Below are 48862 nucleotides of genomic sequence, written 5' to 3'. Positions count from 1 at the left end.
AGCTTCAGGAAGCTTTTTCCCTGTAGGAACCACTACTGTAACATGTAGAGCAACGGATGCTGCGGACAATACAGCAGAATGTACCTTTAACGTTACAGTAAGAGAAACTGAAGGAAATGTAGTGCTAGGAAATATTCAGATTCAAACCCTTATAGAAAGTGAATTTAAACTGCCTTCTTATGCAGCGGATATAAAGCAAATTCGTAAGAACGTACATCTAACTCAGTGTAAAGTTCTTCCGATTACTAACGTTAATAATATGGCAAGTTTGTTTGTTGAAGGGTATATTCATAAAAATATTCAATACGTCGAGGGATGCGAGGGTTATGTGAGAGATTACAGTGTGAATGTTCCTTTTAATTGTTATAACAGAGTACAGCTTGCAAGACCAATTCTATTTCCATTCGGCCAATATAGTATGAAGAATAATGATCTTGAAACGAGAGGGCTTGCTGAGGATGGACAAGGTGCAGATCGGTGTACATTCGGTTCTTCAACTTTTGAGATTAAAAATGAGCCAATTCATTGCAAGTTGGTGGCTTCTTCGGTAAATCAATGGGATATTATTCGAAACTTTGACAGTTGTGGCCGCTTTGACACTGTGAGTGAGAAAGAGGACATCTCATTGACTGTTAGACTCACTCAAACGGGAAGCGGTTGTGAACCAAGTTAATTAACAAAATTTTTTTCTTCAGTGACCTTAAATTGGCCAAGGGTTTAATAGAGGTTTATAGAAAAAAGGGAAGCCTCTTATCAAGGCTTCCCTTTTTTCTATTGGTATGGAGAATAGGGGGCTCGAACCCCTGACCTCAACGCTGCCAGCGTTGCGCTCTCCCAGCTGAGCTAATCCCCCGGGTGGTGGTACAAGAAAAATTATAACCACATCGGGGCTATCTTGCAAGAGGAATTATTAAAAAAATTTACTGCATACTATCGATTTCCATGCACTGTACTCCAGGAATACTTGAAACACTGTAATAAACATCCGTAGTTCTTCTTTTGTAATCGACGGCAACGATCAGCTGTACAAGATGCAGATTTTCATCCTCTAAATCTTTAATGCGAATATGTTTTATAGATATATCAAGGTCTTTGACAGCTGGGATGATGTCAGCAATATTTTTTTTATCCCTTACTTTCAGCTGCAGGTTGATTTCTTTTTCTCTTAAGCGTTTGGGACCAATTAACCCCATAATAAAAGGAATTACCTCAACTGATATAATCAGCAGCGCTACTCCGGCCATTGCTTCAATATAAAAGCCTGCTCCTACAGCAATTCCGATTCCTGCTGCCCCCCAAATTAATGCGGCTGTTGTTAGACCTGAAATGCTGTCATTTCCCCGCCTCAATATAACGCCTGCACCCAAGAAGCCGATTCCGGAAACAATTTGGGCGGCTAAACGCAGTGGATCCATCGTTATGTTGATGTTATCATTTCCGGGAAACATATATGCCGATTCAATAGACACAATGGTCAGCAGGCAGCTTACTATGGAAATTACTAAACTGGTCTTTAGGCCGACGGGCTTTCGTTTTAATTCTCTCTCCAGGCCGATAACAAGACCCAGGACTGCTGAAATCCCCAGCTTCATTAATATTTCTATCTCTAAACTGCTCATAATATCTCCCGCTTTTTTAAGTATTATATATCGAAATACGATCTTTAAAATCCTGCTATTATAAAACCGTAGTAAAAGATTGACTATACATTATAAAATGAAATATACCCTAATTATTAGGAAACAGAAACAAGGAGTATTAAAAATGTCAGATAAAAAAATAAATCCCTATGTTGTCCTGGCAATTGGAGTCATTTCTGTCTCAACCTCAGCCATATTGGTGAAGGTATCCAGCGCTCCATCGGGAGTCATTGCGTTTTACCGGTTATTATTTTCTGTCCTATTCATGTTGCCTGTATTTCTTATAAAGTATGTTCCTGAACTTCGTCTTATTACAAGGCGGGATTGGATCTATTCCATCATTGCCGGTGTGTTTCTTGCCTTCCATTTTATTCTGTGGTTTGAGTCACTGAACTACACTTCTGTAGCCAGTTCTACAGTCCTTGTGACTCTACAGCCCCTTTTTGCGTTTGCAGGTACATATTTCTTCTTTAAAGAAAAGTTTACCTGGAAAGCAATATTAAGCGGGCTTCTCGCAATTTTAGGCAGTGTTATTATCAGCTGGGGAGATTTTCAGATCAGCGGGTCTGCTTTGTTTGGGGATATGCTTGCAATCATTGCATGTGCCCTGGTAACGGCTTACTTAATGTTTGGCCAGACAGTCAGAAAAAGACTTTCGCTCATTACCTACACTTTTGTTGTGTACAGTATTAGCGCTATTACATTATTCTTTTATGTGTTAATCGCCGAAGAACCTTTACTCCCCTATGGAACCAGTGATTGGGTATATTTTATCCTGCTCGCTCTTGTTCCCACACTGCTCGGACATACCTTATTCAATTGGTCAGTAAAGTGGCTAAGCACTTCAACCATTTCGATGGCAATTTTATTCGAGCCGGTTGGTGCTGCTGTTTTAGCTTATTATTTGCTTCATGAGTCTATTATATGGACACAAGTTCTTGGGGGAGCAATTGTAATTGGAGGAATAACTCTCTTTTTATTAGATGAGAGAAAGATTCGAATGAAAGAATTGAAGAAAAAAACAACGGTTTCCTGATAAATGGGAGCTTGTCTATAGGTATATTAGTGAAAAAATCTCCCTGAAACGGGGAGATTTTTTTATCTGAATACATAGGTCAGAGCTGAAAAAATAAAAGCAGCTGTAACTGAAAAGATGAAGGTGCCTCCATAGACCTCTTCATCTGAGTTTGCAATTTTAATTCCTTCTGCATAAGCATAAGCAAACAAAAATACGGCCATGATTACTGATAGGTACAGAGCTGCGGTTTCCAGTATGATTCACACCTTCCGTTAAAAGTAGAGTTAATAGATATTATGAAAATTAACTCAAACTATTACTATTTCTTCTTTATACTGGCTATATTTAATTTTGAGTTTGTACTTCAATAAGCAGGTATTAAAATTTCTTATAGATTTATTATTCTGTATGGTTGCTTTTAAAACTGTGGAAAAGTGAACAAAGTTATCAACAGGCTGTGCGTAACTCTGTTGACAACTGAAATAATAAGTGTTTTACAGTGGATAAGTATGTGGGCATGTATGATAAAGTTTTCGAATAATATTCTATTGATATAACTTATTCTTGAAAGTTCAAGTTAAATACGCATTAATTTGATTTGTAGAACATGCACCCATTATGAGATCTGGGTGCAGATTATTTAGATTTTCTGCCGCTTTATTAAAGGTACTCTCTAATAGATTGGTTTCAAATAATCATCTAATAGAAAAGAGATTAATAACAAAATGCATCGAAATATAAAGATAAACATTTTTGAAAAATTATATTGCAAACATTTAATGAGTCATGGTATATTAATTCTTGTCCTCAACAAGGCAATTTAAACAGAGAAAAATCATTTTTAAAAAGTTGTTGACTTGTTTATGGGTAACATGTTATATTGATAAAGTCGCTTCTGGGCGGCAAGGAAAAATATAACAAGAAAAATTGATCTTTGAAAACTGAACGAACAAAACGTCAACGTTTAATCATTAGTCTTTTTTGAAAAGACAAAACGAGCTTAATCAACTCTTATATGGAGAGTTTGATCCTGGCTCAGGACGAACGCTGGCGGCGTGCCTAATACATGCAAGTCGAGCGGACAGATGGGAGCTTGCTCCCTGAAGTCAGCGGCGGACGGGTGAGTAACACGTGGGCAACCTGCCTGTAAGACTGGGATAACTCCGGGAAACCGGGGCTAATACCGGATAACTCTTTTCCTCACATGAGGAAAAGCTGAAAGATGGCATCTCGCTATCACTTACAGATGGGCCCGCGGCGCATTAGCTAGTTGGTGAGGTAACGGCTCACCAAGGCCACGATGCGTAGCCGACCTGAGAGGGTGATCGGCCACACTGGGACTGAGACACGGCCCAGACTCCTACGGGAGGCAGCAGTAGGGAATCTTCCGCAATGGACGAAAGTCTGACGGAGCAACGCCGCGTGAGTGATGAAGGTTTTCGGATCGTAAAACTCTGTTGTCAGGGAAGAACAAGTACCGGAGTAACTGCCGGTACCTTGACGGTACCTGACCAGAAAGCCACGGCTAACTACGTGCCAGCAGCCGCGGTAATACGTAGGTGGCAAGCGTTGTCCGGAATTATTGGGCGTAAAGCGCGCGCAGGCGGTTCCTTAAGTCTGATGTGAAAGCCCCCGGCTCAACCGGGGAGGGTCATTGGAAACTGGGGAACTTGAGTGCAGAAGAGAAGAGTGGAATTCCACGTGTAGCGGTGAAATGCGTAGAGATGTGGAGGAACACCAGTGGCGAAGGCGACTCTTTGGTCTGTAACTGACGCTGAGGCGCGAAAGCGTGGGGAGCAAACAGGATTAGATACCCTGGTAGTCCACGCCGTAAACGATGAGTGCTAAGTGTTAGAGGGTTTCCGCCCTTTAGTGCTGCAGCAAACGCATTAAGCACTCCGCCTGGGGAGTACGGCCGCAAGGCTGAAACTCAAAGGAATTGACGGGGGCCCGCACAAGCGGTGGAGCATGTGGTTTAATTCGAAGCAACGCGAAGAACCTTACCAGGTCTTGACATCTCCTGACAACCCTAGAGATAGGGCGTTCCCCTTCGGGGGACAGGATGACAGGTGGTGCATGGTTGTCGTCAGCTCGTGTCGTGAGATGTTGGGTTAAGTCCCGCAACGAGCGCAACCCTTGATCTTAGTTGCCAGCATTCAGTTGGGCACTCTAAGGTGACTGCCGGTGACAAACCGGAGGAAGGTGGGGATGACGTCAAATCATCATGCCCCTTATGACCTGGGCTACACACGTGCTACAATGGATGGTACAAAGGGCTGCGAAACCGCGAGGTTAAGCGAATCCCATAAAACCATTCTCAGTTCGGATTGCAGGCTGCAACTCGCCTGCATGAAGCCGGAATCGCTAGTAATCGCGGATCAGCATGCCGCGGTGAATACGTTCCCGGGCCTTGTACACACCGCCCGTCACACCACGAGAGTTTGTAACACCCGAAGTCGGTGGGGTAACCTTTTGGAGCCAGCCGCCTAAGGTGGGACAGATGATTGGGGTGAAGTCGTAACAAGGTAGCCGTATCGGAAGGTGCGGCTGGATCACCTCCTTTCTAAGGAATATTTACAAGAAACGTGACGTTCTTTGTTCGTTCAGTTTTGAGAGTTCAATCTCTCAATGAAAGATTCGTTCTTTGAAAACTAGATAATGATTATGAAGAAGCAATAACCGAGTAATCGCCATTTTAGTGAATTCTCTCTATGTTAAATAGAGTTAAAAACCTTTGATCTTGTTCATCTTCGATGAACCTGTCAAATACGGTTAAGTTAGAAAGGGCGCACGGTGAATGCCTTGGCACTAGGAGCCGATGAAGGACGGTACTAACACCGATATGCTTCGGGGAGCTGTAAGTAAGCTTTGATCCGGAGATTTCCGAATGGGGAAACCCCCTATCCGTAATGGGATGGGATCCTTATCTGAATACATAGGATATGGAAGGCAGACCCGGGGAACTGAAACATCTAAGTACCCGGAGGAAGAGAAAGCAAACGCGATTCCCTGAGTAGCGGCGAGCGAAACGGGATTAGCCCAAACCAGGAGGCTTGCCTCCTGGGGTTGTAGGACACTCTACACGGAGTTACAAAGGAACGAGGTAAATGAACAGGTCTGGAAAGGCCGGCCAGAGAAGGTAAAAGCCCTGTAGTTGAAACTTCGTTCCCTCCAGAGTGGATCCTGAGTACGGCGGGACACGAGAAATCCCGTCGGAAGCAGGGAGGACCATCTCCCAAGGCTAAATACTCCCTAGTGACCGATAGTGAACCAGTACCGTGAGGGAAAGGTGAAAAGCACCCCGGAAGGGGAGTGAAAGAGATCCTGAAACCGTGTGCCTACAAGTAGTTAGAGCCCGTTAATGGGTGATAGCGTGCCTTTTGTAGAATGAACCGGCGAGTTACGATTACATGCGAGGTTAAGTTGATAAGACGGAGCCGCAGCGAAAGCGAGTCTGAATAGGGCGAATGAGTATGTGGTCGTAGACCCGAAACCAGGTGATCTACCCATGTCCAGGGTGAAGTCCAGGTAACACTGGATGGAGGCCCGAACCCACGCACGTTGAAAAGTGCGGGGATGAGGTGTGGGTAGCGGAGAAATTCCAATCGAACCTGGAGATAGCTGGTTCTCTCCGAAATAGCTTTAGGGCTAGCCTCATGTAGTAAGAGTCTTGGAGGTAGAGCACTGTTTGGACTAGGGGCCCCCATCGGGTTACCGAATTCAGACAAACTCCGAATGCCAAAGACTTATCCATGGGAGTCAGACTGCGAGTGATAAGATCCGTAGTCAAGAGGGAAACAGCCCAGACCACCAGCTAAGGTCCCAAAGTATACGTTAAGTGGAAAAGGATGTGGAGTTGCTTAGACAACCAGGATGTTGGCTTAGAAGCAGCCACCATTTAAAGAGTGCGTAATAGCTCACTGGTCGAGTGACTCCGCGCCGAAAATGTACCGGGGCTAAACGTATCACCGAAGCTGTGGATTGACATCTTTCGATGTCAGTGGTAGGAGAGCGTTCTAAGGGCGTTGAAGCCAGACCGCAAGGACTGGTGGAGCGCTTAGAAGTGAGAATGCCGGTATGAGTAGCGAAAGATGGGTGAGAATCCCATCCACCGAATGCCTAAGGTTTCCTGAGGAAGGCTCGTCCGCTCAGGGTTAGTCGGGACCTAAGCCGAGGCTGAAAAGCGTAGGCGATGGACAACAGGTTGATATTCCTGTACCACCTCTTTACCGTTTGAGCAATGGGGGGACGCAGGAGGATAGGGTAAGCGCGCTGCTGGATTAGCGCGTCCAAGCAGTTAGGCCGGTAACGAGGCAAATCCCGTTACCACACAGGCTGAGCTGTGACGGCGAGGGAAATTTAGTACCGAAGTTCCTGATTCCACACTGCCAAGAAAAGCCTCTAGCGAGGGAAAAGGTGCCCGTACCGCAAACCGACACAGGTAGGCGAGGAGAGAATCCTAAGGTGAGCGAGAGAACTCTCGTTAAGGAACTCGGCAAAATGACCCCGTAACTTCGGGAGAAGGGGTGCTCATTAGGGTGAATAGCCCTGATGAGCCGCAGTGAATAGGCCCAGGCGACTGTTTAGCAAAAACACAGGTCTCTGCGAAGCCGCAAGGCGAAGTATAGGGGCTGACGCCTGCCCGGTGCTGGAAGGTTAAGAGGAGAGGTTAGCGCAAGCGAAGCTTTGAATCGAAGCCCCAGTAAACGGCGGCCGTAACTATAACGGTCCTAAGGTAGCGAAATTCCTTGTCGGGTAAGTTCCGACCCGCACGAAAGGCGTAACGATCTGGGCACTGTCTCAACGAGAGACTCGGTGAAATTATAGTACCTGTGAAGATGCAGGTTACCCGCGACAGGACGGAAAGACCCCGTGGAGCTTTACTGTAGCCTGATATTGAATTTTGGTACAGCTTGTACAGGATAGGTAGGAGCCTGAGAAGCCGGAGCGCCAGCTTCGGTGGAGGCGTCGGTGGGATACTACCCTGGCTGTATTGAAATTCTAACCCGCGCCCCTGATCGGGGCGGGAGACAGTGTCAGGTGGGCAGTTTGACTGGGGCGGTCGCCTCCTAAAAAGTAACGGAGGCGCCCAAAGGTTCCCTCAGAATGGTTGGAAATCATTCGCAGAGTGTAAAGGCACAAGGGAGCTTGACTGCGAGACCTACAAGTCGAGCAGGGACGAAAGTCGGGCTTAGTGATCCGGTGGTTCCGCATGGAAGGGCCATCGCTCAACGGATAAAAGCTACCCCGGGGATAACAGGCTTATCTCCCCCAAGAGTCCACATCGACGGGGAGGTTTGGCACCTCGATGTCGGCTCATCGCATCCTGGGGCTGTAGTCGGTCCCAAGGGTTGGGCTGTTCGCCCATTAAAGCGGTACGCGAGCTGGGTTCAGAACGTCGTGAGACAGTTCGGTCCCTATCCGTCGTGGGCGCAGGAAATTTGAGAGGAGCTGTCCTTAGTACGAGAGGACCGGGATGGACGCACCGCTGGTGTACCAGTTGTCTTGCCAAAGGCATCGCTGGGTAGCTATGTGCGGAAGGGATAAGTGCTGAAAGCATCTAAGCATGAAGCCCCCCTCGAGATGAGATTTCCCATAGCGTCAAGCTAGTAAGATCCCTGAAAGATGATCAGGTTGATAGGTCAGAGGTGGAAGCGTGGCGACATGTGGAGCTGACTGATACTAATCGATCGAGGACTTAACCAAAACGAAAAGCGGAGGCGACTGTTCAACTTCGAGAGACGTTGGAGAGCCGGCCATTCAAATCCTGGTTTTGGGATTTGGAGGGACGGATCGAAACAGCCGAGAAGTTAGGAGCCGAAGCTAGACAAGTCATTGGTGAATACTCGGCAAATGCTTCTTCATACATTATCTAGTTTTGAGGGAATGAAAAAATGAAATTTCCTCTTGAAAAATCCTGAAAAGACGGTATAATAAAACTTGTCTTTGAAAAATAGTCTGGTGGCGATAGCGAGAAGGTCACACCCGTTCCCATACCGAACACGGAAGTTAAGCTTCTCAGCGCCGATGGTAGTTAGGGGCTGTCCCCTTGTGAGAGTAGGACGCTGCCGGGCAATTAATAATGGAGGATTAGCTCAGCTGGGAGAGCATCTGCCTTACAAGCAGAGGGTCGGCGGTTCGATCCCGTCATCCTCCACCATTAATTTAAATGTACAAGCTGCCGGTGTAGCTCAATTGGTAGAGCAACTGACTTGTAATCAGTAGGTTGGGGGTTCAAGTCCTCTCGCCGGCACCACTTCAGTTCTTTTTATAGAATATGAGCCATTAGCTCAGTCGGTAGAGCATCTGACTTTTAATCAGAGGGTCGAAGGTTCGAGTCCTTCATGGCTCACCATTTTTAATTTCATATTGCGGGTGTGGCGGAATTGGCAGACGCACCAGACTTAGGATCTGGCGCCGCAAGGCGTGGGGGTTCGACTCCCTTCACCCGCACCATTATTTATGCGGAAGTAGTTCAGTGGTAGAACATCACCTTGCCAAGGTGGGGGTCGCGGGTTCGAATCCCGTCTTCCGCTCCATTTATTGCCGGGGTGGCGGAACTGGCAGACGCACAGGACTTAAAATCCTGCGGTAGGTGACTACCGTACCGGTTCGATTCCGGTCCTCGGCACCAGTAGAATTTAATATTGCGCCCGTAGCTCAATTGGATAGAGCGTTTGACTACGGATCAAAAGGTTAGGGGTTCGACTCCTCTCGGGCGCGCCATATTAACGGGGAGTAGCTCAGCTTGGTAGAGCACTTGGTTTGGGACCAAGGGGTCGCAGGTTCGAATCCTGTCTTCCCGACCATTAATCTTTGGGGCCTTAGCTCAGCTGGGAGAGCGCCTGCTTTGCACGCAGGAGGTCAGCGGTTCGATCCCGCTAGGCTCCACCATAATTATATTTACTATTTTGGCGGTGTAGCTCAGCTGGCTAGAGCGTACGGTTCATACCCGTGAGGTCGGGGGTTCGATCCCCTCCGCCGCTACCATTTAATTAAACGATGCTGGACCTTTAGCTCAGCTGGTTAGAGCAGACGGCTCATAACCGTCCGGTCGTAGGTTCGAGTCCTACAAGGTCCACCACTTTTCTTATACGGAGGAATACCCAAGTCCGGCTGAAGGGATCGGTCTTGAAAACCGACAGGCGGGTCAAACCGCGCAGGGGTTCGAATCCCCTTTCCTCCTCCATATTTTATTTTAATAATATTGTCGCGGGGTGGAGCAGTCCGGTAGCTCGTCGGGCTCATAACCCGAAGGTCGCAGGTTCAAATCCTGCCCCCGCAATCTGGTCCGGTAGTTCAGTTGGTTAGAATGCCTGCCTGTCACGCAGGAGGTCGCGGGTTCGAGTCCCGTCCGGACCGCCATTTTTACAAAAAAATATAGAATGTGGCTCAGTAGCTCAGTCGGTAGAGGATTTTAAAAGAATGCAGCTGCGAAGCTTAACATCATCGAATAGCATGCTTTTAAAATCTGCGACAAAGAACGCAGGACTTTGAAGCACATGTTTCAAGCTTTAGGATTAATAAATTTATATGGCTCAGTAGCTCAGTCGGTAGAGCAAAGGACTGAAAATCCTTGTGTCGGCGGTTCGATTCCGTCCTGAGCCACCATTTAGAATCTTACGCGGGTGTAGTTTAGTGGTAAAACCTCAGCCTTCCAAGCTGATGATGAGGGTTCGATTCCCTTCACCCGCTCCAACACATATGGGCCTATAGCTCAGCTGGTTAGAGCGCACGCCTGATAAGCGTGAGGTCGATGGTTCGAGTCCATTTAGGCCCACCATTTTAATTATTGTTCCGTAGTAGCTCAGTGGTAGAGCATTCGGCTGTTAACCGAACGGTCGTAGGTTCGAATCCTACCTGCGGAGCCATATATGGGGAAGTACTCAAGTGGCTGAAGAGGCGCCCCTGCTAAGGGTGTAGGTCGGGTAACCGGCGCGAGGGTTCAAATCCCTCCTTCTCCGCCATATTGGCCCCTTGGTCAAGCGGTTAAGACACCGCCCTTTCACGGCGGTAACACGGGTTCGAATCCCGTAGGGGTCATACAAAAAAGCTGTCAACAATTTGTTGGCAGCTTTTTTGTTGTCCTTGTATAACTCCCTTTTACGGTTCATTTCCGCTCCTATTTAATCAAATTTCTCTTCATCCCTGCTTAATTTATTGCCGGGATTATTCAGATCGATATCAGAAGATATTCCCGTATAGGGGCCCCTAAACATATCACCAGTGGCCATAATCTTTCCATCCGGTGCTTCAAATAGCGGAATCCTTATTTCCTTTTTGGATGCCTCATTCAATAAAATCTCCTCTTCTTTATTGCCCAAAATATTATTCTCCTTTCATTTTTCGCTTGCATATTTTGTTTTATTTTGTCTAAGTTTACCGGAGATTATGCGAAACCTGTTAAAATAGGCAAAATGCTATCGGTTATTAGCAGAATATGAACATTGTTGTCATAAAATTAAAAAAACTTTTACAAGGACTTTTCTCAGGTTCAGCGAATATAACAGGAAAGTCAAAAGAAACGAGACTGGGTGTGGAGAAGGATGGTAGTGGATATTTTGTTTCCAACCGATTATCAGTTGCATTTGTTCCATGAAGGTACACTTTATGAGAGTCACCAGTTATTTGGTGCACATGTAGTTTCAAACGGAGAATCAGTGATTACCCGTTTTTGTGTGTGGGCACCGAATGCTGAAATTATCAGACTAGTCGGTGATTTTAATGATTGGAATGGAGAAGGCTATACCTTACATAGAGTGAATAATGAAGGTGTCTGGATTATTCAGCTGGATGGAAACATGGAGGGTGCCTTGTATAAGTATGAAATTACAACAAAGAGAGGAGATATGCTATTAAAGGCAGATCCTTATAGCTTTTTTTCAGAAGTCAGGCCGAATACAGCTTCTAAAGTATATTCGCTGGACGGGTATCAGTGGAATGACAGCAAATGGATGCAAAAAAAAGAAAAGAAGCCTATTTTTACGGAGCCTGCAGTCATTTATGAGGTCCATCTGGGTTCGTGGAAACAAAAAGAATCTGGAAGTCTGTATACCTACCGGGAGCTTGCAGATGAATTAATACCTTATGTGGTGGAGCATGGGTTTACGCATATAGAATTGCTTCCTCTAATTGAGCATCCGCTCGACGCTTCCTGGGGCTATCAGGGAACAGGTTATTACTCTGTTACCAGCCGTTATGGCAGTCCGCATGATTTTATGTATTTTGTTGATCAATGCCACCAGCATGGTGTTGGGGTGATACTGGACTGGGTGCCGGGGCACTTCTGCAAAGATGCCCATGGCCTTCATCAGTTTGATGGTTCGTATTTGTATGAGTATGAAACAGAAGGCGACAGAGAGAACCGGGTATGGGGCACCGCCAATTTTGATCTCGGCAAAAATGAAGTGCAGAGCTTTCTTATTTCCAATGCTGTTTTTTGGATGGAGAAATACCATATTGACGGCTTCCGGGTTGATGCGGTCGCTAATATGATCTATTGGCCGAACCGGGATGGAAAAACAGAAAATCCGTTTGGTACCCGTTTTCTGCAAAACCTCAATAAAGTGGTGTCACAATATGATTCCTCCTTTCTCATGATGGCAGAGGATTCAACAGATTGGCCGCAAGTGACCGCACCAGTTCATTATGGAGGGCTGGGTTTTCATTATAAATGGAATATGGGCTGGATGAATGACGTTCTTACATATATGGAAACAGAGCCCGAGAGGCGATCTGGTGTCCATGGGAAAATGACATTTTCACTCTTGTATGCTTTTACAGAGAACTTCATACTGCCTTTTTCACATGATGAAGTTGTCCATGGAAAAAAATCGCTGCTGGATAAAATGCCGGGAGATTACTGGCAAAAGTTTGCCCAATACAGGCTCCTGCTAGGCTATATGATTGCCCATCCCGGCAAAAAGCTTCTTTTCATGGGGAATGAGCTCGGGCAGTTTTCCGAATGGAAAGACAAAGAACAGCTTGATTGGCATCTGCTGGATTACGAGATGCATAAAAAAGCAAATGATTATGTGAAAGAATTAATCAAAGTTTATAAACGTTCCAAGCCTCTTTTTGAGCTTGATCACCTTCAGGATGGCTTTGAATGGATTGATTGTCATAATTCGCACCAATCCATCTTTTCTTTTATCAGGAAAGGCTCTAAAGAGGATGATTATCTCGTGATTGTCTGCAATTTTACACCGGCTATATATCCTAAATTCCGTATAGGCGTTCCAAATAGGGGATCTTATCGGGAAATACTTAACAGTGACAGTGATAGCTTTGGAGGATCAAATTGCATTAACAAGAGGGTCCTTAAGAGTGAGGAAATTGAGTTTCATGGCAAGCCGTTCAGTTTGGAAATGTCTATTCCGCCATTTGGCATTTCAATATTACGCCCTGTAAAACATCGAAAGGAGAGGAAGGGAAATGGGAAAGAAAAAGTGCGTCGCAATGCTATTAGCAGGAGGGAAAGGGAGCAGGCTTAGTTCTCTGACAAAAAGCCTGGCGAAACCGGCCGTTCCTTTTGGAGGAAAGTATAGGATCATTGATTTTACATTGAGCAATTGCACCAATTCCGGAATTGATACAGTCGGTGTTCTGACACAATACCAGCCGCTGGTTCTGAATTCGTATATTGGCATAGGCAGCGCATGGGATCTTGACAGAAAGAACGGCGGCGTGACAGTGCTGCCCCCTTACAGCGAATCATCGGAGGTCAAATGGTATACGGGAACAGCCAGTGCCATTTATCAAAACCTTAACTATTTAAAGCAGTATGATCCTGAATATGTCCTGATTTTATCCGGTGATCATATTTATAAAATGAATTATGAGCTGATGCTGAATTATCATATTGAAAAAGGTGCGGATGCCACTATTTCTGTTATTGAAGTGCCTTGGCCGGAGGCAAGCAGGTTTGGCATCATGAACACAGATGAGGAGATGCGGGTCGCGGAATTTGAGGAAAAACCAGCATATCCCAAAAATAATCTGGCCTCCATGGGAATATATATTTTTAATTGGTCTGTTTTAAAGGAATATTTGGAAATGGATGACCGCAATCCGGAATCAAGCCATGACTTCGGGAAGGATATCATTCCATTAATGCTTGACGAAAATAAAAAGCTGTTCGCTTACCCGTTCAATGGCTATTGGAAGGACGTTGGTACAGTTAAGAGCCTGTGGGAAGCAAATATGGATTTACTGGATGATGAATGCGAGCTGAATCTTTTTGATCATGATTGGCGGATTTATTCGGTGAATCCGAATCACCCTCCACAGTATATTTCAACTCAAGCAGAGGTTGCAGAGTCTTTGATAAATGAAGGCTGTACGGTTGAGGGCGAAGTTGAAAAGTCAGTGCTTTTTCAAGGGGTTCTGGTTGGGAAGAATACGGTGATTCGTGAATCAGTCATCATGCCTGATGCTGTAATTGGTGAAAATGTTTATATTGAAAAGGCGATTGTGCCAAGCGGAATGAACATACCTGATGGCGTTGTGATTAGTGCTTCCGAAGAAGATGATGAAATTATTCTGATAACACAGGAAATGATAAAGGGAATTTGTTCTTAATTTACAGCTGGATGCCAAAAACGGCTCCTGGCCAATAAACGGGAGGGAATGTCATGAAGAAGAAAATGCTTGGTGTAATAGACGCAACAACCTATCATGAAGATTTAGAGGAATTGACAGTACACAGGTCGCTCGCAGCTGTTCCGTTTGCAGGCCGCTATAGGCTGATCGATTTTGTTCTCTCCAATATGGTCAACTCGGATATTGAGAGTGTGGCCATATTTCCGAAGTATCAGTATCGCTCTTTAATGGATCATCTTGGTTCAGGGAAGAACTGGGACCTAAACAGAAAAAGGGATGGGCTATTCTTTTTCCCGTCTCCTTTGCTGGATAGTCCAAGTAAAGGGATCGGATCTTTCAATCACTTTGCTGCCAATTTGGATTATTTTTATCGCAGCAAACAGGAGTATGCATTGATCTCAAACTGTTTTACCGTTTTTAATATGGATTTCAGGCCTGTTCTGGATAGACATATTATGATGGGGTGTGATATTACAGTTGTTCGCCAGGATGGACGCTCCCTTGAAATGTACCTTGTAAAAACTTCGCTGCTTATTAATTTAATAGAAAATAGAAACGAAACAGGATACACGTGCATGAGTGATGTTGTTACAGATATCCACCATTCGTACACGATATGCAATTATGAATATACCGGTTTGGCTGTCATGATTGATTCCATTGAAAATTACTTTGCTGCAAGCATGGGGTTATTGGAACCTGAGGCATGGAAAAATATTTTTCTGCGCAGCCAGCCCATTTATACAAAAGTAAAAGATGAACCGCCAACACGATATGTGAAAGGTGCGAGCGCAAAGAATTCGATGATTGCAAATGGATGCATGATTGAAGGAACCGTCGAGAACAGCATTATCTCCCGCGGGGTCAAAATTGGCAAGGGCTCAGTTGTGAAAAATTGTATAATTATGCAAAAAACCCACATTGGAGAAAACTGTGTTTTAGACTCTGTTATTTTAGATAAAGATGTTAAGGTAGAATCCGGTGCCAGAATTGAAGGAAGACATGAAATGCCTTTGGTAATTCGCAAGGGTACCGTACAAGGAGCGCTGATGAACTCGTGAAAGTATTGTTTGCTGTTTCTGAATGTGTTCCATTCGTCAAATCCGGAGGTCTTGCCGACGTAGCCGGTTCACTCCCGAAAGAGCTTGCCAAACAGGGGACTGACGTACGGGTGATTCTTCCCAAGTATGGTTCCATATCAGATGATTTAAAAAAGAAAATGTCAAAAAAGTGCGAGTTTACAGTTCAGGTAGGCTGGAGAAACCAGTATTGCGGAATTGAAGAACTTGAGCACCAGGGAATCCTTTTCTATTTTGTGGATAATGAATATTACTTTAACCGTGAAAAATTGTACGGCTATTTTGATGATGGAGAAAGGTTTGCCTATTTTAACCGGGCCGTGCTGGATGCCCTTCAGCATCTTGATTACTGTCCAGATGTTATTCACAGCCATGATTGGCATACCGGGATGATTCCTTTTCTGCTCAGGGTTGAATATCGTGCGAAAAAGGGGTATGAATTCATTCGGACAGTCTTCACCATTCATAACCTTCAATTTCAGGGGATTATGCCAAGAGCTGCTTTAGGGGATCTATTAGGGCTTGACTATAGCCATTTCCATCCGGATAAGCTTGAATTCTTCGGAAATATTAATTTTATGAAGGGCGGACTTGTCGCTGCTGATAAAATTACAACAGTTAGCCCTACGTATAAAGATGAAATTCAAACAGAGTATTACGGTGAGAAGCTGCATGATTTGCTGAAACGCAGGGCTTGTGACCTGGAAGGAATCTTAAACGGGATTGATGAAGAATTTTATAATCCTGAGAAGGATCCGTATATAAAAGAGAACTATGCCGCTGAAAAGCTGCAAGTCAAAATAGAGAATAAAGTTCATCTTCAGAAAAAATTCGGCTTGCCGGTGAAGGAAAAGGTTCCTCTGATAGCCATGGTTACGAGACTGACAAAGCAAAAGGGCCTGGATCTTGTAAAATGTGTGTTCCATGAGCTTATGCAGGGTGATGTTCAATTCCTGATTCTGGGGACTGGAGATCCTGAGTTTGAGCAATTTTTCAGGGAGATGGAAGCGCGCTACCCAGATAAGTGCAAAGCATATATTGGGTTTGATGAAGGACTTGCACATGAATTCTATGCAGGGTCCGATTTATTCTTAATGCCTTCACAATTTGAGCCTTGCGGTTTAGGGCAGATGATTGCGATGAGATATGGATCCATTCCCATTGTCAGGGAAACAGGCGGTTTAAATGATACTGTTCATTCGTACAATGAATACACAGGAGAAGGAAACGGTTTTTCCTTCAGCCATTTTAATGCCCATGACATGCTGTACACTATTCGAAGAGCAATTAGCTTTTACAGTGACAGTAAAATATGGGAGCAGATTATGAAAAATGCGATGGGTATGGATAACAGCTGGGCACAATCTGCTTTCAAATACAATCAGCTATATGCAGGCCTTGTTTCAAGGAGTGAAAGCCATGTTTTCTGATCGCGATGGGTTTAAAGAGGAATTCCTGAAGAAACTGGAGATGACCTGTGGAAAAAGCTTTGGCGAAAGCACAGAAAGAGATCACTACTTCACTCTCGGAAATATGATCAGGGAACATGTGAGCACAGAGTGGATTAATACAAATGAGCGATACCGCATCGACCGTGAAAAGCAGGTATATTACTTATCCATCGAGTTTTTATTGGGTCGCCTGCTTCATCATAATCTGATAAACCTGGGAATTGAGCAGGTTGTAAAAGATGGCCTGGCAGATCTGGGCATTGACCTCAACCGTCTTGAAGAAATCGAAGCAGATGCAGGGCTTGGAAACGGGGGACTGGGACGTCTGGCCGCTTGTTTTATGGACTCGCTGGCATCCTTAAACCTTCCCGGACATGGCTGTGGAATTCGCTATAAGCATGGCCTATTTGAGCAGAAAATAGTGGATGGCTATCAGGTGGAGCTTCCGGAACAGTGGCTTCGGAATGGCCATGTCTGGGAAGTCCGAAAAGCAGACCTGGCAATTGAAGTTCCTTTTTGGGGCAAAGTCGAAACTGCAGAGGACAACGGAAGGCTTGTGTTCCGCCATGTGAATGCTGAGACCATTTCGGCTGTTCCTTACGATATGCCTGTGGCTGGGTATCAAACAGATACGATTAACACTCTAAGGCTTTGGAATGCTGAGCCGTCTCCTTATCCTGTAAATCATGATATTTTAAAATATAAGCGGGAAACCGAATCTGTTTCAGAGTTTCTATATCCTGATGATACCCATGATGAGGGGAAGATCCTGAGGCTGAAGCAGCAATACTTTCTTGTTTCGGCCAGTATCCGCTCCATTGTGCGTTCCTATCGAAAGCAGCATACTAGTTTAAGAGATTTTCATGAATATGTGAGTATTCATATTAATGATACACATCCGGTTCTTGCCATTCCTGAACTTATGAGAATCCTGCTGGATGAAGAGGGAATGGGCTGGGAGGAAGCCTGGGATATTACGGTCCGGACGATTGCTTATACGAATCATACAACTCTTTCAGAGGCTTTGGAGAAATGGCCTGTCCGCATTTTCCAGCCTTTGCTGCCCCGGATTTATATGATAGTGAATGAAATCAATGAGCGCTTTTGCCGAGAACTTTGGAACAGATTTCCGGGTGACTGGAAGCGGATTGATTATATGGCGATTATCGCGCACGGCCAGGTTAAGATGGCACACCTTGCCCTTGTCGGCAGCTCCAGCGTTAATGGTGTTGCCGCCCTTCATACAGAAATCTTAAAGAAGCGGGAAATGAATCAGTTTTATGAAATTTTTCCTGAGAAATTTAATAATAAAACCAATGGGATTACACATAGAAGATGGCTGCTGAAAGCCAATCCGCTTTTGTCTGGTCTTATTAATGAGAGCATTGGGGCAGGCTGGATTCGGGAACCGGAAAAGCTCCGCGAGCTGGCAGATTTTAAGAATGATAGTGTTTTCCTTGGACAGCTGCATCAGATTAAGCAATTGAACAAGGAAAGATTGGCAAAGCGCATTCAGGACCAGCAGGGAATTATGGTTGATACGTCTTCCATTTTTGACATTCAGGTTAAGCGTCTGCATGCTTATAAGCGCCAGCTGTTAAATATTCTTCATGTTATGCATTTATATAACAGGCTGAAGGAAGATTCCAATTTCCGCATGCACCCGCGGACTTTTATTTTTGGAGCAAAAGCTTCCCCTGGCTATTACTATGCAAAGAAAATCATCAAATTAATTAATACTGTTGCTGAAAAGGTAAACAACGATCCGCAGACAAGTGATGTTCTAAAAGTTATCTTTCTTGAAAATTACCGGGTTTCGCTGGCGGAGGAAATTTTCCCCGCGGCAGATATCAGCGAGCAGATTTCTACAGCAAGCAAGGAAGCGTCAGGTACAGGGAATATGAAATTCATGATGAATGGCGCTTTGACAGTTGGTACACTGGATGGAGCCAATATTGAGATAAAAGAAAAAGCAGGAGATGAAAATATCTTCATCTTTGGATTAACAGCAGATGAGGTGCTCAGCTATTACCAAAATGGCGGTTATAATTCCAGAGAGTATTACCATCATGATAAGCGAATCCGCCAGGTCACCGACCAGCTGGTGAATGGATTTTTCCCGGATGCTGATGATGAGTTCGAGCCTATATTTGACTCACTGCTGATGGAAAATGACCAATACTTTGTGTTGAGGGATTTTGCTTCGTATGTCAATATCCAGAAAGAAGCCGGGATGGCTTATGAGGATCGTGATCATTGGCTGAAAATGAGCTTAATGAACATTGCCGGCTCAGGCTATTTTTCAAGCGACCGCACAATCAGCGAATATGCGCGCGAAATATGGAAAATCAAACCCGCTGGCGTTCAGATGATGAATAAGTAGTAAGAAAAACAGCCCTTCTTGTGAGAAGAGGCTGTTTTTTAGTTTTTAGTGCGAATAACGCCTAAACTGAAAAGTTAGTCACAAAAAAGCGGTTTCCAAGGAATCGATAATCATTTAACCTAGACCTTTGAAGCAGGTGACCTATCCTTTACTCCGCCTAACCGGCATAGTACAGCAGCGGAAGGCTCCTCCTGATTTAATGATTTCTGTGATATCCACCTCGATAACCTCGTAGCCTCTAGCCCTCAGCTCTTTATTGACATTTTTATTAACGGGAAGACTAAATACTTTTTTATTGCCAATTGAGAGGACATTCGTTCCGAGTGTGAATTGCTCCTCTTCCGTCACTTTTATTAAATCATAGCGCGATTCCAGCATTTTTACTTTTTCCCCGTGAATCTCTCCTGGAAAAATTAGAGCTTCCTCCGGTGAAATGATATTAAATACACAATCAAGGTGAAGATATGTATCAGTGAAGGGGATGGATATGACTTCATATTCAGGCATAAGGCTGCGAAGGTGCTCTATTGCTTCCTCGTGGGTCCGGCTGCTGACTCCGGCATATATAGTTTTGCCATCGATGAGAACGTCACCTCCTTCTATACGATCACCCGTAAGGTTGTAAAAAGGAACCTGATTTACTTCCAGCCATTGTTTCAGAACATTTTCCTCCCCCTGCCGGATATCAGCTGCCATTTCGGCAACATACACCTTTTCTCCAAGCGTAAATCCGATGTCACGGGTAAAAACCTGCTCAGGGTATTTTTCAAACGGGGGCAGTAAAACGACTTCGATCCCCTGATCCTTCAATGCACTGACAAAGTGCCTGTGCTGTTTCATCGCCACGTCGATATTAATTCCTTCTTTTTTATAATGCTTCTGTGTTTCGTTAATAGTATCCACAATCGTCATGTACTTCGGTTCACATAACACCACTTGTTCAAGTTTGTCATATTCTGAAAAGCATGCTGCTTTCATTTGTGCAAACATAATGAGCCTCCCAGCAATTTATTCTAAAACTAATATTTCCTTTGTGGCGAAGTTTTACTCTGCAAAGCGAAAATATTAACAATAATTTCCACTACAAAAAAGGTTTAAAAACCCTGATAATGAAATCATTAGATATAAAGGGGGTAGCTGTTAAGTGTACCAAATCGAGAGAGGATCTATGGAAGAAGTTTTGCTGCATCTTCAAAATATTGGACTGCAACTAAATGAATTCGAGAAAACAAGTGATTCTATTCCGGTGAAAAATTATAAAGAACTGCTGGAATTCAGCATCTCCATCGCCCGCCGCACAAACGATGTTTCCGATACAATTGATGAGATTATCCAGGATATCGAATCCAAACTATAAATAAATAAGGGTATCTTATTTTGCCATTTGACATAAAAAAGCGATGCAGCTGCATCGCTTTTACTTTAATCCTTATCTTCATCCACATAGCCGTCAGTCTCATGATACGGGACATCACCGAAAGGTGCTTCGATGTCATTTTCATCCAGCATCGCTTCATACTCTTCCTGTTTCTTGGAAGGATAAATTTTTCTCTCCTTGCCTTCAAGATCATTTCCGACAAATGTCTCATAATCTTCTGTAAATCCTTCGTCATCATGGCCTTCATTATAAAGGGAGTTGTAATCTTCATAGTCGCCCCTTAAATCAGAGGGTGTCTCAGAAGTGCCAAAACGGGCAACTTCCTGAAAGCTGTCTTCATTATCTACTACTTCCCTGAATTGATGATGCTGAAAGGTATTCCCATGAGCAGGTTCAAGCACATCTTCTTCAACAGGACGGTCTCCGGGCACTTTTTGCTCCGGACTATGATCCTTACAGTAAAGGGTTGCCGGAATCACTTCCAGCCGCTCGTATGGAATATCAGAACCGCACTCTTTGCATTTGCCGTATGAACCATCTTCAATTGCCTTTAGTGCAGCATTCACTTTATTGAGTTCAGAGTCATGATGTTCTTCTAAAGCAAAATCCTTTTCGCGTTCATACAGTTCAGAACCCATATCTGCCGGATGGTTATCATACAGTGAGAGCTCTCCTACTGCATCTCTGGCACTTGCACCTTCCAGACTGCCTTCTTTATTGCCCTGCAGCTGGGATTCCAGTGATTCCTTTTCATCATTCAATTCCTTTCTTAAAGTGCTGATCTGTTCATTGGTCAACATATTATGTCACATCCTTAGTTTTGATGATTTTTATAAAAGCCTGCTGATCTGATAGTCAAGTCTATAATAAAGCTGAGCTCTGACAGTTTTGCTCCGCCGGATATCAAATCTCAGTCCATATGGGTTTAGTATGGACGTAGTTTGCAAAATCATAACGGAAGAAATAATTTTAGGGCTGCCTCTTCCTTACGTAAAAATTACCCGTTAAAAATGAGATGAAACCAGGATGACAATTTCTGCTGATTTTTACCAAACAAAAAACCCCTGCCATAGAAGCAGAGGTTTATTAAATGATTATAGTAGATATCCGAGAAACAGGCCAACTGATAAAAGGAAGCCAAAGATTGTATTTGTCTGTGCAGTTGCTTTCATCGCGGGCATCATTTGCATCGGCAGTGTTTTGCCGATGAAGCCTTTCGTTGCTTTAATGGCCTTAGGCGCACTAAGAACAACAATAGCAAGCCATGGTGTTATGATGTTCATGGCGATTAATATGAAGACCCAGGCATAGGACACGATGAACATACCGGCAAGCAGGTTAATCGCTCCTTTTTTTCCTAAAAGGATAGCTAATGTTTTACGGCCGAATTCCTTGTCGCCATCCAGGTCTCTGATATTATTGGCCAGCAGAATGGCGCCAACAAGAATCAATATAGGGAACGAAACTAAAACACTTGTTGCGGTTACGGTTCCTGCCTGGATATAGAAAGAAATAAGGATGATTAGCATGCCCATGAAAAAACCTGCAAATATTTCACCAAATGGTGTGTAGGCAATCGGAAGAGGACCGCCTGTATATAAATATCCTACTGCCATGGAGGCAAGTCCGATTGCTGCAATCCACCAGCTTGTGTTCATGCAAATATAGAAACCAAGCAATATCGAAACCCCGTAAAGGCCGAAAGCCAAATTCAGGACCGTTTTCGGTTTGATTCCTTCACGGACAATCGCTCCGCCGATTCCGACAGATTCTTCGGTATCAAGCCCTCTTTTGAAATCGTAATATTCGTTAAACATATTGGTAGCAGCCTGAATCAGCAGACTTGCTGCCAGCATGGCAAAAAACAGGCTGAAATTTATTTCGGTAAGTTCCATTGCAAGAGCTGTTCCAAGCAAAACCGGAACAAAAGCAGCGGTCAAAGTATGCGGCCTGGTAAGCTGCCACCAGACTCTCCAGTTCTTTGAGCTGGAAGCAGGCGGAAAATTGGTCTGTGCTTGTGGTTGCATGATAACTCTCCCCTTATTTATCTATTCTGTAGTGGTATCATTTGTAGCATCATTCAAACTTGTTTATTTTAACCGATTATCAGGGTATTGTCAAAGTAAACCCCTTTATGCCTTACTATACCAAACACCTTAAGTTTAGGTAAATAAAGCAGGAGTGTCAACGTATTATTGCCGTAAATTGTACCGGTATTTGCCATGGATGATTTAACGTAACAGTTATTTACAGTGAACCTGAGTTAATTGATATTATAGATGCCCAAAGTAAGCTATAATATAAAGGATACAAAAAGGAATGGCATGATTGACATCATTGACATTCCTGGAATCACAGGTGTATCTTAGAATAAGTTTAAAGTAGGATAACGGCAACTTAGCTGTTATTGGAGGGATTTTTTTGGTTACGATACAAGATACGGAACTAAAAGAAGGGATCCAGGAGGCGATTGAGAGGGCCAGATCCTTATCAAAGCCTGTTTTAGTGAGCGAAGTGAAAAAAATAAATCATATAGACCCCCTTTCTTTTTATGCGGCAGGAAAGAGCCGTTTTTTTGGTGAACGCTTTTTCTGGAAGGACCCTTCCGGTGAAGCTTATATAATCGGGCTTGGCATCTGCAGGCAAATCCAGTCAGACGAGAGTAGTGACAGATTTAATCGTGTTGAAAAGGAATGGAAGCGTTTTATTAATAACAGCATTATTTTTAACCCTTATAATAAAAATGCTACAGGGCCCGTGATGTTTGGCGGTTTTTCTTTTGACCCGCTAAAGAAGAAAACAAAGCTTTGGTCGAAGTATTCCGATTCCCTTTTTCATGTGCCGGCTTATATGTACAGTGAAATGAATGGACAGGCCTATTTGACAACAAATGTTGTCTGTACACAGCATGATAGTGAATCTCTTTTTGAAAAGATAGCGGCTGAAAGAAGCATGCTAATAGGTTCAATCAATGATTATAATCCTGACAGTTCAAACACTCTTCAAGAAGAAGCAGATATCAATCCGGAAAAATGGATGGAGACAGTAGATAAAATTGTTGATGAACTAAAATCAGGATCTTTATTAAAAAAGGTTGTACTTGCGAGGGAATCCAGGCTTATTTATGAAAAGCCGATTGAGATTGAAAGAGTTCTCCAGAATCTGATGAAGATGCAAAGTGAAAGCTTTATCTTTGCGTTTGAATCGAACGGTGACTGCTTTATTGGAGCCTCTCCTGAACGCCTTATAAAAAAATACGGGGAAAACGTGTTTACAACTTGTCTGGCAGGTTCCATCCCCAGAGGCAAAACAGAAGAAGATGATCATATCCTTGGAGAAACATTATTGCATGATCAAAAGAATTTGACTGAACATCAATATGTGGTTGATATGATAAAGGAAGCTATGGAAGAATCCTGCACAGAAGTTGAACTGCCGAATGAGCCGCAGCTGATGAAGATGCGGGATATTCAGCACCTATATACCCCGGTAATAGGAAAAACCAAGGAAGATGCTTCACTTCTTGCTTTAGTCGACCGTCTTCACCCGACTCCTGCTCTTGGAGGCCTGCCTAAAAGAGAAGCAGTAGAAAAAATCAGAGAAGCAGAAGAACTGGATCGCGGCTTTTATGCTGCTCCATTAGGATGGATGGATTTTAGAGGGAATGGCGAATTTGCTGTTGCGATAAGGTCCGGCCTAATTCAGGGGAAAGAGGCATCCTTATTTGCAGGCTGCGGAGTGGTACAGGATTCAAATGCCGAAAGCGAATACCAGGAAACAAAGATTAAATTCCGGCCAATGCTTACGGCTCTTGGGGGTTATGAAAAGTGAATCATCAGGAAGCTTTAACTTCATATATAGCCGCATTTGTGGCTGAATTAGTAAAAAGCGGGGTAGAGGATGTCGTGCTTAGTCCCGGCTCCCGTTCTACCCCAATGGCAATGGTAATGGCAGAGCATCCGGAGCTTCGTGTACATATTCATGTAGACGAGCGTTCGGCTGCCTTTTTTGCGTTAGGCATTGCTAAAGCATCCCAAAAACCAGCAGCTTTGCTGTGTACATCCGGAACAGCTGCAGCCAATTACTACCCCGCCATTGTGGAAGCCCGGTATTCCAGGGTGCCGCTAATCGTGCTTACGGCAGACCGGCCTCATGAACTAAGGGATGTGGGTGCTCCGCAGGCGATCGACCAGATTCATTTATATGGTAATAATGTAAAGTGGTTTGTTGAGATGGCTCCTCCCGAGACTTCAGCAGAAATGCTTCGTTATGCCCGAACAGTATGTGCGAGAGCTGCTTCTGTCGCAAAGAGTTCGCCGGCTGGACCGGTTCACCTTAACTTCCCTTTCCGAGAGCCGCTTGTTCCGCAGCTGGACCGTGAAGATTTATTTGAGCTTGGTGAACGAACAGAAGGGTATGTAAATATTCAGGGTGGCAAGCTTAGTTTGCCTAACGAAGAGTACAAAGAAATGGCACAGGTTTTAAACTCCGCGCAAAAAGGGATTATAATCTGCGGTCATCTGGAAAAATCCGGCTTCCCGGCTGCCGTTATTAGACTGGCGGAAAAACTGAACTTTCCAATCATTGCCGATCCATTATCACAGCTGAGAAGCGGACTTCACGATGGCAGCTTCATTATGGATACATATGATACCTTTTTAAAAAATGACGATGCAAAAAAGGCGCTTAAGCCGGATGTCATTATACGATTCGGTGCTATGCCTGTATCAAAGCCATTGTCCATTTTCATGAAAGAAAACAGCACTGCCCGGCAAATTATTGTCGATGGAGGCGGCGGATGGCGGGATCCTGCACTGCTTTCGACCGAAATGATTCATTGCGATGAGCTGCTGTTCTGCGAATCTGTTTTTCCGTATCTAAATAACCCGGATAATGATGAATTCATTGCCGTGTGGAAAAAAATCAATGATCTTACAAGATTAAGGCTAGCGGATATAAAACAAGTAGAAAAATTAAGCGAGGGGAAATTATTTTATCAGCTGGCTGAAATGCTACCGGAAGGCTCAACCTTATTTGTAGGAAATAGTATGCCTATAAGGGACCTTGATACTTTCTTCCACTTTAATCAAAAAGGCATTAAAGTAATGGCCAACAGGGGAGCAAATGGCATTGATGGCACTGTTTCAACCGCTCTTGGTGCCGGAATGGCATCCCAGCCGCTCTATCTTGTGCTGGGTGATTTAACATTTTTTCATGATTTAAATGGATTAATTGCCTCTAAGCTGTATGGAATTGATATCAATATATTGCTGATTAATAATAATGGAGGCGGAATCTTTTCATTCCTGCCTCAGGCGAATTACCCCAATAATTTTGAAAAACTTTTCGGAACACCTCTGGATCTTGATTTCAGCCATGCCATTAAGATGTTTGGCGGAGAATATGATTTAATTTCGGATTGGGAACACTTTATTTCCGCCTTCAAACGGAACATGGACATACCTGGCTTGAAGGTAATGGAAATTACGACAAATCGGGACAGGAATCTAACCGAGCATCGAGAATTGTGGAATTCTGTTTCCCGGGAAATAAGTCGATTGCTGGAAGGGTGAATGCCGATGAAATATGTCATGAATGGAGTTCACTATCATGTCGATACGTGGGGGAAGGGGTTTCCGCTCCTGCTTCTTCATGGCTTCACGGGAAATAGTGAGGGGTGGAGAGAGTTCGCTCCCTTCTGGGAAGGTCATTCGAAGACAATAGCTTTGGATATCATCGGCCATGGTAAGTCTGGAGCACCATCTGATATTGGCCATTATCAAATAGAAGAGTGTGCCGCTGTAATAAACAGTCTCTTAGAAGAGATGGGAATCGGGAAAATTGATGTTCTTGGATATTCCATGGGTGGGCGGCTTGCGCTGACTTTTGCAGTTAAATATCCTGAAAAAGTCCGCACACTGATTTTGGAAAGTGCTTCTCCGGGGCTTAGGACAGAAGAGGAAAGGCATGAAAGAAGAGTGCAGGATACCAGGCTGGCTGACAAAATCAGGAAGGGAGGCATTGAGGATTTTATCGGCTATTGGGAGAATATTCCCTTATTTCAAAGCCAAAGGAATCTTCCTGATCAAATCCGCGCAAGAATAAGAAACCAGCGTATGGCCAATTCTATTGGTGGTCTGGCAAACAGCCTGATTGGCATGGGCACCGGCTCACAGCCATCCTGGTGGGAGGAGCTCGGTAATCTGAAAATGCCAGTCCTTCTATTGACCGGGGAGCTGGACCAAAAATTCTGCAGAATTGCAGAAGAGATGTCGAAAGCATTGCCAAATGTTCAGTGGAAGTCCGTTAAAAATGCAGGACATGCAATTCATGTGGAGAAACCTGAATTATTTGGTACAATAGTAAGTGGGTTTTTGTCGCAATCAGGGGAGATTAATATAAAAGCAGTAATGATTGAAGAATGATGTCCTTTGCTGGCGCAAAGCTGTGCGGCAATTATCGCGCTATCTAAAACAATACATATTAAGGAGGATTCATGTATGTCAGCTGTAGAATGGGTTGCAGGAAAAAAGTACGAAGAGATTATGTATGAAACATACAATGGAATTGCGAAAATTACCATCAATAGACCGCAAGTTCACAATGCCTTTACTCCAAGAACGGTAATGGAATTGATTGATGCATTTGCTTACGCACGTGATGATGAAAATGTAGGTGTTATTGTCCTTACGGGTGCTGGAGACAAAGCATTTTGTTCAGGCGGAGACCAATCTGTCAGAGGACATGGCGGATATGTAGGGGATGACCAGATCCCTCGTTTAAATGTTTTGGATCTTCAGCGCTTAATCCGTGTCATTCCTAAGCCGGTTATTGCGATGGTAAAAGGCTATGCGATTGGCGGAGGACATGTCCTTCATATCGTATGTGACTTAACGATTGCAGCTGATAACGCTGTATTTGGACAAACAGGACCTAAAGTGGGAAGCTTCGATGCAGGTTACGGTTCAGGATACCTTGCAAGAATCGTAGGTCATAAGAAAGCACGGGAAATTTGGTATCTGTGCCGCCAATACGGCGCAGAGGAAGCTCTGGATATGGGGCTTGTTAATACGGTTGTGCCGCTTGAGAAAGTGGAAGAAGAAACAATTAAGTGGTGTGAAGAAATCCTGGAGAAGAGCCCGACTGCTATCCGTTTCTTAAAGGCTGCCTTCAATGCCGATACGGATGGACTTGCTGGAATCCAGCAATTTGCCGGTGATGCAACTCTTCTATACTATACAACGGATGAAGCGAAAGAAGGGCGTGACGCATTTAAAGAAAAGCGCAAGCCGGACTTTGGCCAATTCCCGCGTTTCCCTTGATTTCAGGGATATACTATTTTTTCAGCTTGATGGCTAGTCCATCAGGCTGTTTTTATATGAAAAAATTGTATGAAATGAGGTTTTATGATGGAAGCTCAAATAGTGCCAAATTTCCTTCAAAAGCGGGCATTCATAACACCTGAACGCCCAGCCCTTTCTTTTTTGGGGAACACCTATACATTCTCTGAAGTATATGATCGTGCATACACGATAGCAGGGCAATTGCAGGCAGCAGGATTAACGAGAGGCCAGTTTGCAGGTGTGCTCCTGCGAAATCATGAGGACACTGTTATTATCCTTTTGGCACTGCAGCTAATCGATGTAAAGGCCGTTATATTAAATAACAGGCTGACTGCCGAGGAATTAATTTGGCAAATGGATGATTCGAAATCAGCTTTCCTATTAACAGAAAGTTCTTTTGATGTGATTAGCCAAAAGGTTGTAAACTCTTTACGGGGAATTTCGGCGATATATAAAGAAGACCTCTTCAGAATAGATCCTGACGAGCCTGCCTTAATAGAAGAAATAAATCTTAATGAGGTGTGTACCGTCATGTATACATCCGGTACAACGGGCAATCCGAAAGGTGTACAGCAAACCTACGGTAATCATTGGTGGAGTGCAGTGGGTTCTGCATTAAACTTAGGGCTGAATGAAAACGACAGCTGGCTGTGTGCTGTTCCGATTTTTCATATTAGCGGCTATTCCATTTTAATGCGAAGCATCATCTACGGCATGAAAATGGTTCTTTTTGAATCTTTCCATGAGAAGAAAGCCATTAAAGCCATTTCCGGCGAAAAAGTGACCATCATGTCTGTTGTGAGTACGATGCTCACAAGGATTGCAGATGAACTAAAAGATGACCGGCTGCCGGACTATTTCAGATGTATGTTATTAGGGGGAGGTCCAGCATCGAAATCTCTTCTTGAAATTTGCAGGGAGAAGGGTATTCCTGTTTACCAGACTTACGGAATGACGGAAACTTCGTCACAGATTGTTACTCTGGCTCCTGAATACAGTTTCAGCAAATTAGGCTCGGCCGGTAAGCCTTTATTCCCTTCCCAGCTGAAAATTGTTAATCCGAATGGGGAGCTTGCGGATCCCGGAGAAGCGGGTGAGATTCTTGTGAAAGGTCCAAATGTGACGAAAGGGTATTTAAACCGTGAAGAAGAAACTGTGCAAAAAATAAAGGATGGCTGGCTCTCAACCGGAGATATAGGCTATGTCGATCAAGAAGGCTTTTTATATGTACTGGATCGGCGTTCAGACTTAATCATTTCAGGCGGGGAAAATATCTATCCTGCTGAAATCGAGGGTGTTCTTGCTTCACACTCTCAAATATCGGATGCAGGAGTGATTGGCATGAAGGACAAGGTGTGGGGTGAAGTACCTGTCGCCTTTATTGCCGGAGAAGAAAGCCTGGATAATAAAGAAGTGATAGAGTACTGCTTAGAGAGACTGGCAAAGTATAAAGTGCCTAAAAAGATCATCATGATTAATGAAGTTCCCAGGAATGCTTCTAAGAAGATATTAAGAAGGAAGCTTAGGGAACTGCTCGAGGAAAGCGGGAAATAGAATGGATATAAAAGCAGTTACCTTGTATAAAATTGCGATGCCCCTAAAAACGCCATTTTCCACTCATTTAGGAACTGTTAAGGACAGAGAGGGAATCATAGTTGAAGTAATTGATACAGAAGGAAGAAAGGGATACGGGGAAGGAGTCGCTTTTTCTTCTCCCTGGTATACAGAGGAAACGGTTGAGACGAGCTATCATGTGCTAAAGGAGTTTCTTATCCCCATCTTGCGTAATGCAGATATTAAACATCCTCAAGATGCAGGACGTGTTTTTGATGCCCTGAGAAGAAATCAAATGTCGAAAGCAGCCCTGGAAACGGCTTTATGGGATTTGGCTGCCAAAAAAGAAGATATTTCTCTTTCTAAATTTATAGGCGGTAAGAGGGAACAGATCCTATCCGGCGTGGTTGTTGGCGCCAAAACAAAGGCAGAAGTAAGAAGCCAGATTGAAAACTATCTGGAAAGCGGCTATCAAAGGGTCAAAATAAAGATCAGCCCCGAAAATGATTATGAATTGATCTCAGAAATCCGCCGCTATTACCCCGATCTGCCAATCATGGCTGATGCTAATTCAGCTTACTCATTGGATGATTTAGACCATTTAAAAAGGCTTGATGACTTCGGGCTTATGATGATTGAACAGCCGCTTGAATATGATGATATTGTTGATCATGCAAAGCTTCAGAGGGAATTAGAAACACCGATCTGCCTTGACGAAAGTATTGTTACTTTTAATGATGCCAGAAGAGCTGCCGAACTGGGAAGCTGTAAAGTAATTAATATTAAGATTGGCCGGGTTGGAGGCTTAGGGACAGCAAAGAAAATTCATGACTATTGCCTGGATAAAGGGATCGCAGTCTGGTGTGGAGGTATGCTCGAGTTTGGAATCTCGCGTGCACATAATATTGCGCTGGCTTCTCTGGAGGGCTTTTCCATTCCCGGTGATATTTCGGCATCAGAAAGGTATTGGGAAGAAGATATTATACTCCCTGAAGTCACCGTAAAGAACGGGACGATAAAGGTTCCGGATAAACCGGGAATTGGTTATGAGATTAATGAGAAAAGACTCAGTGAAGCTACAATCTCAAAGGAAAGCTTTGTCTTGTAGAGAAAACCGCAGTTCATTTGCAGAACTGCGGTTTTCGTTTGACTGCAAAAAAAAATAAGGCGCATCGCAGCGCCTTTTATAATCAATTATTGAGTAATTTCGTCTTTAATAAATGAATCTTCTTTAATGGCAAAGGAGCTTAATCCAGCAGCAGCGGCAAAAGCAGCTCCAAGCAAAATAACGGTTGATAACATATGTATCACTCCTATAAGTTGTTGTTATTCTATACGTTCCCGGTAAAAAAAATAATAAACCTATTATTATTAAAAAAAAGCGATGCAACAAATGCACCGCTTTTGCAGTATTTAGAAATTGGGAATGGAACTGCCGGAATTCGACAAAATCCGAGCGGTACCTGTTACCATTAATGAGGCTCAAATGTTTTGCAGTCTGTTTCTTTTGTGTTGTCTGCCGTTTCGCCAGTATGGCTGACTACGTATATCTGGTCAGCACTGCAGCGGTTCCCGCTCTTCCAGAAAGTGCAGTTGTTAACTTCACAGAGTACGTCTTTTGCCATTTTCAAACACTCCTTATCAGAAAATTGTGACCACATTGATATTGACAAATTTCAGGAACATGTCACTTCTTTATTTTCTGCAGTGCTTTTTTGTTCAGTCATGGCATTTGCAGGAATATCATGCCGGGTCTTTGGTTTGTTTTTGCCGAAGATATCGTTTGTCGTTCATGAAAAGGCTCCAAAAGTATATGAACCCGGGGAAAAGGATAAGGAATCCTGCGATATAGGTGGCAAATATGGCCCGGAATGAGCTAGGATCAGTAAACGCAGAAGCAATAGTCACTTCAGGGTATACGATATAGGGAAGATGTGCTTTTCCATATACATAGCTGGCAGCAAGGTATTGGAGGGTTATGGAAATAACCGCCAATCTGGGAATTCCCCTAACTCCTTTTTTGTTTACGGATGGAAGGAACAGAGCAAGCCCTCCTATTAGAAACAATCCAAGAGACAGCAAAAGCAAAGGCATATCATCTATCATCTTTTCATAAATCCAAAATGCTTCTCTTTTCAAAGTAAACATAATAAGTAATGCCATTATGATTGAAATTGGACCAAGCACTATTGCATCCCTGCGGTATACAGAGTATGCTTCCATCTCTTCCGAAGCTTTTGAGTAGTCGGCAAGGAGAAGGGAAGACAAAAACAAAGTGCTGCTGATTGCAAAGCCGATAAAAGCATATACGTTAGGGCTTGTAAAAAGATGCATCAGGTCCAGAGATTGCCTGCCATCACTAAATTCAACAAAGTCTCCATGGGTGATGGGCAAAACGCTGATCAGCAATCCGGGGATAAGGATTCCGGATAGGCCTGAAATATAAGTGAGCGGCTTCCTGTATTCTTCAGCAATGTTGGAAAATACCAGGAATGCACTGCGGATCGCCAGTAAGAGCAATATGATGCTGCCTGGTATTAAAAGTACAGTTCCCAGTGTGTAGGTTGCAGTCGGAAAAAGGCTATAAACTGCCACTACAATTGCGACGATAAAGGTGTTTGTCACTTCCCAGGTAGGCGACAAATAGCGGTTTGCCACATTTGTCGCCTTTATTTTGGGCCGATTAAAGTAAATCATGGACCAGAAGCCTGCGCCAAAATCCATTGTCGCCATAACCGCGTATATGAAGACGAATCCCCATAACACAGTGATGGCCAGTAATTCTTCCGCCATTGGATTCACTCCTTCATGTGTTTGATCCGTATAGAGGAACGTTTTTCTGTTCGGCTCTATTTATGTCATCGATTACAGTATTCTTTTTAAAGTAATAAAGCATAACAAACACAACTGCTACTCCAAGTACTACATACACGAGGGCAAAAAGAATAAATAAAATCCCCAGATTCTCAGCTGTCGTAACAGAATCAGCGGTGGACAGCACCCGGTAGATGGTCCAGGGCTGACGGCCGGTACAGGCAAATACCCATCCGAATTCTATTCCAAGAACTGCGAGCGGGCCAGAGGCAACAAATGCCCACATTAGAAACCGCGGGAAATGGTCTCTTTTCAAGAATTTGTTCCATACAAAAGCAATAAGAGATAATAATATGAGCAATGAGCCTATTCCGACCATCGCATTAAAGAGAGTATGGACAAAAAGCGGAGGCCATTCTTCTTCAGGAAAATCATTCAGCCCCACTACAACGGTGTCAAAGCTGTTGCCCGCCAAAAAGCTTAGTGCCCATGGAATTTCGATTCCCCACTTAACCCTCTGTGTTTCACGGTCTGTAAATCCACCGATCGCAAGTGGAGCATAGGATTGTGTTTCAAACAGCCCCTCTGCTGCTGCAAGTTTTTCCGGCTGGTATTCATGCAGGTATTGAGCCGATTCATGTCCGTTTATAGCCGTTAGAAAAGAAAAAATTCCGCCGACAATCACACTCAGCATAAGTGCTTTTTTATGAAAGTTATATACTCTGGTTCCGAATGGAGTTCTCAGCATTTTAAAAGCAGCAACTGAAGCTACAACAAATGCCCCTGTTGTATACGCTGATAGTGCCACATGGCCAGCTGTAACGATAAAGCTTGGGTTAAAAAATGCAGCCCATGGGTCCACATCGACAATTTCCCCATCGACAATCCTGAATCCCTGTGGTGTTCCTTCAAATGCGTGAACATTGGTTATCAGAACAGCAGAGGCGAAAGCGCCAAGAGCAACCAGTACAAGGCTTGATATACGCATCCATGGTGGGATTCTTTCGGCCGCATACACATAAATTGACATAAATAAAGCTTCAATAAAGAAAGCGTAGATTTCAATCTGGAATGGCAATGCCATTACCTTACCGATAACCTCCATAAAACCAGGCCATAAAAGGGAAAGCTGAGTCCCTGCTATGGTTCCTGTCGGAATTCCTACTCCAAGCAGCACTGCAAATGCCTTGGTCCATCTTTTTGCCATAATGACATAATCAAGATCCTTCGTTTTCTGGTAAAGAAGTTCCGCTGTCAGCATCATCAGCGGCAAGCCAACTCCGATTGTTGCAAAAATAATATGAAAGCCCATTGTAGTCCCGAATAAAGACCGCGCAATCAATAAATCACTCATTGCTTTTTCATCCCTTCAGTTTCTTCAATGGAAATAGTTTCTACAAAAAACAGACAACTATGTAAACTTTTCCTGAATTTGCTATATTAAGAAACGAAAAAACCTCCCAATGCGGGAGGTTAGTGAACTTATTCATTTAGCGCTTTTTTCAATGAAGCCAAATTATCTTCCATAAGTGTAAAATATGTTTGATTTTCTTTTATATTTTCTTCTGTAAGGACCGATAAATTATGAAGCATTAATGGTTCTGCGCCAATTTCCTTTTGCAGAATTTCAGTCAGTCTTGAGCTGACATTTTGTTCAAAAAATACATATTTTAAATCATGTTCTTTTGCTTCAGCTATGATTTTCTGCAGTTCTTTCTGAGTAGGCTCGCTGGAAGAATTTAAACCGGATACACTGATTTGATCCAGACTATATCGTTCCTCCCAATAACCATATGCTGCGTGTGAAACGATGAATTCCTTATGCTTTGCACTTTGAGCTGTCTGTTCAAAATCATTATGAAGATTATCCAGCTCCTGGGCAAGCTCCATATAATTTTGTTCAAACTGCTCTTTCTGATCAGGCATCTGTTCCACTAAGGCATCCTTAATTGCTTCCGCCAATTCTTTCGAGTATAAAGGATCAAGCCAAACATGTGGGTCGATATCTCCATGGTTATGATCATGGTCCTCTTCAGATGATTGTCCGTCAGCATGTTCATCTTCATGCTCAGCTTCATCAGCATGTTCTTCATGTGCAGGATCATGATTTACATCTGAGTGGACAAACTCAATATTTTCTCCAGCGGCGACCATTTTAACATTCTCATTTTTCAATGTTTCTTTTGCCTTTTCCACAAAACCTTCAAGGCCCAGTCCTATAAAAATAAATAGATCTGAATCAGCCAGCTTCATCATATCTTTTTGGGAAGGTTCAAAGGTGTGTTCATCCGACCCCGGCGGGTAGATGGTTTCAACTTCTATCGCTTCTCCTCCGATTTGTTCAGTAAAGTATTGAAGTGGATAAACCGTTGTATAGACCATTGTTTTATTGCTGCTTTCCTCTGTTTTATCACCTGTACAGCCAGAAAGAACAAGGATTAGCCCTAGAATATATATTAAAAATGCCTTTTTCATTTTTTTCCTCCTTTTATAAAGCGTAGTTATTACGATTTAAAAAACGGACCATATTTTAAAGAATGTTTATAAGTATGGTATTAATACGTAATCATTACGATTTCCTTAGTTATCTTACAAAATTTCCAGATAAAAAGCAAGGAAAAAAATTTGTTCGGAGCACCTACTTTATGTATCATAATTATAGAGGCCAGTGAAGGTCTTTATTAGTATTGACATTTTTTTCAAGTATGGGAGCAATAGCTCTTACAATCAAAGTATTCACAAAAAGACAGGGAGTGGAACAATTGAAACTTTTAGAAGAGATCTTAAACCATAACCAGCAATTTGTTGAAGAAAAAAAGTACGAAGAATTTGAAACAACGAAATTTCCTAATAAGAAAATGGTTATTCTGACTTGCATGGACACACGTTTAGTAGAACTTTTGCCAAAAGCGCTTAATGTAAGAAACGGTGATGTGAAAATCATTAAGAACGCGGGAGCCTTAGTAACCCATCCATTTGGAAGTATTATGAGAAGCATATTAATAGCTGTTTATCAGCTGCAGGCGAAAGAAGTGTTTGTTATTGGCCATCATGACTGCGGCATGAGTGGAATGAAGGCTGATGCGGTTGTCAGCAGCATGAAGGAGAGAGGCATTACTGACGATGCACTGGATACGATGACATACTCAGGAATCGCTGCAGATGATTGGCTAAGAGGTTTTGAAAATGTAGAGGATAGTGTATCCCATAGTGTACATATGGTGAAGAAGCACCCGCTGATGCCGGCAGATGTGCCTGTGCATGGGCTTGTTATTCATCCTGGCACAGGCAAGCTTGACCTTGTAGTGGACGGATACGAGGGTTAATTCTTTTTCTTTTTTGGCCATTGCTCTGGAACCAGGTCGACACCGCCCGGATGAAGGGGATGGCATTTAAGGATCCGTTTTATTGTCAGCCAGCCGCCCTTGAAGGCGCCGAATCGCTTAACTGACTCCAGCCCATAATGAGAACATGTCGGATAAAACCGGCATGTAGGAGGCTTGAGCGGGGAAATCACAATTTGATAAAAACGAAATATTGAAATGAGAATTTTTTTTAGCATGGCATTACCTTTCCCACTTAAATCATATTTTCTTTTAAAATAACATATTATCATGAAAAAGTCATAATTTTCATATTAATTTGATGAATTTAGTCGGATATTATGTTATAGTAAAAGGAAAACTTTAGGGGAGTGTATTATATGCCTTCAGTAGAAAGTTTCGAGTTGGATCATAATGCTGTAAAAGCGCCTTACGTGAGGCACTGCGGTGTCCATAAGGTGGGCAGTGACGGATTAGTGAACAAGTTTGATATCCGGTTCTGCCAGCCAAATAAACAGGCGATGAAGCCGGATGTCATACACACACTTGAGCATCTGCTTGCGTTTAATATCCGTACTCATGCAGAGAAATATGACCATTTCGACATTATTGATATTTCCCCGATGGGCTGCCAGACTGGCTATTATTTAGTCGTAAGCGGTGAGCCGTCAGTTGAAGAAATAATTGATCTGCTGGAAGCTACAATGAAAGACGCGGTTGAAATTGCCGAAATCCCTGCTGCAAATGAGAAGCAATGCGGGCAGGCGAAGCTTCATGATCTTGAAGGGGCAAAGCGTCTTATGAGGTTCTGGCTGCAGCAATCGAAGGATAATTTGAAACAGGTTTTTGCATAAAGAAAACGGGCTGATTTTTCAGCCCGTTTTATAGTATTGGCGATAGGAGCCTTGAAATGGATTCTTTCAATTTTATTTTCAATGCCCTATTTCTGTAATCTTCTGCAGTCAGGTTTGTTGAAAGCTGGACATCTTCCTTAAAGCTCTCAGTCAGTTCTTTTGAAACTTCCTGATCGTAAATAAAAGCATTTACTTCAAAATTGAGCCTGAAGCTTCTGACGTCTATATTCGCAGTTCCTACCGATGATACTTTTTCATCCACAATCAGTGTTTTTGCATGTATGAATCCATTTTCGTAAACAAAGATATTTGCATTTACTTTTAGCATTTCCCCGATATAGGAGTAAGTGGCCCAATAAACAAACATGTGGTCAGGTTTATTCGGAATCATAATATTCACTTCCACACCTGACAATGCAGCTATTTTCAATGCATCCAGCAGGCTTGCATCAGGAATAAAATATGGAGTTTGGATATAAATAGACTTGCGTGCAGATGAAATCATTTTTATATATCCATTTTTAATTTGTTCCCATTCGGAATCCGGACCGCTGGTAACTATCTGCATCCCTACGCTATCCTGAGACTCGCCCAGCGGAAAATACTCAGGAGCATAGAAAATGTCATGGCGGTTGGAAGCCTGGTTCCAGTCCAGGATAAAGCGGGTCTGCAGGGAATGGACAGCACTTCCTCTAATTCTTAAATGGGTATCACGCCAATACCCGAACTTTGGATTCAGCCCGAGATATTCATCCCCGACATTGAAACCGCCAACATACCCAATCCGGCCGTCAATTATGGCAATTTTCCTATGGTTCCGGTAATTGATTCTCAAATTGATAAAATGCAGCCGCGAAGGGAAAAAGGCCTCAATTTCTCCGCCTGCCGCAATCAGGTCTTTAAAAGCCCTTTTATGCAGGCTTCTTGAGCCAAGTTCATCATAGAGAAGTCTGACTTTGACGCCTTCCCTGGCCTTTTCCGTTAAAAGATTGATTAAGCTTTTCCCCAGGTTGTCTCTCTTGAAAATATAATATTGCAGATGGATATGATCGGTTGCACTTTTTATATCTTCTATAAGCGAATTGAATTTATCTTTCCCGTCTGTGAAAATCCTGATCTCGTTATCCTGGGTCAATACCGCATCATTGTTCACAAGGTGCATGTAGATAAGGTCTTTAGAGTTTTCAATGATTTCATTTCGAAAATGGAAATCCTTTTCTTTAATTCCTCTGATTTGATTGTTCAGCAGTTCATCGATTCCAATTTTTTTGCGGTCTTCCCATTGGAACATCTTTCTTCGGGTTAAGTTCTGTCCAAAAAAGAGGTACATGAAAAAACCAAGAAGAGGAAGAAAGAACAAAACCATGAGCCATGCCCATGTGGCGCCTGCATCCCTCCGCTCCAGAAAGATAACAAATACTGCCAGGATAATGTTTAATACTAAAAATACTGTAAGCATCATGGAGTATATATCCATCTTAATGTCCTCTCCACATGTATATTTCCGTCCTTTTAAAAAGAAAACCTCCGGCTGTACGGAGGCTGTTTATATAATAGCGTATGCTTACGAACGGGTTTGGTTATCTTCTCGCTCCTCTTTAGCCTCTTTTTGTTCCTGCTCGCTGTCAGGAAGCGGATCAATTGGGTCTACCGTGTGCTTGAATTGGTAAGCCTTTGATGTGGTAATAACGCTCAGCAGCAGAACCACAATCACGATTATGATCGATATGACTAATACCGTATACATATTTCTCCCCCTTTTCACCAATATTCTACCATGAAAGCAACTTAATAATGAAAAATTTCGCCATGGCCTTGTACAGGTTTTAATTCTGCTACTATGGGTATTCTATTGTTGGGAGGATGATTATTATGAGTAAAGAATTAGTAAAAGCTGTTAACCAGCAAGTAGCAAACTGGACAGTTCTATATGTAAAGCTCCACAATTACCATTGGTATATTAAAGGGAAAAACTTTTTTACCCTTCATGCGAAGTTTGAAGAGCTTTATAATGAAGCGAACGTTCATGTAGATGAACTGGCTGAGAGAATTCTTGCTCTTGAGGCTAAGCCGGTTGCTACGATGAAGGAAGTTCTGGAGACCAGTTCCCTTAAAGAAGCGACAGGAAACGAAAATGAAGAACAAATGGTTCAATCTGTCGTTGACGACTTCGAAAAAATGGTGGACGAGCTTCAGGAAGCAATCGAGCTTGCAGAAGAAGCCAAAGATGAAGGAACAGGCGACATGCTGATTGCTGTAAAGCAAAGCTTGAAAAAACATATCTGGATGCTTAAAGCATACCTTGGATAATAAACAAAGACTGGCTGGATAGCTGGTCTTTTTATTTTTTAGGCTCTGTTAAATAGCTCTGTTGATATTCGAATAAAACGAACTGTTGTTCTGTAATATAAGAAAAAGGACAAAAGTGAGTGATTTCGAAGGGCATTGGCAGACATTATATAGGAGATTCAAAAGCTAAGCTCGGCAGACCAATACCGTTTAAAAGAGTTTTTTGCCAAATCACTTGCCTCTTATTCTGCAAGTGAACCTATTTTTAAAGAGGTATCGGAACAAAAACATAAAGATGGTTACACTTGTACTCACTGCCATTCGAATAATGTTGTCCTCTTCGGCAAATATTCAGTTAAAGTAGGAATGAAAACGATGGACCGAGCGTTATCGCTGTATCGTGGAAATGGACGAGACCTATTTCCTATACTCAGAAAAAGGTAAGCGTACAATAGATGGACGTAAACCTCGCAAACGTGGTGGTTCTGGTTCTTCTAAATATCGAGGAATTAGTAAGAACAAGTTTGTGTTCTTATCGCAAGAGACCGCCAGAAATCAACATATTCCAAAGTCCTTGGTCAGGGACGTATTGTTAAATCCCGTTTAGACAAGGCAATTGGTTCCAAATTATCGTCTTCGAACATTCTTTGCACAGACTCCTGGAGAGCATTTAAGACTTATGCTGCTGAAAAAGAATTAGAGCATTATCGCTTTAAATCTGATGGCAAGGAAAGGGTTAGAGGTCTTTATCATATCCAAAATGTAAATAACTATCACAGCCGTTTAAAAGGTTGGATAGACCGCTTCAACGGTGTGGCAACTAAATATCTAGACCATTATTTGGGCTGGTTTCAATTTCTGGACGTTATCAAGCATCGCAATGACAATACAACTATCATTAAAATGATTATTGAAGGTTGTCTGTACTCAACAAACGTATAATAAGCTCAGGGTATCGTCTTATCATTTATAACACGAAATAAGTTATCAGACATAAGGAGGGAGATACCAATGTGTGGTATTGATTTTGTTATTGGTGTGACCGATAAAGAAGCATCAAAAGCTGAAAGGTATGTAAAGTTTGAAGAAGAAACACACAATTATCTAACAAGAGAAACAAATAAAAATAAAAATTTTAGCTTGCTTATAAATTTGGACAGATATAAACAAACCGTTTTATACACTAATGAAATCAATGAATTAATTTTAATATGCGAAGAGCTATTAATGAAATACAAAATGGAATCTGAAACCGAACAAGCAATAAGAAACTTTGCACAAGAATTGAAAGAATTATGCGAAGAAGCGATACAAAAAAAGAAACATATTTATGCCATCGGAGATTAATATATTATTCCCAATAAACTTTTATAAGAGAACAGAAAGAACCACCACAAAGCGGTTCTAATAATTTTCTAATTATCAACATTATTGATTAACAGAGCCATTTTTTAAAGAAAATTATATAATCGCATGAATTTATCTGCGTCTAGCTTCATCGCCAACCCCCTCGAGGTCACAAGCTTGTCTTGTGCTTGAGGCCCCCAGGACAAGAAGGCTTCGTCAGCATAAACATCGCACGACCAAAAGCGAGCTTTTGGGAGGATGGGGATCATGCAGACGTTGCCACAGGACGTGGCGCTCTTAGTCTTCTTTCCTTCGTGATAAAGGTGCTTACGCTTTTGTTCTGAAAAAATAAAAAAAGCGGCTTCACGCCGCCTTCGAGTATATGGATCGTTATTCTAAATTCGGATATGTATAGTTTAGTGTATGTTCCGGTGGTGAATGATCGGGCTTCTGCGCTGGCCGTAATTTTCACTGGCAAATTTGCCTTTTAAGCTCTCAATTAAATAAAGCCCCATTAAATCATATAATTCCTGATTATCAAGGTCCTTGATAATATTCAGCAGGTCTTCTCTGTTCATTTCTTCTAAGAAGGCAAAAGCGAGCATATCAATATCCTCTTCATCACCCGTAAGCTTATTCCTGTAAAGTTCATATAGCTCATCAATCAGTTTCATGATAACACCTCCTTAAAAAATACTCCGGTTTTCTATAGTATACTTAATTTAATACCCCTGATGCAGAAAAATATTCACCCCGTGTAAATTGAAAAGAGACTTCCAATTGTTTAACTTAGTATATGTCAGCTTAAGTAGATTGATCGTAATTTTGTATAATTTTATCATAAATGTGGGATACGATAACTATAGAAATGAAAAATATCGTGCAATATAAAGAAAAACTACCCGGTGTTGAATCTGCGTCACAGCAATGAACAAAAAAGGGGCTGACAGGATTGGAAGGAAATAAAAAAACGTATTATATAACACTTGGTTCGGGTGAGATTTCTCAAAGCGCCACTGACTCCACCTGGAATTATAAAATTGAGGCAAATGATGATGAGATTATTGCCTTAAGAGAATATTTTGACCAGAACTATTCGACAGAATGGCAAAATTTTTTCAGAGCCCATGTTCCTTATGTTCAATACCATTATGACCGTGAAAACGACGCCTATGATGAAACAATGAAAAGAATATATGGGATGATATATGATCTTGGAGATGATGATGCTAAAAAGCATATTGAAAGCATGGGAATCCTGACGGAAGAGGAACATAAATAAAAAGCTGAGGCGGCGCCTCAGCTTTTCTACATTTCCATTTCCACAGCTGTATCAAGAACTTCCTGTGGAACAGTAATATCCTCAACTTTATTATAGTTTGAGTATTGGCCGTTCATGTTCTGTTTCATGGAGATTTTTTGGCCTTCTGCCGTGATTTCCATGTCCATAATCATATTCAGCACGCTCGGGTAAAAAGTTTCTTTATCAATCACAATTTCATATTCCACGCTATTGATGTTCATGTTATCAAGCATCTCACCATTGGCGGCCAGTTCGGGCGGGAGAGTTTCTGCTGCCGTTTCCTTCACGAAATCATTAAATTTTTCTCCATCGGCTTTCAGTTTCAGAATATAGCTTTTAGCGTCCTGTTCAAAGGTGAAATCGTCCACAAACTCCTGCAGTTTCTTCAATTCCTCACCAGGATTTGTCTGCTGGCTGGACATTTGAAGCAAATCATCAGACATTTCTTTAGGGAACTTCATCCACTGCTGACCGGCTGCATCATAAAGAAACATGCCTTCTTCCGTAAAATAGCTTTCAATATCATAAGTTTCTTCTGCGCCTGCCATTGACATAGTCATCTTCTGATAAAAAGCCATCGGATCTGTTGTGACATCCATATCAATGACAGAATCGATATTCATATTTTCCCCTTCAGCACCAGAGCTCATTTCCTGGTTCATATCCATTTTTACTGAGAAGCTTTTCAGTTCTTCCGAAGCCTCAGTTGATTTCTTTAAAACTTCCTCCAATGTCATTTCAGAAGATTCTTCTGTTTTTGCTTCTTCCTTTTCTGTGCCGGCTGCTGATTCATTTACAGGCTTCGCCGTTTCGTTACATGCAGTCAGCATTAAAATCATAAAGAAGCCGGTAAGGATTGCGAGAGATTTTTTCAAGATATACACTCCTCCATATTATGTTAGTCAGCTAATTTTACGGAAAAAAAAGGAGAAAAGTTTCAAAAAAATGTAATTTGATACTTTAGCCCCAGAAGTTTTTAAAAACTTGAATAACCTTTATAATGGAAGCATCAAAATTTATTTATCGAGTGAGGGAATAGCATGGAAACCTTTTTGGATGAAAACGGCGGGAAAGTGCGCTTTTCTTTTAATAAAAGAGCATTCGAAACAGAGCCTGAACATGTTCTGGTCATTTGCCGCTATGGTGACCAATGGCTGCTGACGAATCATAAAAAGAGGGGATGGGAATTTCCGGGCGGTAAAAGAGAACAGGGTGAGTCTCTTGAAGAGGCAGCCAGAAGAGAAGTATATGAAGAAACCGGAGCAGACTTAAATAGTCTGCATTTTATTGGCGAATATGAAGTTAACTTGGACAAAGAGCGTTTTGTCAAAGCTATTTTTTTTGCAGAGGTGGAAAACCTCAACAATACAAATCAATACTTTGAAACAAACGGTCCCATCCTGACAGGGGAAAACCTGCTTGAAGACAGATGGAACAGTCAATACAGCTTCATCATGAAGGATAAAGTAGTTGAAAAGAGCCTCGAAAAAATTTTGAAGGAAAAATAAAAAACGGCATACGGTTTGCCGTTTTTTTTATGAACCATTCTTAATTAGTTTTCTCTCCAGGAGTTCAACCAGCTGATACATCACTGTTGCAAAAACAGCGATTACAAGCAATGAAAGCATAACAAGGGTGAAGTTAAATACTTGGAATCCGTAAATAATCATGTATCCAAGACCTTTTGAGGATACAAGGAATTCGCCGACGATCACCCCTACCCAGGATAACCCCACATTCACCTTTAATGTTGAAATAATGGTCGGAAATGAAGCAGGCAAAATGGCTTCCCTGAAGATTTGAAATCGATTAGCCCCAAAGGTTTGAAGCACTTTAATATAATTGGGGTCTACTTCTTTGAAAGATGTATACACGACAATGGTTGTGATGATGATCGAAATAATCGCACCCATGGCAACGATCGAAGTAAAGCTCGGGCCTAAAGCGACGATTAAGATAGGGCCAAGAGCAACCTTTGGCATTGAATTCAGGACAACCAAATAGGGATCCGCTATTTTTGAAAGCATTGGTGACCACCAGAGGATGGCTGCCAGGAATGTGCCTAAAAAAGTGCCCAAAATGAATCCAAATACGGTTTCAGACAAAGTGTAGCCTAAATCCACCATCAAGGTGCCATCCTGTATTTTGGTTAAAAATAATCCCCATACTTTAGAAGGTGCACTGAAAATCAGCGGGTCAATCCATTGCTTTTGGCTCGCCAGCTCCCATCCTGAAAAAAACACGATAAAGATGACAGCCTGATAGAAGCGGACCCACTTCTTTTCGCGGTTCAGCGACCGGATATACTTCTGGTGGAGGAATTTAACGTTCTCCTGCGGGCTCAAGGGACTCCAGCTCCTTCCATATAGTTTGAAAAATCGCTGGATATGCTTCATGATTTCTTGCGTTAAAAGGGGTTTCATCTCTTAATTCTTTTGGTATGACAAATGTCTTATGAAGCTGTCCGGGCCTTGCGGAGAAGAGAAAAACACGATCACTCATGCTGATTGCCTCACCAATATCATGTGTAACCAGTATGGCTGTCTTTCCGAAAGATTTAAGCGTGTCAGAGACCAGATCCTCAAGCTTCAGTTTGGTTTGATAATCCAATGCGGAAAAGGGTTCATCAAGCATAAGCAGCTTTGGGCCGGTTGCAAGTGTTCTTACAAGGGCAACCCGCTGGCGCATTCCGCCTGAAAGCTGCTTTGGAAACTGTGACTCTACACCTTTTAGTCCCATCTCCTGAAGGAGCTTCAGTGCATAAGCTTTTTTGTCAGAAGTAAGGCTATTCCCGATTTTCAGCCCCAGCAGTATATTTTCTTCTATGTTCTTCCAGGGAAAAAGATAATCCTGCTGAAGCATATAGCCAATTTCATTTTCTGCTGTTTCAACCCGCTTTCCTTCAAGTGTGACAGTGCCTTCTGTGGGTTCAAACAAGCCCGCTATGATGGAAAGCAATGTTGTCTTACCGCATCCGCTTGGACCGAGGAAGGAAACAAATTCTCCTTCCTCCACTTCAAGCGAAACATCGGAGAGGGCCGTGACAGCAGAGGTTTTCGTAAAATAAGTGTGGTGGACAGAATCAACTTTCAGAAAATCCATGTCGGCCTCCTCTTTCGTTTAGTTACTTCATTACCCCTTCAGCAATATCTGTGTTGACAAGTGTGCCATGCTCTATGCGCTTAGGGAGCTCTCCTGCTTCTTCCATAATGTTCTGCAGGTTATCCCATTCTTCAGTATCCAGAATAGGATCTGTTGCAAAAGACCCCTGACTCTTATAGCGGTCTACTACCATTTCAATGATTTCAAGCTCGGTGTTGTCAAAATATCCTTGAATAGCTTCTGCCGTTTCTTTCGCGCTATGATCCTCAACCCATTGCTGTGCTTTATAAATCGCTCTTGTGAATTTCTCAACAGTTTCCTTATTTTCATCAATATAGCTTTGTTTTGTCATGAATGTGGTATAAGGTATATGTCCTGATTCGGTTCCAAAGGAAGCAACAATATATCCTTTTCCTTCTTTTTCAAATACACTTGCAGTAGGTTCAAAAAGCTGAACAAATTCACCGGTGCCGGAAGCGAAGGCTGGAGCAATATTGGCATAATCAATATTTTGGATTAAATCCAAATCCTGGTGCGGATCAATGCCATGCTTTTTCAATACAAACTCGCCGGCCATCTGCGGCATGCCGCCTTTACGCTGCCCGAGAAATGTTTTGCCTTCCAGCATATCCCATGAAAAGTTGTCGATTTTATTCCGGGAAACCAGGAATGTTCCATCCGTTTGGGTTAGCTGTGCAAAGTTAATGACCGGATCATTGGAGCCCTGAGCCGAAACGTAAATGGAAGTCTCTGAACCTACAAGCGCAATATCAGCGCTATCCGACAGCAGTGCGGTCATTGTTTTATCTCCGCCGGCTGTTGTTGTAAGCTCTACTTTAAGCCCTTCTTCTTCAAAGAAACCTTTCTCAAGGGCTACATACTGTGGAGCATAGAAGATGGAACGTGTCACTTCAGCAATACGGACAGTTTGCATTTCATCCTTTCCGCAGGCTGCCAAAGGAACGGTCAGTATCACTGCAAGCAAAAGAAGCATGCTTGTTTTCATCCATTTTTTCATAAGTCATAAGACCTCCCTTATGCTAAAAAAGTCAGTTTAAAAAGCCTAGGATATCGTATGAAAATCGAAAAAATGTGTGAATGCCCATGGAAACATTTTTAGAGGAAGGTCTAAAAGCTCAGACTAAAAGGAAGCCTCAAGAGGGAGGATGAGAACATGAAATTCAGGAACGGCCAAATCATCAATAAACAGAGATTCCCTTCGCCAAATCCGGCAATCGAATTATCTGTTGTTACCTATCAGGCAAATGGATTACATATAAAAGGCCTGCTGGCAGAGCCAAAGGGGGAGGAGCTATATGATGGATTCCTTTACCTGAGAGGAGGCATAAAAAATGTCGGGAAAGTAAGACCTTCCCGGATTGTCCAGTTTGCCTGTGAAGGTTTTATTGTATTCGCGCCATTTTACAGAGGAAATCAAGGGGGAGACGGAAACGAAGACTTTGCAGGGGAGGACAGACAGGACGCATTTGCTGCGTTTACCCTTCTTCAGGAGCATGCCCGGGTAAAAAGAGTTCATATTTTTGGTTTTTCCCGTGGCGGCGTAATGGCCTTGCTTACTGCAATCGAGTTTCCGCAAGCCGCGTCCATTGTAACATGGGGAGGGGTGAGTGATATGTTTCTCACCTATGTGGAGCGCAAGGATCTCCGGAGAATGATGAAACGGGTAATCGGCGGAACTCCGACAAAGTTTCCGGAACGGTATAAATACCGCACCCCGCTTTTTCAATTGGAGCAGTTGCAGGCGCCTGTCTTAATCATTCATGGAGAACAGGATCACAATGTTTCGGTGGAGCATTCCTATCGCCTCGAAAAAAGGATGAAGGCTCTTAATAAAGAAGTGGATAGCTGGTATTTCCCTGAATATACCCACTACTTTCCGCCAGCCGTGAACCGGAAGACGGTAGAGGATTTAGGTGCGTGGATGAAAAGTCATGAATAACAGATGATTTTCGCCTAAAAGCTTTCAGAGCGGAAAAAGGTGGGGTAAAATAGAGGAAAGTATAAAGAATGAAGGAGAGACACCAATGGGTATGCCTTTAGAGCTGAACACAATGATCGTTACAAAAGGAAGGGAAAAAAGGCTTGATGAGAATTATTTTTCACTTGTCAAAGAAGGTTACAGATTATATCCACTCGATATCCCGGTCGAAGTGAAAAGAACAATTGACGGTGACCTGAACGGAATGGGAGTCATCAGAAAAGTGGAATGGGAAAACAGTCAGACACTCATTACTTATCAGCTTGTTTCTTTAAACTCAACAAACTAGTAGAGCGCCTGGACATAGTCCGGTGCTTTTTTTTATGTGTTTCTGCAAACTAAAAAAAGAATTACCGCGCAAACGGCAATTCTTTCTCTATTATGCGATTGGTCCGCCTTTTTCTTCGATGTCAGATGAAACGCTTGTAAACTTCTTGAAGTTTTCACGGAATTTAGCAGCAAGCTCTTTTGCTTTCGCTTCATAAGTAGCCTGATCGGCCCATGTTTTGTTTGGCTGAAGAACTTCATCAGGCACTCCTGTAACGTGCTGAGGAATTTCCAGTCCAAAGATTTCGTCCTTGATTGTTTCTACGTTGTTTAATTCACCTTCTAGTGCAGCTTCCACCATAGCACGAGTGTAGGCAAGCTTCATGCGTTCGCCGACTCCATACTCTCCGCCAGTCCATCCTGTGTTTACAAGGAAGACTTTTGCGTTATGCTCATCGATTTTCTCGCCAAGCATTTCAGCATAACGATTTGCAGGAAGCGGAAGGAAAGGTGATCCAAAGCATGTAGAGAACGTTGCCTGCGGTGATGTAATGCCGCGCTCAGTTCCTGCAAGCTTGGATGTATAGCCGCTTAAGAAATGGTACATTGCCTGCTCTTTTGATAGTTTAGAGATTGGAGGCAATACGCCAAATGCGTCAGCTGTTAAGAATACGATTGTATTAGGATGTCCGGCAATGCTTGGGTCAACGATATTATCGATGGCCTGAAGCTGGTATGCCGCACGTGTATTTTCAGTTAAAGTGCTGTCATCGTAATCTGCAACGCGGGTTTCGCTGTTTACCACCACATTTTCCAGCACAGCTCCAAAGCGGATTGCATCAAAAATTTGCGGTTCTTTTTCACGGGATAAGTTGATGCATTTCGCGTAGCATCCGCCCTCAATATTGAAGACTCCATTCGCAGACCAGCCATGCTCGTCATCACCGATCAGCTTGCGATTCGGATCTGCAGATAAAGTTGTTTTTCCAGTTCCGGATAAGCCAAAGAATAAAGCCACATCACCTTCACGTCCAACGTTTGCTGAACAGTGCATCGGAAGGATTCCGTTTTCTGGAAGCATATAGTTCATAACAGAGAAGATGGACTTTTTCATTTCACCTGCATATTCTGTCCCGCCAATTAAAACAGTGCGGCGCTCGAATGAAATGATAATGAATGTTTCTGACTTTGTGCCGTCAACAGCAGGGTCTGCTTTGAAATTAGGCGCAGAAATGACAGTGAACTCTGCCTGATGATCCAATAGCTCGTCTTCTGCCGGACGAATGAATAACTGGTGTGCAAAAAGGTTATGCCAGGCATATTCGTTGATCACCTGAATAGGCATGCGGTGTTTTTTGTCAGCACCAGCGAAGCCTTTGAACACAAATACTTCTTCTTTTTCTTTTAAGTAATTGATTACTTTATTATAAAGATTAGAGAATGCTTCTTCAGAGATGGGCTGGTTTACGCTGCCCCAGTCCATTTTATCTTTATTTGATGCTTCTTCAACAATGTATTTATCTTTAGGGGAACGCCCTGTATACTTTCCTGTAGTAGCGCGTACAGCCCCGGTGGAAGTAAGGGACCCTTCATTGCGGTTTAAAACTTTTTCCACAAGCTGAGGAACGGATAATTGCACTTGAATGTTGCTGCCATTTAATAATTCACTCAATTCGTTTGATATGCTTACAGAGTTCATCTGATGAATACCTTCCTTTTTCCCGATTTTTTTATGAAAGTGATTACATCTCGAAATTAGTATAACACATTGAAATGATTAGTCTATACTATTACGAAACTTTTTTGTCTCTGTTATTAAATTGTCACAATTGGATAAGCTATCCACTTTGATTACCTTATAACCGATATATGCTATTATAGAAGAAAGTGTTAATTTTACCATGGGACTGATCTAAAATGAAGACAATTGCCCTATATGATGGAACATGTTCCTTATGCAAGGAAACAAAAAGAATCTTTAAAAAACTCGATTGGCTGAATAAAGTGGAATGGATCTCCCTGCAGGAATATGAAAAAATGGCGGATTCTTTCACATTTTCCAGACATGATTTGCGGAGGGAGCTTCATATTATTACCCCCTCGGGCAGCGTGAAAAA

The 48862-nt window shown here is 42.8% G+C and carries 41 protein-coding genes, 21 tRNA genes, 3 rRNA genes and 1 pseudogene; 47 read left to right on the top strand and 19 right to left on the bottom strand.

What is annotated here, in order from left to right:
• The coding region (locus tag NYE23_RS25240; protein WP_341082246.1) for a CsxC family protein at positions 1–673 on the top strand (673 nt) is incomplete at its 5' end.
• Positions 674–780: 107 nt separating this feature from the next.
• Here the strand turns inward: NYE23_RS25240 and NYE23_RS25235 are convergent.
• Positions 781–853: transfer RNA gene (locus tag NYE23_RS25235), tRNA-Ala, on the bottom strand.
• Between the two features lie 67 nt (positions 854–920).
• Positions 921–1619, bottom strand: a complete 699-nt coding sequence (locus tag NYE23_RS25230; protein WP_341082244.1) for an MgtC/SapB family protein — start codon at positions 1617–1619, stop codon at positions 921–923.
• A gap of 145 nt (positions 1620–1764) precedes the next feature.
• Here NYE23_RS25230 and NYE23_RS25225 point away from each other — a divergent pair, with 145 nt between their 5' ends.
• The 24 genes from NYE23_RS25225 to NYE23_RS25110 all read left to right on the top strand — a co-directional run bounded on the left by NYE23_RS25225 (position 1765) and on the right by NYE23_RS25110 (position 10701).
• Positions 1765–2676 (top strand): DMT family transporter, encoded by a 912-nt coding sequence (locus NYE23_RS25225; protein ID WP_341082243.1) that lies wholly within the window; start codon positions 1765–1767, stop codon positions 2674–2676.
• Positions 2677–3670: 994 nt separating this feature from the next.
• Positions 3671–5221 (top strand): 16S ribosomal RNA (locus NYE23_RS25220).
• 207 nt (positions 5222–5428) lie between these two features.
• Positions 5429–8364, top strand: a 23S ribosomal RNA gene (locus tag NYE23_RS25215).
• A gap of 251 nt (positions 8365–8615) precedes the next feature.
• Positions 8616–8732 (top strand): 5S ribosomal RNA (gene rrf, locus NYE23_RS25210).
• The 16S, 23S and 5S rRNA genes sit together here with 20 tRNA genes alongside, the layout of an rRNA operon.
• Before the next feature lie 10 nt (positions 8733–8742).
• Positions 8743–8818 (top strand) — tRNA-Val (locus tag NYE23_RS25205).
• Between the two features lie 20 nt (positions 8819–8838).
• Positions 8839–8914, top strand: a tRNA-Thr gene (locus NYE23_RS25200).
• 23 nt (positions 8915–8937) lie between these two features.
• Positions 8938–9013, top strand: a tRNA-Lys gene (locus tag NYE23_RS25195).
• A 16-nt stretch (positions 9014–9029) separates the two neighbouring features.
• Positions 9030–9114 (top strand) — tRNA-Leu (locus NYE23_RS25190).
• A gap of 8 nt (positions 9115–9122) precedes the next feature.
• Positions 9123–9197: transfer RNA gene (locus NYE23_RS25185), tRNA-Gly, on the top strand.
• A gap of 6 nt (positions 9198–9203) precedes the next feature.
• A tRNA-Leu gene (locus NYE23_RS25180) sits at positions 9204–9292 on the top strand.
• A 15-nt stretch (positions 9293–9307) separates the two neighbouring features.
• A tRNA-Arg gene (locus NYE23_RS25175) sits at positions 9308–9384 on the top strand.
• Positions 9385–9390: 6 nt separating this feature from the next.
• A tRNA-Pro gene (locus tag NYE23_RS25170) sits at positions 9391–9467 on the top strand.
• Positions 9468–9476: 9 nt separating this feature from the next.
• Positions 9477–9552, top strand: a tRNA-Ala gene (locus tag NYE23_RS25165).
• A gap of 19 nt (positions 9553–9571) precedes the next feature.
• A tRNA-Met gene (locus NYE23_RS25160) sits at positions 9572–9648 on the top strand.
• A gap of 17 nt (positions 9649–9665) precedes the next feature.
• Positions 9666–9742: transfer RNA gene (locus tag NYE23_RS25155), tRNA-Ile, on the top strand.
• A gap of 12 nt (positions 9743–9754) precedes the next feature.
• Positions 9755–9847: transfer RNA gene (locus NYE23_RS25150), tRNA-Ser, on the top strand.
• 22 nt (positions 9848–9869) lie between these two features.
• Positions 9870–9943: transfer RNA gene (locus NYE23_RS25145), tRNA-Met, on the top strand.
• Between the two features lie 3 nt (positions 9944–9946).
• Positions 9947–10023, top strand: a tRNA-Asp gene (locus NYE23_RS25140).
• Positions 10024–10193: 170 nt separating this feature from the next.
• Positions 10194–10269 (top strand) — tRNA-Phe (locus NYE23_RS25135).
• Between the two features lie 13 nt (positions 10270–10282).
• A tRNA-Gly gene (locus NYE23_RS25130) sits at positions 10283–10356 on the top strand.
• A gap of 8 nt (positions 10357–10364) precedes the next feature.
• A tRNA-Ile gene (locus NYE23_RS25125) sits at positions 10365–10441 on the top strand.
• A 13-nt stretch (positions 10442–10454) separates the two neighbouring features.
• Positions 10455–10529: transfer RNA gene (locus NYE23_RS25120), tRNA-Asn, on the top strand.
• 5 nt (positions 10530–10534) lie between these two features.
• A tRNA-Ser gene (locus NYE23_RS25115) sits at positions 10535–10625 on the top strand.
• Positions 10626–10629: 4 nt separating this feature from the next.
• Positions 10630–10701 (top strand) — tRNA-Glu (locus NYE23_RS25110).
• An 83-nt stretch (positions 10702–10784) separates the two neighbouring features.
• On the opposite strand, the gene NYE23_RS25105 is transcribed toward NYE23_RS25110, so the two are convergent.
• Positions 10785–10982 (bottom strand): hypothetical protein, encoded by a 198-nt coding sequence (locus tag NYE23_RS25105; RefSeq protein ID WP_341082241.1) that lies wholly within the window; start codon positions 10980–10982, stop codon positions 10785–10787.
• A 222-nt stretch (positions 10983–11204) separates the two neighbouring features.
• Between NYE23_RS25105 and glgB the strand changes: the two genes are divergently transcribed.
• Genes glgB through NYE23_RS25080 form a run of 5 tightly spaced genes read left to right on the top strand, consistent with a single transcriptional unit; the run spans position 11205 to position 19172 of the window.
• A complete protein-coding gene (glgB, locus tag NYE23_RS25100; RefSeq protein WP_341082238.1) occupies positions 11205–13151 on the top strand; it encodes a 1,4-alpha-glucan branching enzyme in 1947 nt (648 codons plus the stop codon).
• Entirely contained in the window at positions 13093–14238 is a 1146-nt protein-coding gene (locus NYE23_RS25095; RefSeq protein WP_341082235.1) for a glucose-1-phosphate adenylyltransferase, read from the top strand. The genes glgB and NYE23_RS25095 overlap by 59 nt, the downstream gene beginning before the upstream one ends.
• Before the next feature lie 53 nt (positions 14239–14291).
• On the top strand, positions 14292–15320 hold the full coding sequence (locus tag NYE23_RS25090; protein WP_341082233.1) for a sugar phosphate nucleotidyltransferase: 1029 nt from the start codon (positions 14292–14294) through the stop codon (positions 15318–15320).
• Complete coding sequence (gene glgA / locus NYE23_RS25085) at positions 15317–16768, top strand: glycogen synthase GlgA (protein ID WP_341082231.1); 1452 nt, start codon at positions 15317–15319, stop codon at positions 16766–16768. The genes NYE23_RS25090 and glgA overlap by 4 nt, the downstream gene beginning before the upstream one ends.
• A complete protein-coding gene (locus NYE23_RS25080; protein ID WP_341082228.1) occupies positions 16758–19172 on the top strand; it encodes a glycogen/starch/alpha-glucan phosphorylase in 2415 nt (804 codons plus the stop codon). The genes glgA and NYE23_RS25080 overlap by 11 nt, the downstream gene beginning before the upstream one ends.
• A 141-nt stretch (positions 19173–19313) precedes the next feature.
• Here NYE23_RS25080 and NYE23_RS25075 read toward each other — a convergent pair whose 3' ends face one another.
• Positions 19314–20162 (bottom strand): dimethylarginine dimethylaminohydrolase family protein, encoded by an 849-nt coding sequence (locus NYE23_RS25075; protein ID WP_341082225.1) that lies wholly within the window; start codon positions 20160–20162, stop codon positions 19314–19316.
• Between the two features lie 154 nt (positions 20163–20316).
• Between NYE23_RS25075 and NYE23_RS25070 the strand changes: the two genes are divergently transcribed.
• Positions 20317–20529 carry a hypothetical protein gene (locus tag NYE23_RS25070; RefSeq protein ID WP_048011093.1) on the top strand — a complete coding sequence of 71 codons (213 nt, stop codon included), beginning with the start codon at positions 20317–20319 and terminating at the stop codon, positions 20527–20529.
• Between the two features lie 65 nt (positions 20530–20594).
• Here NYE23_RS25070 and NYE23_RS25065 read toward each other — a convergent pair whose 3' ends face one another.
• Both NYE23_RS25065 and NYE23_RS25060 read right to left on the bottom strand, forming a co-directional pair.
• Positions 20595–21350: a TraR/DksA C4-type zinc finger protein gene (locus tag NYE23_RS25065; protein WP_341082224.1), complete on the bottom strand. Its 756-nt coding sequence runs from the start codon at positions 21348–21350 to the stop codon at positions 20595–20597.
• Positions 21351–21644: 294 nt separating this feature from the next.
• On the bottom strand, positions 21645–22577 hold the full coding sequence (locus NYE23_RS25060) for a 1,4-dihydroxy-2-naphthoate polyprenyltransferase (protein ID WP_341082222.1): 933 nt from the start codon (positions 22575–22577) through the stop codon (positions 21645–21647).
• 394 nt (positions 22578–22971) lie between these two features.
• Between NYE23_RS25060 and NYE23_RS25055 the strand changes: the two genes are divergently transcribed.
• The 6 genes from NYE23_RS25055 (at position 22972) to menC (ending at position 30555) form a co-directional block, all read left to right on the top strand.
• Positions 22972–24381, top strand: a complete 1410-nt coding sequence (locus tag NYE23_RS25055; protein WP_341082219.1) for an isochorismate synthase — start codon at positions 22972–22974, stop codon at positions 24379–24381.
• Complete coding sequence (gene menD, locus NYE23_RS25050) at positions 24378–26123, top strand: 2-succinyl-5-enolpyruvyl-6-hydroxy-3-cyclohexene-1-carboxylic-acid synthase (protein WP_341082214.1); 1746 nt, start codon at positions 24378–24380, stop codon at positions 26121–26123. Before NYE23_RS25055 ends, menD begins: the two co-directional genes overlap by 4 nt.
• 6 nt (positions 26124–26129) lie before the next feature.
• Positions 26130–26975: a 2-succinyl-6-hydroxy-2,4-cyclohexadiene-1-carboxylate synthase gene (gene menH / locus NYE23_RS25045; protein WP_341082212.1), complete on the top strand. Its 846-nt coding sequence runs from the start codon at positions 26130–26132 to the stop codon at positions 26973–26975.
• Between the two features lie 75 nt (positions 26976–27050).
• Positions 27051–27872: a 1,4-dihydroxy-2-naphthoyl-CoA synthase gene (gene menB, locus NYE23_RS25040; protein WP_048011098.1), complete on the top strand. Its 822-nt coding sequence runs from the start codon at positions 27051–27053 to the stop codon at positions 27870–27872.
• An 87-nt stretch (positions 27873–27959) separates the two neighbouring features.
• Entirely contained in the window at positions 27960–29447 is a 1488-nt protein-coding gene (locus NYE23_RS25035) for an o-succinylbenzoate--CoA ligase (RefSeq protein ID WP_341082210.1), read from the top strand.
• A 1-nt stretch (position 29448) separates the two neighbouring features.
• Positions 29449–30555 (top strand): o-succinylbenzoate synthase, encoded by a 1107-nt coding sequence (gene menC / locus NYE23_RS25030; RefSeq protein WP_341082207.1) that lies wholly within the window; start codon positions 29449–29451, stop codon positions 30553–30555.
• A gap of 364 nt (positions 30556–30919) precedes the next feature.
• Here the strand turns inward: menC and NYE23_RS25025 are convergent, their stop codons facing one another.
• The 4 genes from NYE23_RS25025 to NYE23_RS25010 form a co-directional block, all read right to left on the bottom strand.
• Positions 30920–31072, bottom strand: coding sequence for a DUF1540 domain-containing protein (locus NYE23_RS25025; RefSeq protein ID WP_341082204.1), 153 nt, complete (start codon positions 31070–31072; stop codon positions 30920–30922).
• 118 nt (positions 31073–31190) lie between these two features.
• Positions 31191–32240, bottom strand: a complete 1050-nt coding sequence (locus NYE23_RS25020; protein ID WP_341082202.1) for a cytochrome d ubiquinol oxidase subunit II — start codon at positions 32238–32240, stop codon at positions 31191–31193.
• Between the two features lie 13 nt (positions 32241–32253).
• Positions 32254–33615 (bottom strand): cytochrome ubiquinol oxidase subunit I, encoded by a 1362-nt coding sequence (locus tag NYE23_RS25015; RefSeq protein WP_341082199.1) that lies wholly within the window; start codon positions 33613–33615, stop codon positions 32254–32256.
• Between the two features lie 128 nt (positions 33616–33743).
• Positions 33744–34736, bottom strand: coding sequence for a metal ABC transporter substrate-binding protein (locus NYE23_RS25010; protein WP_341082197.1), 993 nt, complete (start codon positions 34734–34736; stop codon positions 33744–33746).
• 287 nt (positions 34737–35023) lie between these two features.
• Between NYE23_RS25010 and NYE23_RS25005 the strand changes: the two genes are divergently transcribed.
• A complete protein-coding gene (locus NYE23_RS25005) occupies positions 35024–35587 on the top strand; it encodes a beta-class carbonic anhydrase (protein WP_076263309.1) in 564 nt (187 codons plus the stop codon).
• On the opposite strand, the gene yidD is transcribed toward NYE23_RS25005, so the two are convergent.
• Positions 35584–35823 (bottom strand): membrane protein insertion efficiency factor YidD, encoded by a 240-nt coding sequence (yidD, locus tag NYE23_RS25000; RefSeq protein ID WP_048011104.1) that lies wholly within the window; start codon positions 35821–35823, stop codon positions 35584–35586. The two genes, NYE23_RS25005 and yidD, sit on opposite strands and share 4 nt — an antisense overlap.
• Positions 35824–35964: 141 nt before the next feature.
• Between yidD and NYE23_RS24995 the strand changes: the two genes are divergently transcribed.
• A complete protein-coding gene (locus NYE23_RS24995; RefSeq protein WP_341082188.1) occupies positions 35965–36438 on the top strand; it encodes an S-ribosylhomocysteine lyase in 474 nt (157 codons plus the stop codon).
• A gap of 28 nt (positions 36439–36466) precedes the next feature.
• Here NYE23_RS24995 and cls read toward each other — a convergent pair whose 3' ends face one another.
• Together cls and ytzI are read right to left on the bottom strand one after the other, a co-directional pair.
• On the bottom strand, positions 36467–37915 hold the full coding sequence (gene cls / locus NYE23_RS24990; protein ID WP_341082186.1) for a cardiolipin synthase: 1449 nt from the start codon (positions 37913–37915) through the stop codon (positions 36467–36469).
• An 87-nt stretch (positions 37916–38002) separates the two neighbouring features.
• Entirely contained in the window at positions 38003–38185 is a 183-nt protein-coding gene (ytzI, locus tag NYE23_RS24985) for a YtzI protein (RefSeq protein ID WP_341082185.1), read from the bottom strand.
• A 125-nt stretch (positions 38186–38310) separates the two neighbouring features.
• Here ytzI and NYE23_RS24980 point away from each other — a divergent pair, with 125 nt between their 5' ends.
• The 3 genes and pseudogenes from NYE23_RS24980 (at position 38311) to NYE23_RS24970 (ending at position 40074) form a co-directional block, all read left to right on the top strand.
• Positions 38311–38748 (top strand): Dps family protein, encoded by a 438-nt coding sequence (locus tag NYE23_RS24980; RefSeq protein ID WP_341082184.1) that lies wholly within the window; start codon positions 38311–38313, stop codon positions 38746–38748.
• A gap of 156 nt (positions 38749–38904) precedes the next feature.
• A pseudogene (locus tag NYE23_RS24975) lies at positions 38905–39700 on the top strand (IS1595 family transposase).
• Positions 39701–39738: 38 nt separating this feature from the next.
• Positions 39739–40074: a hypothetical protein gene (locus NYE23_RS24970; RefSeq protein ID WP_341082183.1), complete on the top strand. Its 336-nt coding sequence runs from the start codon at positions 39739–39741 to the stop codon at positions 40072–40074.
• A gap of 416 nt (positions 40075–40490) precedes the next feature.
• Here the strand turns inward: NYE23_RS24970 and NYE23_RS24965 are convergent, their stop codons facing one another.
• On the bottom strand, positions 40491–40748 hold the full coding sequence (locus NYE23_RS24965) for a DUF6154 family protein (protein ID WP_076261833.1): 258 nt from the start codon (positions 40746–40748) through the stop codon (positions 40491–40493).
• Between the two features lie 278 nt (positions 40749–41026).
• Here NYE23_RS24965 and NYE23_RS24960 point away from each other — a divergent pair, with 278 nt between their 5' ends.
• Positions 41027–41356, top strand: coding sequence for a hydrolase (locus tag NYE23_RS24960; protein WP_341082181.1), 330 nt, complete (start codon positions 41027–41029; stop codon positions 41354–41356).
• Between the two features lie 26 nt (positions 41357–41382).
• Here the strand turns inward: NYE23_RS24960 and NYE23_RS24955 are convergent, their stop codons facing one another.
• A complete protein-coding gene (locus NYE23_RS24955) occupies positions 41383–42261 on the bottom strand; it encodes a DUF6612 family protein (protein WP_341082180.1) in 879 nt (292 codons plus the stop codon).
• Positions 42262–42417: 156 nt separating this feature from the next.
• On the opposite strand from NYE23_RS24955, the gene ytkD reads away from it, so the two are divergent.
• On the top strand, positions 42418–42885 hold the full coding sequence (ytkD, locus tag NYE23_RS24950) for an RNA deprotection pyrophosphohydrolase (protein ID WP_341082179.1): 468 nt from the start codon (positions 42418–42420) through the stop codon (positions 42883–42885).
• Between the two features lie 27 nt (positions 42886–42912).
• Here ytkD and NYE23_RS24945 read toward each other — a convergent pair whose 3' ends face one another.
• The 3 genes from NYE23_RS24945 to NYE23_RS24935 are packed head-to-tail and all read right to left on the bottom strand — an operon-like array spanning position 42913 to position 45497.
• Positions 42913–43722 (bottom strand): ABC transporter permease, encoded by an 810-nt coding sequence (locus NYE23_RS24945; RefSeq protein WP_341082178.1) that lies wholly within the window; start codon positions 43720–43722, stop codon positions 42913–42915.
• Positions 43700–44479: an ABC transporter ATP-binding protein gene (locus NYE23_RS24940; RefSeq protein ID WP_341082177.1), complete on the bottom strand. Its 780-nt coding sequence runs from the start codon at positions 44477–44479 to the stop codon at positions 43700–43702. Before NYE23_RS24940 ends, NYE23_RS24945 begins: the two co-directional genes overlap by 23 nt.
• 22 nt (positions 44480–44501) lie before the next feature.
• The gene (locus NYE23_RS24935) at positions 44502–45497 is read right to left on the bottom strand and encodes an ABC transporter substrate-binding protein (RefSeq protein WP_341082175.1); all 996 of its coding nucleotides are present in this window, start codon (positions 45495–45497) and stop codon (positions 44502–44504) included.
• A gap of 156 nt (positions 45498–45653) precedes the next feature.
• On the opposite strand from NYE23_RS24935, the gene NYE23_RS24930 reads away from it, so the two are divergent.
• Positions 45654–46439 carry an alpha/beta hydrolase family protein gene (locus NYE23_RS24930; RefSeq protein WP_341082171.1) on the top strand — a complete coding sequence of 262 codons (786 nt, stop codon included), beginning with the start codon at positions 45654–45656 and terminating at the stop codon, positions 46437–46439.
• 85 nt (positions 46440–46524) lie between these two features.
• Complete coding sequence (locus NYE23_RS24925) at positions 46525–46767, top strand: DUF2584 domain-containing protein (RefSeq protein WP_048007830.1); 243 nt, start codon at positions 46525–46527, stop codon at positions 46765–46767.
• A 90-nt stretch (positions 46768–46857) separates the two neighbouring features.
• On the opposite strand, the gene pckA is transcribed toward NYE23_RS24925, so the two are convergent.
• A complete protein-coding gene (gene pckA / locus NYE23_RS24920; RefSeq protein ID WP_341082168.1) occupies positions 46858–48444 on the bottom strand; it encodes a phosphoenolpyruvate carboxykinase (ATP) in 1587 nt (528 codons plus the stop codon).
• 218 nt (positions 48445–48662) lie between these two features.
• Between pckA and NYE23_RS24915 the strand changes: the two genes are divergently transcribed.
• A partial coding sequence (locus NYE23_RS24915; protein ID WP_341082166.1) for a DCC1-like thiol-disulfide oxidoreductase family protein occupies positions 48663–48862 on the top strand: 200 nt, incomplete at its 3' end.

It is taken from the genome of Cytobacillus sp. FSL H8-0458 (assembly GCF_038002165.1).
In the GTDB taxonomy this organism is placed as follows: Bacteria; Bacillota; Bacilli; order Bacillales; family Cytobacillaceae; genus Cytobacillus.
This window is presented reverse-complemented; position numbering and strand designations above follow the sequence as displayed.

Excerpts from the sequence above, each read along its gene's own strand:
- NYE23_RS25230 (WP_341082244.1), bottom strand. The coding sequence starts at position 1,619 with ATGAGCAGTTTAGAGATAGAAATATTAATGAAGCTGGGGATTTCAGCA.
- NYE23_RS25225 (WP_341082243.1), top strand. The coding sequence starts at position 1,765 with ATGTCAGATAAAAAAATAAATCCCTATGTTGTCCTGGCAATTGGAGTC.
- glgB (WP_341082238.1), top strand. The coding sequence starts at position 11,205 with ATGGTAGTGGATATTTTGTTTCCAACCGATTATCAGTTGCATTTGTTC.
- NYE23_RS25095 (WP_341082235.1), top strand. The coding sequence starts at position 13,093 with ATGGGAAAGAAAAAGTGCGTCGCAATGCTATTAGCAGGAGGGAAAGGG.
- NYE23_RS25090 (WP_341082233.1), top strand. The coding sequence starts at position 14,292 with ATGAAGAAGAAAATGCTTGGTGTAATAGACGCAACAACCTATCATGAA.
- NYE23_RS25080 (WP_341082228.1), top strand. The coding sequence starts at position 16,758 with ATGTTTTCTGATCGCGATGGGTTTAAAGAGGAATTCCTGAAGAAACTG.
- NYE23_RS25075 (WP_341082225.1), bottom strand. The coding sequence starts at position 20,162 with ATGTTTGCACAAATGAAAGCAGCATGCTTTTCAGAATATGACAAACTT.
- NYE23_RS25065 (WP_341082224.1), bottom strand. The coding sequence starts at position 21,350 with ATGTTGACCAATGAACAGATCAGCACTTTAAGAAAGGAATTGAATGAT.
- NYE23_RS25060 (WP_341082222.1), bottom strand. The coding sequence starts at position 22,577 with ATGCAACCACAAGCACAGACCAATTTTCCGCCTGCTTCCAGCTCAAAG.
- menH (WP_341082212.1), top strand. The coding sequence starts at position 26,130 with ATGAAATATGTCATGAATGGAGTTCACTATCATGTCGATACGTGGGGG.
- menB (WP_048011098.1), top strand. The coding sequence starts at position 27,051 with ATGTCAGCTGTAGAATGGGTTGCAGGAAAAAAGTACGAAGAGATTATG.
- NYE23_RS25035 (WP_341082210.1), top strand. The coding sequence starts at position 27,960 with ATGGAAGCTCAAATAGTGCCAAATTTCCTTCAAAAGCGGGCATTCATA.
- menC (WP_341082207.1), top strand. The coding sequence starts at position 29,449 with ATGGATATAAAAGCAGTTACCTTGTATAAAATTGCGATGCCCCTAAAA.
- NYE23_RS25025 (WP_341082204.1), bottom strand. The coding sequence starts at position 31,072 with ATGGCAAAAGACGTACTCTGTGAAGTTAACAACTGCACTTTCTGGAAG.
- NYE23_RS25020 (WP_341082202.1), bottom strand. The coding sequence starts at position 32,240 with ATGGCGGAAGAATTACTGGCCATCACTGTGTTATGGGGATTCGTCTTC.
- NYE23_RS25015 (WP_341082199.1), bottom strand. The coding sequence starts at position 33,615 with ATGAGTGATTTATTGATTGCGCGGTCTTTATTCGGGACTACAATGGGC.
- NYE23_RS25010 (WP_341082197.1), bottom strand. The coding sequence starts at position 34,736 with ATGAAAAAGGCATTTTTAATATATATTCTAGGGCTAATCCTTGTTCTT.
- yidD (WP_048011104.1), bottom strand. The coding sequence starts at position 35,823 with ATGCTAAAAAAAATTCTCATTTCAATATTTCGTTTTTATCAAATTGTG.
- NYE23_RS24995 (WP_341082188.1), top strand. The coding sequence starts at position 35,965 with ATGCCTTCAGTAGAAAGTTTCGAGTTGGATCATAATGCTGTAAAAGCG.
- cls (WP_341082186.1), bottom strand. The coding sequence starts at position 37,915 with ATGGATATATACTCCATGATGCTTACAGTATTTTTAGTATTAAACATT.
- ytzI (WP_341082185.1), bottom strand. The coding sequence starts at position 38,185 with ATGTATACGGTATTAGTCATATCGATCATAATCGTGATTGTGGTTCTG.
- NYE23_RS24980 (WP_341082184.1), top strand. The coding sequence starts at position 38,311 with ATGAGTAAAGAATTAGTAAAAGCTGTTAACCAGCAAGTAGCAAACTGG.
- NYE23_RS24970 (WP_341082183.1), top strand. The coding sequence starts at position 39,739 with ATGTGTGGTATTGATTTTGTTATTGGTGTGACCGATAAAGAAGCATCA.
- NYE23_RS24965 (WP_076261833.1), bottom strand. The coding sequence starts at position 40,748 with ATGAAACTGATTGATGAGCTATATGAACTTTACAGGAATAAGCTTACG.
- ytkD (WP_341082179.1), top strand. The coding sequence starts at position 42,418 with ATGGAAACCTTTTTGGATGAAAACGGCGGGAAAGTGCGCTTTTCTTTT.
- NYE23_RS24940 (WP_341082177.1), bottom strand. The coding sequence starts at position 44,479 with ATGGATTTTCTGAAAGTTGATTCTGTCCACCACACTTATTTTACGAAA.
- NYE23_RS24935 (WP_341082175.1), bottom strand. The coding sequence starts at position 45,497 with ATGAAAAAATGGATGAAAACAAGCATGCTTCTTTTGCTTGCAGTGATA.
- NYE23_RS24930 (WP_341082171.1), top strand. The coding sequence starts at position 45,654 with ATGAAATTCAGGAACGGCCAAATCATCAATAAACAGAGATTCCCTTCG.
- NYE23_RS24925 (WP_048007830.1), top strand. The coding sequence starts at position 46,525 with ATGGGTATGCCTTTAGAGCTGAACACAATGATCGTTACAAAAGGAAGG.
- pckA (WP_341082168.1), bottom strand. The coding sequence starts at position 48,444 with ATGAACTCTGTAAGCATATCAAACGAATTGAGTGAATTATTAAATGGC.